This is a genomic window from Gottfriedia solisilvae (genome assembly GCF_002128405.1).
GTDB lineage: Bacteria > Bacillota > Bacilli > Bacillales > Bacillaceae_G > Gottfriedia > Gottfriedia solisilvae.
On record NZ_NETJ01000002.1, the window covers coordinates 288,358 to 346,028 of the forward strand.

The 57,671-nt window shown below is 32.1% G+C and carries 64 protein-coding genes and 3 tRNA genes (2 of these 67 only partly in view); 51 read left to right on the forward strand and 16 right to left on the reverse strand.

Annotated elements, in window-relative coordinates; genetic code table 11:
• Positions 1-45 carry the 5' end (the start) of a VrrA/YqfQ family protein gene (vrrA, locus tag CAB05_RS05815; RefSeq protein WP_087998889.1) on the reverse strand. It extends 723 nt beyond the left edge of the window, so 45 of the gene's 768 nt are visible here — the first part of the coding sequence; its start codon is at positions 43-45; its stop codon lies off the left edge, out of view.
• Positions 46-274: 229 nt separating this feature from the next.
• Here vrrA and CAB05_RS05820 point away from each other — a divergent pair, with 229 nt between their 5' ends.
• The 4 genes from CAB05_RS05820 (at position 275) to CAB05_RS05835 (ending at position 4,045) form a co-directional block, all read left to right on the forward strand.
• A complete protein-coding gene (locus CAB05_RS05820; protein ID WP_087998890.1) occupies positions 275-1,582 on the forward strand; it encodes a DEAD/DEAH box helicase in 1,308 nt (435 codons plus the stop codon).
• Between the two features lie 583 nt (positions 1,583-2,165).
• Positions 2,166-3,059, forward strand: a complete 894-nt coding sequence (locus CAB05_RS05825; protein WP_087998891.1) for a deoxyribonuclease IV — start codon at positions 2,166-2,168, stop codon at positions 3,057-3,059.
• A 171-nt stretch (positions 3,060-3,230) separates the two neighbouring features.
• The gene (locus CAB05_RS05830) at positions 3,231-3,569 is read left to right on the forward strand and encodes a hypothetical protein (protein WP_087998892.1); all 339 of its coding nucleotides are present in this window, start codon (positions 3,231-3,233) and stop codon (positions 3,567-3,569) included.
• A gap of 215 nt (positions 3,570-3,784) precedes the next feature.
• A complete protein-coding gene (locus CAB05_RS05835; RefSeq protein WP_142283054.1) occupies positions 3,785-4,045 on the forward strand; it encodes a hypothetical protein in 261 nt (86 codons plus the stop codon).
• A 119-nt stretch (positions 4,046-4,164) separates the two neighbouring features.
• On the opposite strand, the gene CAB05_RS05840 is transcribed toward CAB05_RS05835, so the two are convergent.
• The 3 genes from CAB05_RS05840 to CAB05_RS05850 all read right to left on the reverse strand — a co-directional run bounded on the left by CAB05_RS05840 (position 4,165) and on the right by CAB05_RS05850 (position 5,757).
• Positions 4,165-4,464, reverse strand: coding sequence for a hypothetical protein (locus CAB05_RS05840; protein WP_087998894.1), 300 nt, complete (start codon positions 4,462-4,464; stop codon positions 4,165-4,167).
• A 111-nt stretch (positions 4,465-4,575) separates the two neighbouring features.
• A complete protein-coding gene (locus tag CAB05_RS05845; protein WP_087998895.1) occupies positions 4,576-4,827 on the reverse strand; it encodes a DUF2624 domain-containing protein in 252 nt (83 codons plus the stop codon).
• 141 nt (positions 4,828-4,968) lie between these two features.
• A complete protein-coding gene (locus CAB05_RS05850) occupies positions 4,969-5,757 on the reverse strand; it encodes a YitT family protein (protein WP_087998896.1) in 789 nt (262 codons plus the stop codon).
• A gap of 404 nt (positions 5,758-6,161) precedes the next feature.
• Here CAB05_RS05850 and CAB05_RS05855 point away from each other — a divergent pair, with 404 nt between their 5' ends.
• The 3 genes from CAB05_RS05855 to CAB05_RS05865 are packed head-to-tail and all read left to right on the forward strand — an operon-like array spanning position 6,162 to position 8,205.
• On the forward strand, positions 6,162-6,938 hold the full coding sequence (locus CAB05_RS05855; RefSeq protein WP_087998897.1) for a metal ABC transporter ATP-binding protein: 777 nt from the start codon (positions 6,162-6,164) through the stop codon (positions 6,936-6,938).
• Between the two features lie 3 nt (positions 6,939-6,941).
• A complete protein-coding gene (locus tag CAB05_RS05860; RefSeq protein WP_087998898.1) occupies positions 6,942-7,772 on the forward strand; it encodes a metal ABC transporter permease in 831 nt (276 codons plus the stop codon).
• 13 nt (positions 7,773-7,785) lie between these two features.
• Positions 7,786-8,205 (forward strand): Fur family transcriptional regulator, encoded by a 420-nt coding sequence (locus CAB05_RS05865; protein WP_087998899.1) that lies wholly within the window; start codon positions 7,786-7,788, stop codon positions 8,203-8,205.
• 215 nt (positions 8,206-8,420) lie between these two features.
• Here CAB05_RS05865 and CAB05_RS05870 read toward each other — a convergent pair whose 3' ends face one another.
• Positions 8,421-8,837 (reverse strand): VOC family protein, encoded by a 417-nt coding sequence (locus tag CAB05_RS05870; protein ID WP_087998900.1) that lies wholly within the window; start codon positions 8,835-8,837, stop codon positions 8,421-8,423.
• 278 nt (positions 8,838-9,115) lie between these two features.
• Between CAB05_RS05870 and CAB05_RS05875 the strand changes: the two genes are divergently transcribed.
• The 3 genes from CAB05_RS05875 (at position 9,116) to CAB05_RS05885 (ending at position 10,819) form a co-directional block, all read left to right on the forward strand.
• Entirely contained in the window at positions 9,116-9,571 is a 456-nt protein-coding gene (locus tag CAB05_RS05875) for a hypothetical protein (protein WP_087998901.1), read from the forward strand.
• Positions 9,572-9,790: 219 nt separating this feature from the next.
• On the forward strand, positions 9,791-10,261 hold the full coding sequence (locus CAB05_RS05880; RefSeq protein WP_087998902.1) for a CarD family transcriptional regulator: 471 nt from the start codon (positions 9,791-9,793) through the stop codon (positions 10,259-10,261).
• Between the two features lie 174 nt (positions 10,262-10,435).
• On the forward strand, positions 10,436-10,819 hold the full coding sequence (locus CAB05_RS05885) for a hypothetical protein (protein WP_087998903.1): 384 nt from the start codon (positions 10,436-10,438) through the stop codon (positions 10,817-10,819).
• Between the two features lie 271 nt (positions 10,820-11,090).
• On the opposite strand, the gene CAB05_RS05890 is transcribed toward CAB05_RS05885, so the two are convergent.
• On the reverse strand, positions 11,091-11,303 hold the full coding sequence (locus tag CAB05_RS05890; protein ID WP_087998904.1) for a hypothetical protein: 213 nt from the start codon (positions 11,301-11,303) through the stop codon (positions 11,091-11,093).
• Between the two features lie 155 nt (positions 11,304-11,458).
• Between CAB05_RS05890 and CAB05_RS05895 the strand changes: the two genes are divergently transcribed.
• The 3 genes from CAB05_RS05895 to CAB05_RS05905 all read left to right on the forward strand — a co-directional run bounded on the left by CAB05_RS05895 (position 11,459) and on the right by CAB05_RS05905 (position 15,444).
• On the forward strand, positions 11,459-12,868 hold the full coding sequence (locus CAB05_RS05895; RefSeq protein ID WP_087998905.1) for a SpoVR family protein: 1,410 nt from the start codon (positions 11,459-11,461) through the stop codon (positions 12,866-12,868).
• Positions 12,869-13,297: 429 nt separating this feature from the next.
• Positions 13,298-14,923: a M20/M25/M40 family metallo-hydrolase gene (locus CAB05_RS05900; RefSeq protein ID WP_087998906.1), complete on the forward strand. Its 1,626-nt coding sequence runs from the start codon at positions 13,298-13,300 to the stop codon at positions 14,921-14,923.
• A gap of 149 nt (positions 14,924-15,072) precedes the next feature.
• The gene (locus CAB05_RS05905; protein ID WP_142283055.1) at positions 15,073-15,444 is read left to right on the forward strand and encodes a hypothetical protein; all 372 of its coding nucleotides are present in this window, start codon (positions 15,073-15,075) and stop codon (positions 15,442-15,444) included.
• 55 nt (positions 15,445-15,499) lie between these two features.
• On the opposite strand, the gene CAB05_RS22595 is transcribed toward CAB05_RS05905, so the two are convergent.
• Together CAB05_RS22595 and CAB05_RS05910 are read right to left on the reverse strand one after the other, a co-directional pair.
• Complete coding sequence (locus CAB05_RS22595) at positions 15,500-15,631, reverse strand: hypothetical protein (protein WP_268876384.1); 132 nt, start codon at positions 15,629-15,631, stop codon at positions 15,500-15,502.
• Positions 15,632-15,789: 158 nt separating this feature from the next.
• Positions 15,790-16,560, reverse strand: coding sequence for an arylamine N-acetyltransferase family protein (locus CAB05_RS05910; protein WP_158093188.1), 771 nt, complete (start codon positions 16,558-16,560; stop codon positions 15,790-15,792).
• A 311-nt stretch (positions 16,561-16,871) separates the two neighbouring features.
• On the opposite strand from CAB05_RS05910, the gene CAB05_RS05915 reads away from it, so the two are divergent.
• From CAB05_RS05915 to CAB05_RS05930, 4 genes are all read left to right on the forward strand, one after another.
• Complete coding sequence (locus tag CAB05_RS05915) at positions 16,872-17,918, forward strand: sulfate ABC transporter substrate-binding protein (protein ID WP_087998909.1); 1,047 nt, start codon at positions 16,872-16,874, stop codon at positions 17,916-17,918.
• A gap of 144 nt (positions 17,919-18,062) precedes the next feature.
• The gene (gene cysT / locus CAB05_RS05920; RefSeq protein WP_235821379.1) at positions 18,063-18,899 is read left to right on the forward strand and encodes a sulfate ABC transporter permease subunit CysT; all 837 of its coding nucleotides are present in this window, start codon (positions 18,063-18,065) and stop codon (positions 18,897-18,899) included.
• Positions 18,900-18,903: 4 nt separating this feature from the next.
• The gene (gene cysW, locus CAB05_RS05925; protein WP_087998911.1) at positions 18,904-19,779 is read left to right on the forward strand and encodes a sulfate ABC transporter permease subunit CysW; all 876 of its coding nucleotides are present in this window, start codon (positions 18,904-18,906) and stop codon (positions 19,777-19,779) included.
• A gap of 11 nt (positions 19,780-19,790) precedes the next feature.
• Positions 19,791-20,864, forward strand: coding sequence for a sulfate/molybdate ABC transporter ATP-binding protein (locus tag CAB05_RS05930; protein ID WP_087998912.1), 1,074 nt, complete (start codon positions 19,791-19,793; stop codon positions 20,862-20,864).
• A gap of 58 nt (positions 20,865-20,922) precedes the next feature.
• On the opposite strand, the gene ispG is transcribed toward CAB05_RS05930, so the two are convergent.
• From ispG to CAB05_RS05945, 3 genes are all read right to left on the reverse strand, one after another.
• The gene (ispG, locus tag CAB05_RS05935; protein ID WP_087998913.1) at positions 20,923-22,023 is read right to left on the reverse strand and encodes a flavodoxin-dependent (E)-4-hydroxy-3-methylbut-2-enyl-diphosphate synthase; all 1,101 of its coding nucleotides are present in this window, start codon (positions 22,021-22,023) and stop codon (positions 20,923-20,925) included.
• 123 nt (positions 22,024-22,146) lie between these two features.
• The gene (gene yqfZ, locus CAB05_RS05940; protein ID WP_087998914.1) at positions 22,147-22,488 is read right to left on the reverse strand and encodes a protein YqfZ; all 342 of its coding nucleotides are present in this window, start codon (positions 22,486-22,488) and stop codon (positions 22,147-22,149) included.
• A 159-nt stretch (positions 22,489-22,647) separates the two neighbouring features.
• Positions 22,648-23,406 (reverse strand): DUF1189 domain-containing protein, encoded by a 759-nt coding sequence (locus CAB05_RS05945; protein ID WP_087998915.1) that lies wholly within the window; start codon positions 23,404-23,406, stop codon positions 22,648-22,650.
• Positions 23,407-23,806: 400 nt separating this feature from the next.
• On the opposite strand from CAB05_RS05945, the gene CAB05_RS05950 reads away from it, so the two are divergent.
• From CAB05_RS05950 to CAB05_RS06035, 18 genes are all read left to right on the forward strand, one after another.
• A tRNA-Asn gene (locus CAB05_RS05950) sits at positions 23,807-23,881 on the forward strand.
• Between the two features lie 18 nt (positions 23,882-23,899).
• Positions 23,900-23,976: transfer RNA gene (locus CAB05_RS05955), tRNA-Met, on the forward strand.
• Between the two features lie 11 nt (positions 23,977-23,987).
• Positions 23,988-24,077: transfer RNA gene (locus CAB05_RS05960), tRNA-Ser, on the forward strand.
• A 261-nt stretch (positions 24,078-24,338) separates the two neighbouring features.
• Complete coding sequence (locus CAB05_RS05965; protein ID WP_087998916.1) at positions 24,339-24,698, forward strand: hypothetical protein; 360 nt, start codon at positions 24,339-24,341, stop codon at positions 24,696-24,698.
• A gap of 253 nt (positions 24,699-24,951) precedes the next feature.
• The gene (locus CAB05_RS05970) at positions 24,952-25,560 is read left to right on the forward strand and encodes a superoxide dismutase (RefSeq protein ID WP_087998917.1); all 609 of its coding nucleotides are present in this window, start codon (positions 24,952-24,954) and stop codon (positions 25,558-25,560) included.
• Between the two features lie 113 nt (positions 25,561-25,673).
• The gene (locus CAB05_RS05975) at positions 25,674-26,891 is read left to right on the forward strand and encodes an MFS transporter (RefSeq protein ID WP_087998918.1); all 1,218 of its coding nucleotides are present in this window, start codon (positions 25,674-25,676) and stop codon (positions 26,889-26,891) included.
• A gap of 79 nt (positions 26,892-26,970) precedes the next feature.
• Positions 26,971-29,109 carry a peptidoglycan D,D-transpeptidase FtsI family protein gene (locus CAB05_RS05980; RefSeq protein ID WP_087998919.1) on the forward strand — a complete coding sequence of 713 codons (2,139 nt, stop codon included), beginning with the start codon at positions 26,971-26,973 and terminating at the stop codon, positions 29,107-29,109.
• Between the two features lie 533 nt (positions 29,110-29,642).
• Positions 29,643-30,413: a phosphate ABC transporter ATP-binding protein PstB gene (gene pstB / locus CAB05_RS05985; protein WP_235821409.1), complete on the forward strand. Its 771-nt coding sequence runs from the start codon at positions 29,643-29,645 to the stop codon at positions 30,411-30,413.
• A 22-nt stretch (positions 30,414-30,435) separates the two neighbouring features.
• Entirely contained in the window at positions 30,436-31,089 is a 654-nt protein-coding gene (phoU, locus tag CAB05_RS05990) for a phosphate signaling complex protein PhoU (protein WP_087999545.1), read from the forward strand.
• 106 nt (positions 31,090-31,195) lie between these two features.
• Complete coding sequence (locus tag CAB05_RS05995) at positions 31,196-32,182, forward strand: nucleotidyltransferase family protein (RefSeq protein WP_087998921.1); 987 nt, start codon at positions 31,196-31,198, stop codon at positions 32,180-32,182.
• A gap of 84 nt (positions 32,183-32,266) precedes the next feature.
• Positions 32,267-32,416: a 50S ribosomal protein L33 gene (gene rpmG, locus CAB05_RS06000; protein ID WP_056475024.1), complete on the forward strand. Its 150-nt coding sequence runs from the start codon at positions 32,267-32,269 to the stop codon at positions 32,414-32,416.
• Positions 32,417-32,519: 103 nt separating this feature from the next.
• Positions 32,520-33,083: a 5-formyltetrahydrofolate cyclo-ligase gene (locus CAB05_RS06005; protein WP_087998922.1), complete on the forward strand. Its 564-nt coding sequence runs from the start codon at positions 32,520-32,522 to the stop codon at positions 33,081-33,083.
• A 95-nt stretch (positions 33,084-33,178) separates the two neighbouring features.
• Positions 33,179-34,129 carry an L-lactate dehydrogenase gene (locus tag CAB05_RS06010; protein WP_087998923.1) on the forward strand — a complete coding sequence of 317 codons (951 nt, stop codon included), beginning with the start codon at positions 33,179-33,181 and terminating at the stop codon, positions 34,127-34,129.
• 121 nt (positions 34,130-34,250) lie between these two features.
• A complete protein-coding gene (locus CAB05_RS06015; protein WP_371870389.1) occupies positions 34,251-35,030 on the forward strand; it encodes a M15 family metallopeptidase in 780 nt (259 codons plus the stop codon).
• A 117-nt stretch (positions 35,031-35,147) separates the two neighbouring features.
• Positions 35,148-35,351, forward strand: coding sequence for a YqgQ family protein (locus CAB05_RS06020; protein WP_087998924.1), 204 nt, complete (start codon positions 35,148-35,150; stop codon positions 35,349-35,351).
• Positions 35,352-35,412: 61 nt separating this feature from the next.
• Positions 35,413-36,387 carry an ROK family glucokinase gene (locus CAB05_RS06025; protein ID WP_087998925.1) on the forward strand — a complete coding sequence of 325 codons (975 nt, stop codon included), beginning with the start codon at positions 35,413-35,415 and terminating at the stop codon, positions 36,385-36,387.
• 298 nt (positions 36,388-36,685) lie between these two features.
• A complete protein-coding gene (locus CAB05_RS06030) occupies positions 36,686-38,578 on the forward strand; it encodes an LTA synthase family protein (protein WP_087998926.1) in 1,893 nt (630 codons plus the stop codon).
• Positions 38,579-38,662: 84 nt separating this feature from the next.
• Positions 38,663-39,592 carry a M14 family metallopeptidase gene (locus CAB05_RS06035; protein WP_158093189.1) on the forward strand — a complete coding sequence of 310 codons (930 nt, stop codon included), beginning with the start codon at positions 38,663-38,665 and terminating at the stop codon, positions 39,590-39,592.
• Between the two features lie 66 nt (positions 39,593-39,658).
• Here the strand turns inward: CAB05_RS06035 and CAB05_RS06040 are convergent, their stop codons facing one another.
• Positions 39,659-39,835, reverse strand: a complete 177-nt coding sequence (locus tag CAB05_RS06040; RefSeq protein ID WP_087998928.1) for a DUF2759 domain-containing protein — start codon at positions 39,833-39,835, stop codon at positions 39,659-39,661.
• A 159-nt stretch (positions 39,836-39,994) separates the two neighbouring features.
• Between CAB05_RS06040 and CAB05_RS06045 the strand changes: the two genes are divergently transcribed.
• Together CAB05_RS06045 and CAB05_RS06050 are read left to right on the forward strand one after the other, a co-directional pair.
• Positions 39,995-40,621, forward strand: a complete 627-nt coding sequence (locus tag CAB05_RS06045) for an MBL fold metallo-hydrolase (RefSeq protein WP_087998929.1) — start codon at positions 39,995-39,997, stop codon at positions 40,619-40,621.
• Positions 40,622-40,630: 9 nt separating this feature from the next.
• Entirely contained in the window at positions 40,631-41,761 is a 1,131-nt protein-coding gene (locus CAB05_RS06050) for an SAM-dependent methyltransferase (protein WP_087998930.1), read from the forward strand.
• A 30-nt stretch (positions 41,762-41,791) separates the two neighbouring features.
• On the opposite strand, the gene CAB05_RS06055 is transcribed toward CAB05_RS06050, so the two are convergent.
• Positions 41,792-42,034 carry a DUF2626 domain-containing protein gene (locus CAB05_RS06055; RefSeq protein ID WP_087998931.1) on the reverse strand — a complete coding sequence of 81 codons (243 nt, stop codon included), beginning with the start codon at positions 42,032-42,034 and terminating at the stop codon, positions 41,792-41,794.
• A 336-nt stretch (positions 42,035-42,370) separates the two neighbouring features.
• Between CAB05_RS06055 and CAB05_RS06060 the strand changes: the two genes are divergently transcribed.
• The 12 genes from CAB05_RS06060 to CAB05_RS22290 all read left to right on the forward strand — a co-directional run bounded on the left by CAB05_RS06060 (position 42,371) and on the right by CAB05_RS22290 (position 48,833).
• Positions 42,371-43,033, forward strand: a complete 663-nt coding sequence (locus CAB05_RS06060; protein ID WP_087998932.1) for a GntR family transcriptional regulator — start codon at positions 42,371-42,373, stop codon at positions 43,031-43,033.
• A gap of 309 nt (positions 43,034-43,342) precedes the next feature.
• Positions 43,343-44,404, forward strand: coding sequence for a competence type IV pilus ATPase ComGA (gene comGA, locus CAB05_RS06065; protein ID WP_087998933.1), 1,062 nt, complete (start codon positions 43,343-43,345; stop codon positions 44,402-44,404).
• Positions 44,397-45,440 (forward strand): competence type IV pilus assembly protein ComGB, encoded by a 1,044-nt coding sequence (gene comGB / locus CAB05_RS06070; RefSeq protein ID WP_087998934.1) that lies wholly within the window; start codon positions 44,397-44,399, stop codon positions 45,438-45,440. The genes comGA and comGB overlap by 8 nt, the downstream gene beginning before the upstream one ends.
• A gap of 10 nt (positions 45,441-45,450) precedes the next feature.
• Positions 45,451-45,747 (forward strand): competence type IV pilus major pilin ComGC, encoded by a 297-nt coding sequence (gene comGC / locus CAB05_RS06075; RefSeq protein WP_087998935.1) that lies wholly within the window; start codon positions 45,451-45,453, stop codon positions 45,745-45,747.
• The gene (comGD, locus tag CAB05_RS06080; RefSeq protein WP_087998936.1) at positions 45,713-46,186 is read left to right on the forward strand and encodes a competence type IV pilus minor pilin ComGD; all 474 of its coding nucleotides are present in this window, start codon (positions 45,713-45,715) and stop codon (positions 46,184-46,186) included. The genes comGC and comGD overlap by 35 nt, the downstream gene beginning before the upstream one ends.
• Entirely contained in the window at positions 46,173-46,505 is a 333-nt protein-coding gene (locus tag CAB05_RS06085; protein WP_087998937.1) for a type II secretion system protein, read from the forward strand. Before comGD ends, CAB05_RS06085 begins: the two co-directional genes overlap by 14 nt.
• Positions 46,486-46,920, forward strand: coding sequence for a competence type IV pilus minor pilin ComGF (gene comGF / locus CAB05_RS06090; RefSeq protein ID WP_158093190.1), 435 nt, complete (start codon positions 46,486-46,488; stop codon positions 46,918-46,920). The genes CAB05_RS06085 and comGF overlap by 20 nt, the downstream gene beginning before the upstream one ends.
• Positions 46,889-47,290, forward strand: a complete 402-nt coding sequence (locus CAB05_RS06095) for a hypothetical protein (protein ID WP_142283056.1) — start codon at positions 46,889-46,891, stop codon at positions 47,288-47,290. The genes comGF and CAB05_RS06095 overlap by 32 nt, the downstream gene beginning before the upstream one ends.
• Positions 47,291-47,303: 13 nt before the next feature.
• Complete coding sequence (locus tag CAB05_RS06100; protein WP_158093191.1) at positions 47,304-47,807, forward strand: shikimate kinase; 504 nt, start codon at positions 47,304-47,306, stop codon at positions 47,805-47,807.
• Between the two features lie 42 nt (positions 47,808-47,849).
• On the forward strand, positions 47,850-48,053 hold the full coding sequence (locus CAB05_RS06105; protein ID WP_087998941.1) for a YqzE family protein: 204 nt from the start codon (positions 47,850-47,852) through the stop codon (positions 48,051-48,053).
• A 261-nt stretch (positions 48,054-48,314) separates the two neighbouring features.
• Positions 48,315-48,503, forward strand: coding sequence for a hypothetical protein (locus CAB05_RS06110; RefSeq protein ID WP_087998942.1), 189 nt, complete (start codon positions 48,315-48,317; stop codon positions 48,501-48,503).
• Between the two features lie 180 nt (positions 48,504-48,683).
• Complete coding sequence (locus tag CAB05_RS22290) at positions 48,684-48,833, forward strand: hypothetical protein (protein ID WP_087998943.1); 150 nt, start codon at positions 48,684-48,686, stop codon at positions 48,831-48,833.
• Positions 48,834-49,037: 204 nt separating this feature from the next.
• Here CAB05_RS22290 and CAB05_RS06120 read toward each other — a convergent pair whose 3' ends face one another.
• Complete coding sequence (locus CAB05_RS06120; protein ID WP_087998944.1) at positions 49,038-49,937, reverse strand: LysR family transcriptional regulator; 900 nt, start codon at positions 49,935-49,937, stop codon at positions 49,038-49,040.
• 128 nt (positions 49,938-50,065) lie between these two features.
• Here CAB05_RS06120 and CAB05_RS06125 point away from each other — a divergent pair, with 128 nt between their 5' ends.
• Positions 50,066-53,659 carry a bifunctional 2',3'-cyclic-nucleotide 2'-phosphodiesterase/3'-nucleotidase gene (locus CAB05_RS06125; protein WP_087998945.1) on the forward strand — a complete coding sequence of 1,198 codons (3,594 nt, stop codon included), beginning with the start codon at positions 50,066-50,068 and terminating at the stop codon, positions 53,657-53,659.
• Between the two features lie 294 nt (positions 53,660-53,953).
• On the opposite strand, the gene CAB05_RS06130 is transcribed toward CAB05_RS06125, so the two are convergent.
• Together CAB05_RS06130 and CAB05_RS06135 are read right to left on the reverse strand one after the other, a co-directional pair.
• On the reverse strand, positions 53,954-54,760 hold the full coding sequence (locus CAB05_RS06130; RefSeq protein ID WP_087998946.1) for a YqhG family protein: 807 nt from the start codon (positions 54,758-54,760) through the stop codon (positions 53,954-53,956).
• The gene (locus CAB05_RS06135; protein ID WP_087998947.1) at positions 54,747-56,432 is read right to left on the reverse strand and encodes a DEAD/DEAH box helicase; all 1,686 of its coding nucleotides are present in this window, start codon (positions 56,430-56,432) and stop codon (positions 54,747-54,749) included. The genes CAB05_RS06130 and CAB05_RS06135 overlap by 14 nt, the downstream gene beginning before the upstream one ends.
• Positions 56,433-56,789: 357 nt before the next feature.
• On the opposite strand from CAB05_RS06135, the gene gcvT reads away from it, so the two are divergent.
• Positions 56,790-57,671: the 5' portion of a glycine cleavage system aminomethyltransferase GcvT gene (gene gcvT, locus CAB05_RS06140; RefSeq protein WP_087998948.1), read on the forward strand. 222 nt of this gene lie beyond the right edge of the window; the window shows 882 of its 1,104 coding nt (coding positions 1-882); its start codon is at positions 56,790-56,792; the stop codon falls past the right edge of the window.

A 57,671-nucleotide genomic window follows, 5' to 3' on the forward strand; every position in this document is an offset into this window, starting at 1 on the left:
TTGCCCCTGTTGATTTTTTTTCTTGAATTTATCAAGTAATCCCATTTCTAACAAACCTCCTTTCAAAAAAGCATTTTATTACTTAGGCTATGCACTACTTTAAAAATGGTTAGTATAGGACAGTCTAAAAAATAAAATGATAATAAATAAGAAGATTAAAGAAAAATTAGCTATTCCACTTGAAACTATTGTATAATAGATAATTGTAGCTATTTCGAACTAGGAAATTGTTTCCTATATAACAAAGAAAGTCCAAATTAAGAAGGTGAATTATATGGCAGTATCATTTAAAGATTATCAATTAAAACCATTTATAATGGAAGCAATAGAAAAGAAACATTTTACAGGCCCGACAGAAATTCAACAAAAGATTATTCCACAAGTAAAAACTGGACGTAGTATTATCGGACAATCACAAACAGGATCTGGTAAAACACACGCATATTTAATTCCAACAATTAATACACTTGACCCATCAATTGATCAGGTACAATTAGTTATCACAGCTCCAACGCGTGAATTGGCAACACAAATTTATAAAGATATTCAATCTATTATTGAATGTTGTCCAGAAGATGCTCAATTAACTGCAAAGAATTTTGTAGGTGGAACAGATTACAAGCGTACGGTTGAAAAATTAAAGAAACAACCACACATTGTCGTTGGTACAACAGGTCGTATTAAAGATCTAGTTAATGATAATGTACTATTAGTGCATACATCTAAGTACTTAGTAGTAGATGAAGCGGATTTAATGCTAGATATGGGATTTATCCATGACGTTGACCAAGTTGCATCAAAAATGCCTAAGAATTTACAAATGTTAGTATTTTCAGCAACAATCCCTGAAAAGCTAAAACCATTTATGAAAAAATACATGGATAATCCAGAGCATATTCATATTAACCCGAAACAACTATCTGCTCAACAAATTGAGCACATTATCGTTCCTAGTCGTCATAAAGACAAAGTGAGAATGGCAAAAGACATCTTAAATAGCTACCAACCTTATTTAGCTATTATTTTTACGAACACAAAGAAAAAAGCTGAAGAAGTTGCATCTCAATTATCATCATATGGGCTTAAGGTCGGCCAAATTCATGGAGATTTAAGTCCACGTGAACGTAAAAAAATGATGAAGCAAATTCAAGACTTAGAATTCCAATATATTGTCGCAACTGACTTAGCATCTCGTGGAATTGATATTGAAGGAGTAAGTCATGTTATTAACATCGAATTACCTTCAGACTTAGATTTCTATGTACACCGTGTAGGACGTACTGGCCGTGCAAACTACTCAGGAACAGCCATTACAATTTACGACCAAGAAGATGAACAGGCACTAGACAAACTTCAAGATCGCGGCATTTCTTTCGAACATCGCGAACTAAAAAATGGCGACTGGGTTGAACTAGGACCACGTGCAAAACGTAAACTACGCAAAAAAACAGACCGTACCTTAGACGCTGTTGCAACAAAAGCCATCAAAAAACCATCAAAAGTAAAACCAGGCTACAAACGCAAACTAAACGAACAACGCGAAACATTCAAACAACGAGTAAAAAAGAAAACTAGTAGGTAACAAGAAAAGTGGAACAAGCGCGTTTAGCTCTGAGAGGAATATCTCCATCAATCTGAAGAAGTGGTGGTCTTCCACTTCAAAGATTAATGGAATATTACCGAAGAGCTAGCTTGTGGAACTAGACATTAAGAAAAGCGGAGGCGACTGTCCAGCTCCGACAAGCATAAGACGAGGACCGGTAAAGGTTGGTCTTTAACCTTTATTGGGCATTGGCTTATGACTCGAGGAGTTAGGAGCCGGAGCTAGACAACAAGAAAAGCGGAGGCGACTGCTTAGCTCCGACAAGCATAAGACGAGGACCGGTAAAGGTTGGTCTTTAACCTTTATTGGGCATTGGCTTATGACTCGAGGAGTTAGGAGCCGGAGCTAGACAACAAGAAAAGCGGAGGCGACTGTTCAGCTCCGACAAGCATAAGACAAGTCCCAAGAAACTGAACTTTGACTCTTGCCGAGATAAACAAGTCACCGAAAACTGAAATAGACTATATGAATGAAGAGAGGCTCGATAAAAGCCTCTCTTTTTTCATTTTTGAATCATCGTGTTACAATGGAATGTATGAAGAAAAGCTAGGAGTGGACAAGTATGTTACGTATTGGATCTCATGTTTCAATGAGCGGAAAAAAGATGTTTTTAGCAGCAAGTGAAGAAGCAGCAAGTTATGGTGCGAATACTTTTATGGTATACACAGGAGCACCTCAAAATACAAGACGTAAAAAAATCGAGGATTTAAATATTGAAGCAGGATTAAAGCATATGGCTGAAAATGGAATTGCAGATATTGTTGTACATGCACCATATATTATTAATATTGGTAATACAACAAACCCGGCAACTTATGAACTTGGTGTTGAGTTCCTACAAAAAGAAATTGATCGAACTGCCGCATTAGGTGCCAAACAAATTGTTTTACACCCAGGTGCTCATGTAGGTGCTGGAGAAGATGCAGGTATCGAGCGAATTATACAAGGTTTAAATGAGGTGTTAACGGCTGATACACCGGTTCAGATCGCCCTTGAAACGATGGCAGGGAAAGGTTCAGAATGTGGTAAATCATTTGAAGAGATTGCAAGAATTATGGAAGGGGTACACTTTAGCGATAAATTATCTGTTTGTTTCGATACATGCCATATTAATGACGCAGGTTATGATATCGTAAATGATTTTGATGGTGTTCTTCAACAATTTGACCAGTTAGTGGGTATTGATAAATTAAAAGTACTTCACATTAATGACAGTAAAAACCCGGCAGGTAGCAGAAAAGACCGACATGAGAATATTGGCTTTGGTACAATTGGGTTTGATGCATTAAGTTATATAGTTCATCATCCTCAGCTGACAGAAATTCCAAAAATCCTTGAGACTCCATATGTAGGTGAAGATAAAAATAGTAAAGTAGCTCCTTATAAATTGGAAATTGAAATGTTAAGAAATAAGGAATTTAATGAAAATCTAATTCAACAACTTTTAAATTCATAATAACTAGCCCCAACTTTTTAAGCTGGGGCTTTTTTTGTGTTCTTTAAAATTTAAATTAATGAATGATTACATATAAAAGATATAATCAATCGGTAAATGTAGTATATAAATAATATGAAGATAAGTTCAAATATGAAAATGAGGCAAAACATAGAACAAGGAGTGAAGACTTTGGAATTGAAAAATCCATACGTATTCCTTGGAAAAATCAAGCATATGAGTTCATTCGATGAAATCGCCTTATTTATTACTGAGGAAAAAAACAAACATATTAGAAACATCAAGCGAATTCGTTTCCTGTTATATTCGACAAGTGTCATATTTTTAACATCTTCTATGATTGCTATCGGAAATCATAGAATTGGATGGTCAATTTTCTTATTTAGTTCAACTTTCCTTTCATTACCATTTTTATATATTGTGAATAAAAACAATCAGATCAATCGATTTGAATATGTATTGAAAGAAATAAAAAACGAAGAATTGAATCGAAATAGATATAAAAAATAACAAGAAACTTTTAGCTATTGACACATAGTCATCCAAAATAGGGTGACTATTTTTCTATAAAAGAATAAATTTCTTAAATGTTCCCATTAAAAGAGATATCAAACTTTAGGGAATCAAAACCGAATCTATTTGATTTAGAGAATAGATTTTGGTTATCTAAACCTTTTATTTTGCATATGAATAGGACAAGCATACTAATAAATAGGGGTGTAATGGTGAAAAGAAAATATTTATTTATATTAGTAGGGATTATTTGTATCAGTCTATGTTGTATTTCATTGAATCTATTTATTAATAAGAACGGACAAAAAATTGGAAACTTAGATAATGGAAAATTAGTTAAGCAAATTAAGCTGGACAGTAAGCATAAAATCGTAACTGTTCCAATGCCAAATAATGATAGCGGCAAATTTATTGTCAATAAAATGCCTACTAAATTTGGACAAGTAGTAATTCAAAATTTAACTACCAAGTAAGCAAATGTGAGTTCTTATAATTTATACTAGGTTCATTCATGATGAAATCTATTAATGTGTGGCTGACATTTTTGAAAAAGACAAAAAAACATAAGACCTGGGTCTTATGTTTTTACTATTTATAGCTCTGTTTCAATGATTTTCTTTAATTTACTATCTAAATGTGAGGCAATAATTTTTCCATCTTTTATCCTTTTAACCGTTACTACATTATTTATATGCTCTTCGTTTTGATTATCTAAAAATAATAATTTAATATAAACTACATGTGCTTTGTCACGTTCAATTAAACTACTTGCAATTGATAAGGCTAGGTCATGACTTAAATCATCCAAATGAAAAGCATGATTGTATTTGACCTCATCTTGTGTGTTCTTATCTAAATAAATAATCTCATAATGTAGTTCATGCAAATCCATCTTAATCCCTCTCATTTCGTTTTGAAATTAAATTGATGTAAGAGAATTATATGAGATACGAAATGAGTAGAGTTGTTAATTAGAGGTTTTTAATCAACATATAAACTTTGCTTAAGTTAACTTTTGAAAAATCGAATCAATCTGCTGAGCCGTTTGAGGTGAAGTGACATTCGCAATTTGTGCTAGTAATTGTTTTCTTTGGGTAAGGTCATATATATTTACATTTTTACCATTTAATAAAGAAGCGACTTTAATCGCTTGATCTGGCGTAATTGATACTTGGTATTGCTGACTTAATTTTAATAATTCTTTCGGTGTAATACTATTAACTTTTTTATTAATGAGTGTCTGAATAATATTCATCATGATCCTCCTCTAGGTTGGTGTTATATTCATCTATTCATATTATGAGGAGAATCTCTATTTAATGAACTCAGAATTTGATTTTAGTAGCTCTTAAAATAGAAAAAAGCTTGAATTCGTAATGAACTCAAGCTTTTTTGATTAGTGAATTGCTTTCTTTTTAAATTTCCCGCCTTTAACGTCAGCAATATTACCAATTGCCACAAAAGCATTTTCATCAAAATCTTCTACAATTGATTTTAATTTTGCTTCTTCTAATCGTGAAATGACTGTGAAAATAATTTTTTTATCTTCACCCATAAAACCACCTTCACCGTGGAAATATGTTACGCCACGACCTAGACGGGCATTTAAAGCATCGCCAATTTCTTTATCATAATCACTAATAATCCATACTGACTTAGTATCTTGGAAACCTTCAATCGTAAGATCAATCGTCTTAAATGCTACGTAATAGGCAATTAGTGAGTACATTGCATTGTCCCATCCAAAAACGAAACCTGCACTACCAAGGATGAATACGTTAAATGCCATGACTACTTCTCCGATAGAAAATGGAGTAGATTTTGATAAAAGAATACCGATGATTTCAGTACCATCTAGTGAACCGCCATAACGGATTACTAAACCAACACCGATACCTAACCCAAGACCACCAAATAAAGAAGCTAACAATGGATCTGCTGTTAAATGAGGAATGTCTTTAAATAAAGATGTAAATACTGATAACAAACTAATTCCAAATAATGTTGAAATTGCAAATGTTTTACCTATTTGTTTATATCCTACTAATACAAAAGGTAAATTTAAGATGAATAGAAAAATACCGAGATTAATCGAAGTAATATGAGAGAGGATCAAAGAGATACCTACAATTCCACCATCAATAATTTCAGTTGGAATAAAAAATGCTTTTAAGCAGACTGCCATTAAAGCAGCTCCTAATGTAATGAAAAACCCCCGTTTAAAAATCTTGAAATTTGAAAGCCTTCGATGTGTGACTGCGTTCAAAAAACCACCTCTTTATCTATAGTTTTATAGATTAATTGTAACATATGTATTTTTTGTCACAAAATGAAAAGCCTTATAAATAAAGGTTTTTTTGAAGAAATATTGAAATATACTTAACTTTTTAAGGCATATTTTTAATGAAAATCTAATGAAAAAAGTTCAATTTATACCTTTGGATAAGTTCAAAAAAACCGTCAAAAAAGAGTACAAAAGAAAGAAGGAAAAATGCGAATGTTTCTTTGTTTACAAATAGGGTGGAATCTCTTATACTAAGAAATTGAACTACAAAACGTAATTATTCCTAAATAGATGAAGGTGTATAAATGAGTCAAAATATCATAAAAATAGAAGATTTATCTTATAGTTATGATCGTCAAAATGTTTTAAAAGATATAAATCTTCTAGTGAAAAAAGGAGACTTCTTAGGGTTAGTTGGTCCAAATGGGAGTGGGAAGTCCACTTTACTTAAATGTATTCTTGGAATCCAGCAGCCTAATCAAGGGAGCATAGAATTGTTTGGAACTGATATTCGTAAAATGAAGAATTGGGAAAAGATTGGTTATGTCTCTCAAAAGGCGAATAGCTTTAATTCGGGATTTCCTGCATCTGTATTTGAAGTCGTTTCACTAGGGCTAGTAAAAAAGCTAGGACTGTTTAATGGATTTAAAAACTCAGATAAACAAAAAGTTACTGAAGCATTAAAATCTGTAGGGATGAATGAATTTGCAAATCGAAATATTGGTGAACTTTCTGGTGGGCAACAACAGCGTGTTTTTATCGCAAGAGCTTTAGTAAGTAATCCTGAATTACTTATTCTAGATGAACCTACTGTTGGGGTTGATGCGGAAAATGTAGAGAGCTTCTATGAATTACTAAGTGATTTAAATACCAAATTAGGTATTACATTATTATTAGTCTCTCACGATATTGGTATTATTACTGATAAAGTTTCACATGTTGCCTGCTTAAATAAAAAACTTCATTTCCACGGAAGCAGAGAAAAATTTAAGGATGCTACTGAGAAAGATCTATCGATTTTGTATGGTCATTCAGTACATCTACTATCTCATAACCACGAACATGAAGAGGGGGAGAGATAGCTTATGATGGATTTTTTTCAATATGATTTTCTACGTAATACATTACTAACAGGTATGATTATAGGAATTATGGCTCCATTACTTGGGGTGTTTGTTGTGTTTAGAAGATTATCATTAATTTCAGATGCGTTAAGCCATGTGACACTATCAGGCGTTGCAGCAAGCTTATTACTAGAAAAGTATTTCTTTTCAAGTGGATTTATGAGTCCATTATTTATGGGGATGACATTTTCAGTCGCAGGTGCATTTTTAATTGAAAAATTAAGAAGTGTTTATAGACATTATCAAGAACTTGCTATTCCGATCATTCTTTCCGGTGGTATGGGATTAGGTGTAATCTTAATTTCGTTAGCAAATGGGTTTAATACGGATTTATTTAGTTTCTTATTTGGAAGTGTAAGTGCAGTCTCTGGGCAAGATTTAATGACTGTCGTAATCATTGCAATATTTGTTGTCATTTCAATTATCGTACTGTATAAAGAATTGTTCTTATTATCATTTGATGAAGAATACGCTGTTGCATCGGGTATAAATGCAAAATGGATTCACTATTTATTTATTTTATTAGTAGCCTTAGTCGTTTCTGTTTCAATGAGAGTTGTAGGGGTCTTATTAGTTTCTTCACTTATGACATTACCCGTTGCAGCAAGCATTCGTATTTCAAAAGGATTTAAACAAACAATCATCTATTCCATTATTTTTGGAGAACTTTCGGTTGTTGCGGGAATATTCCTTTCTTATTTTTTAAATTTAGCGCCGGGTGGTACAATTGTGATCCTGCAAATCCTTATTCTTATTTTAACGTTAGGTTGGAAGAAATTAAGAACGAGATAAAGGTAGTGATTAAATGAAATTAGCAGATGCATCAAAATTATTAAAAGATCGAGGCTATAAAAATACTCCTAAACGATATGATATGCTTGAATATATTTTTAGACAAAATAAATATGTAACGGCAAGAGATATTCAACTCGCATTAAAAGATAAATACAAAGGACTCAGCTTTGATACAATTTATCGTAATTTAACCACTTTTGTAGATGTAGATGTAGTGGAAGTAACTGAATTGGACGGGGAGAAGCGATTTAGATCAAAATGCGCTTCAGCTGAGCATCACCATCATTTTATCTGTTTAGACTGTGGAAATACGAAAAGTATTCATGGTTGTCCGATGGAGAATATCCCTGTTGATTTACCAGGTTATAAAGTACAAAGCCATAAATTTGAAATTTATGGACTATGTCCGGATTGTAATGTAAATTTATAAATTGAATTTCCATTGATTTAACTTTATTGTAAGAAAAAAATAAAACAATATATATATATAAAGAAAATAGCCTCGTCTAATGATTTATAAGACAAAGCTATTTTCTTTTTTTGTATGTAAGGTATAATACTTGTTTAATAAAATGGGATACATAAAAAGATGGAAAAATTGATTCATGACGCTAATAAAACAAAGGAATCAATTCCTTGTGGGAATTATTGATTACCTTCTGTGAAAACTTGGAATAATACACCAAATTTGTCTACAACTTTTCCATATGCAGGACTAAATCCAGTATCTTGAAGTGGTAATTCTACTTGCCCACCTTTAGATAAACCTTCAAAAATATGTCTTGATTTTTCGATGTCATTTGTAGAAATACAGATTGTAACTTGGTTACCCGTTTGATGAGGATATCCTGGGTATGTATCAGATAACATTAGATTTGATTCTCCAATTTGAATACAAGCGTGCATAATCAGGTTCTTTGAATTAGCATTTTCGGGTGTATCAGCAAAATCTCCATAAGTTTGACTGAATAGAATTTGAGCGTCTAATGTTTCTTCGTAAAACTTTATTGCTTCTTGTGCATTACCATCCATAATTAAATAAGGGATTAATTTAACTGTCATTTTATTTTGCTCCTCGAATATCAATTTTTTTATTTAGCCTACCTGTTTACCTGAACCCGATTTCTCATCAAATTACTATCCACAAAATCATTATAAAACCAGAACGCACGTTTGTAAATAATGATTGTTCATTTACTTATCGACAAAACATAAGAACTTTTGTTCTTGTCGAAATCACACCTATCAATCCTAAAGGAGAAATTCATCAATTGTTGAATAGTATGGTTTAAGGCGAAAAGTTTTTAAGGAATATACTTTGCCTAGGAGGATGGGGGTTAATGGATAAACTTAAAAAATATAGAAGATATGTATTACTTTTATTTTGTATTATTTTTCTTTCTTATATTGGCCTATTCTCTGATCCACTTCCTAATGTATTTCAAAAAATAAGTGCAGGTACTTTTTTTATCAGCTTAATCCTTTGTCTAGTGATTGTCACAATGGGTGTTATAGAATTTAGCCAAAAAATAGGAAAACTTGCATATTTCCTTGTAATCATTAGCATACTAGGGGCGATCTTTGCCTTTTCAATTCATACCATTGATTTAATTGAACTCATTGCATTATACACGTACTATATAAGTTTGTTAGCGAGTCTAATTGCTGGTGTCGTTGCGATCGTAAAGGAAGAAAAAGGGTTAGCAAAATTATCAGGTTTTATTTTGTTATTATGTATCGGCATGATTATTGTATGTACTTATATTGCGTATAATATTAGTAACGGTGGATTCTAAATAATACTGAATTGTGAAGAAAACATTCAAAGGACATTATCTTTTAGTCAAGGTAATGTTTTTATTTTTGTTTAAAGTTGTTCAAAGGAAAACGTTTATTTTATAAAAAACAAAAAAGTTATTGACAAAAATAGTTTTGTTTTGATAAAATAATTAATTTGACAAATTTTAAATTCGTGTTATGCTTGAAAGAGTTGTTATTTATGGGGGTGTAGTATATTGTTTGAAATTGGCGATAATATTGTTTATCCAATGCAAGGAGCAGGTGTTATTGAATCCATTATTGAAAAAGAAATTCAAGGTGATGTACAACAATATTTTGTCATCAGATTGCTGATTAAGAAGATGGAAGTAATGATTCCAATTTCTAGAATGGATCAATCAAAAATCCGTTTAGTAGTAAATTCACAAACGCTTGAGGATGTATTACAAATTTTTCATAATGGACGATCTGATTTATCTCTTCCATATAAAGAAAGATTTAAAATGAATACTGAGAAAATGAGAACTGGTAGTATTAAAGATGGCGCAGAGGTTGTACGAGATTTAATGCGAATAGATAAAGAAAAATCACTCAACTCAAGTGAAAAGCAAATGTTAGGAAACGCTAAGAAAATCTTGATCAGTGAACTTGAGTTAATTAAAGGAATTACTGAAACTCAAGCAAAAGAATTGTTATTACAAAATTAATGAATTCAATTAAAATAATGATAATCTAAAATATACTTTTCCTCGAATTAACTATACATTTTGTACCTCTTTTACATCTCAAAAATGATTCAAAAATATATCCAATAACGAAACAAAACCTGCAAACGTAATAGAAATAATTAATTAAAATCAAAATTTAAGGTGGGATTGTTATTGAATATTCAAGTATACATTCACAATAATGGTAATCTATTAAAGAAAGATAAAGATCATAATATCAGGCTGTCGTCTGAAAGTCATAAAAAACTATTTAAAGCATTTGGGTTAAATCATAATCACTATAAAAAACATGCTGTATATCAACATTTAAAAGATAATTATACATGGATACTTCTTGCTGGAGGAGAAAACCCAACTGCCAAACAAGATCAAGATGGAACCAATAAAGATGATGACAATCCAGAAATGGATGGTGTACAACAATCATTTTTATACGAAGATCTAGTCGATAAAAGACTTCACGAAAAAACATTTTTAATTGAAGAACTAGCCTTTAATGAAGGGCATAATATTTATCGTATTACAGAAGTAGATTGAGTCAAATAAATATTTATTCAAAACTTTACTTTCTTAAAAAGTAAGGTTTTTTTTGTTTAGTGTATTTTGTAAATATTATTGCTTTTGAAAGCAAAGAGTAGTCAAGATTTTGATTGAAGGTGATTGACTCCTATGGGAGAAGAGGAACAGGTGAGACCCCACAGGAAGTGGATATGCATGCCTTTTTAGAGTAGGCTCAGCGCACGCCCAATGGAAATCAAATTATCATTTGTTAGATAGCAACAAATTAAAGAAACAAAAAAACATCCAATTAATTGGATGCATATTTCAATATACCGCTTAGAAAAATTGCTTGCTCTAACTGTTTACATTCTTTTAATTTAATAAATCCTTCTTGTTCTAATTCTTTGGCGTATTCTTGAATTTTCATTTTTTCATCCTGCAAGGAATAATCAATACTGATTGAAAAAAAATTACCTCTAGTAGCATTTCGAAGGTTTTTCAATAGAATCATTTTGCTCATTTATACATCTCCCTTCTGCAATACTTAATTCGACATAAAGAAGCTGTTTACCTCTATCAGAACAAATAAAACAAAAGGATTCAATTTATTTTTGCGTAGCATATATTGACAAAATTTTTCATACATTGGCTATACACAAGGTAGGAGGAAAAATAATGGAATCAAGCAATTTTCGTGCACTGGAATATGCAATAGATGAAATTACTGAAATAGCAAATGGTTTTGGATTAGATTATTTTCCAATGAGGTATGAAATTTGCCCTGCTGATATTATTTATACATTTGGTGCCTATGGTATGCCGACAAGGTTTACTCATTGGAGTTTTGGAAAACAGTATTACAAAATGAAGCTACAATATGATTTTGGACTAAGTAAAATTTATGAACTAGTTATTAATTCGAATCCATGTTTTGCTTTCTTACTAGATACAAACAGTCTGATCCAAAACAAATTAATTGTAGCTCATGTACTAGCACATAGCGACTTTTTTAAAAATAATGTTCGGTTTAGTAATACGAGACGAGATATGGTCGAGAGTATGGCGGCAACTGCTGAGCGAATAAACGAATATGAGCATAAGTTTGGGAAAAAAATAGTTGAGCATTTCATTGATGCGGTCCTTGCTATACAAGAACATATTGACCCCTCGATTATTAGGAATCAATTGCCGTGGACACTGCAGGATGAAGATGAAAAGTTGCCCCAACGAATTGGTCCTTACGATGATTTATGGAAATTAGATGAAAAGAAAAATAGTAATGTTCAAATTAAACCAAGTAAAAAGAAATTCCCGCCTAAACCTGAAAAAGATCTTTTGCTTTTTATTCAACATTTCAGTCGAGAATTAGAAGAATGGCAAAGAGATATATTGACGATGTTACGAGAAGAAATGCTCTATTTTTGGGCGCAATTAGAAACGAAAATTATGAATGAGGGATGGGCGAGTCTGTGGCATCAACGCATTTTAAGAGAACTAGATTTAACATCTGGTGAATCAATTGAATTTGCAAAATTGAATGCTAGCGTTGTGCAGCCCACAAAAACCAGAATAAATCCATATTACTTTGGATTAAAAATGTTTGAAGATATAGAAGAACGATATAATAATCCGACCGAAGAAATGAAAAAAAATGGAGTAAAAATTGGTTCTGGATCTGAAAAAATTTTCGAAGTACGTGAAATAGAATCGGACACTAGTTTCATTAGAAACTATATAACAAAAGAGTTTGTTATGAGAGAAGATATGTACTTGTTTAAAAGAGATGGGAAAGATTATAAAATTAGTGATAAAAGTTGGGATAAAGTACGTGATCAGCTAGTGAACATGCGTACGAATGGTGGGTATCCATACATTACAGTGGACGATGGTGACTATTTGAAGAATGGTGAATTATATTTAAAGCATGGATATGAGGATATTGAACTTGAAGTGAAATATTTAGAAAAGGTATTACCATATATTTTCCAATTATGGGGAAGGCCAATCCATTTTGAGACGAAAATGGATGGTAAAGAAGTTTTATTTAGTTATGACGGGAAGAGTGTGTACAAAAAAAATCTGTAAACCACCTATTGATAGGTGGTTTTTTAATTCGTAATAAAACATCATGAGAAGAGGGTTTTTACATACAAGTCTAGAAAATAAAACTATATTAACTGAACATTAAAATATAAAAGAAGTCAGTTGATATGACAGTTTCTTTTGTCGATTATATTTCTATTCAAATGATTTTATAGAATGGCTCTGTAATATTAATTGTTGATTTTAGCTAAATACATTAAGAGTATGAAAAGAGAAGAGAATAGCTGATTCGAGAGTAATTGGAATGGGAGATGCGGGAAACTCGAGACCCCGGAGGCTCGCCGAGGAGGCTCAGGGTCACGCATCATGGAAAGCGAAGTACCTGGAATGGAAATCAACATTTTTTTTAACAGAGCCAATTAAATAAAAGAATCGGACACTAATTGCATCATCATAATAGGGGGAAATGTAATGAATAACTTAAAATGGGGTACTCCTGAGGACTTGAAAAATTTACTAATTAAACTAGTAAGCTGGAAGAGTATGACTTTGACTGAAGGTGAGCGACAATTTTCATTTAAGCTTCAAGAAGAGTTATTTGAATTGGATTATTTTCAAAAATATCCAGAGTATCTGTCCCTTCATGACACTGATTTAGGGCGAAAATATGTAACGGCTCTGTATAAACATCCCGAAGCAAAGGAAACGATTTGTTTAATCAGTCATTTTGATACTGTAAACACTGAAGAGTATGGTGATTTTGAAGCGTTGGCAACCGAACCGGAAGAATTAACTAAGGTATTTGCCAAGCAGTTAAATGAATTTACCGAAGAGGTACAAAAGGATTTATTGTCTGGTGAATATTTATTTGGTCGAGGAACAATGGATATGAAAATGGGACTAGCAATGCATATGAGTCTCGTTGAGAAAGCGACAGTAGAAAATTGGCCGATTAACTTGCTTCTTCTGACTGTTCCAGATGAGGAAGTGAATTCTGCTGGAATGCGATCTGCTGTAACAACTCTTCATTCAATGAAAGAGGAATACGGCATAAAATATAAGTTATTTTTAAATGGAGAACCTGTATTTTCACAAGAACCAGGTGATCCAAAGTATTATATATATTCAGGAACAATTGGAAAAATCATGCCTGCTGCTCTTTTTTATGGAAAGGAAACTCATGCTGGTGAACCACTTAGTGGCTTAACTTCACCATATATTGCATCATTTTTAACAAAAAAAATGGAGTGGAATATGAAATTTCAAGAAACTTCCTTTGGTGAACACACACCATTGCCAGTTACGTTACAGCAAAAAGATTTGAAATTAGAATATTCTACGCAAACACCATATAGGACAGCTGCACTTTACAATGTATTTTTAATGAAGCGAAATGCTGCTGAAATTATGGATCTGTTTGAGCAAATTTCAATCGAAGCAGCTAATGAATGTAATGAAGAATATAGGAAAGTATGTAAAATACATAATGTAAATCCGATTGGTAAAGTAAGTGTAACAAGATATAGTGAGTTACTAACTTATGCCACAAATAAGTATGGTACTGAGTATGTTGAGAAAATAAAAAAAGAAGTTCAAAGTCGTGACGATTGGGATGACCGTGAGAGATCTTTCCGGATTGCCGACAAATTGATGATTCAATGTCAAGAACTCGCACCGACAATGATCATTTTATTTGCTCCACCATATTATCCAGCAGTAAATTCTACTGGAAATGAACTGGTTGAACAGTGTATTGATTTTGTAACTGAAAAAGCATTAGTAAAATGTGATCTAACAGTAAAAAGAATTCACTATTTTAATGGTATTTGTGATTTGAGCTATGTAAATTATTCAGATACAAATGAAGGCTGGACTTCATTTGAGGTGAATACACCTGTATGGGGTGATTCCTATACTTTACCTTTTGACATCATGAAGAATTTGGATGCACCAGTTTTAAATATTGGACCATTCGGTAAAGATGCACATAAACGTACAGAGCGGGTACATATGAAAAGCGCTTTTGTAGAAGTACCAATGATAGTTGAAGAAATGATTTGTAAAATTAGTAAAGAGTTATCACACCAAAATGATTAAAATTGTAGTAAGAATCATATAATGTTCTAAATGTGAAAGTTGGTGTTACGTTGAACAAGAGACTATTAGTGAGTATGATCATCATTGCGATACTTTTAATCTATGTCTGCTATTCTAATATCTCTTACGTGACTGGGAAGCCACCAAAAATGAAAATATTTGTTGGTGATCAAATGTATAATACGAAATTAGGAACATATTGTTGGAAAGGTTTAATGAGCCATAAATGTGTAGACAATGCTGGAGCAATTGAACTTTTAAAAGGTGAAGAACCGATTGTTGTTCAGCCCAATGAAAAAATTGAAATTAGAGTAAAGTCCAATTTGAAACCTGATGAATATAATTTGACTGTTTTGAATGAGGAAGCGGAAAAAAGCGTAAAAATCAAAAAATATATATTTTCAGCACCAAAAGAAAAAGGGATTTATTATTATGCTTTTAGTGCTTGGTGGATGGATGAAAATAGACAAAATATCTCAAATGGAGATGCATATTATGCATTTGTATTGAAAGTGGAATAGGATTAGAGTAGAAAGCAGAGAAAAAACCTTCAGATAAATTGAAGGTTTTTTTTGATTAATATTCAATTTCTTCATAATCTTTAGGATTGGGTGTTGGTGTGTTATTTTTAGAAGCTTCATTTATTTTACTAATTTCATCTTCTCTTCTTTCATTAATAAATGGTTGGTTTTTTCGCTTTTCTTCCATATTCATCCTCCTCACAATTTTAACTTTAATATGCTTCATTAAGTAAAGTTTTACTCAAGTTTTAGCATTTAGTTTAAATGTAAGTAGGTCATAAAGATTTTTATTTCAATTTAGCATTGGTTGAATGCATTATATGCTCTCTAAAAAAGTGAAAAATTTTACACATTTTTACATGACTTAGATGGTTGGAAAATGTCATTGTAAATTTTGAGCCACTCTTCCTCGGAATCAAATTCTGTAATCGTTACAATATGATTTTTCGTTATTTTTAATTGATGATCTGATAAAGTAATTCGTCCGTCATTTGTTAAACGATTAACTATTTTATTTTTTGTAAAAATGGTTTCATCACTAGTTTGATAATATAAAAATTGCTCTTCAAATTGATGTAATTGTTTACATTCAGTAGAAATGAATAGTAAATCCTTCCAAATCAATTCCTCTAGCTTTTGGAGTATATATGTAGTATCTGTGATGTTGATTACACGATAAGCGCCATTTGAGTCAGAATATTCATGGTTATGTTCCAATAATATTGGTTCTAAAAAACCTCCACCGACACCAACATCAGCTAAATACAAGTATCCTTCAATCCTCACAATTAATGCTAGATGTGAAAAATCTGGATTCCATTCTTGTTTTTCATCATTCCAAAATTTTGCAGACACAGTTTGTACGTTGAATCCTAGTTCATTTAAGATGTTGGCAAGTAAAGTATTCGTTTCAAAACAAATTCCACCGCGATTGTTATAAATAATCTTGTTCATTATAAAAGTAGGCTCCATACTAAGTGGTTCACCATTTATAATATCAAGATTTTCAAAAGGTACTGTTAGTAAATGAGACTTATGTATTTCTTTCAATGCTTCAAATGAAGTTGATGTTGGTTTTTTGATACCGATGTGCTCGAAGTATCTTTCAATATCCATTTCATACCTCCTCATGAACAAGTTGTTTAATGATAAATTATATAGAGTATACAATGACTTAGAAATGAAATGTTGTAAAATGAAAAAATTTTTTTAATTATCCAAAAACATAGTTGACACATAGGAATACTCTGTTTATTATTAAGCTATTAAATAAATATATGGCTGATTGGAAGACCAAAGGCCCTTAACTATTCAATATAGTTAAGGGTCTTTTTGCATTTGCGCCTTAAAAGGGGAGATTGATATGTGTTGAAGTTCAAAAAGGTGCAACGACATTAATTAGTACTGGAACTTGAGAGGAGAAAAATATGAGCGCAAAAAAATGGTTAATCAGTTCAACAGTAGCGGTAGTCGTTATAGCAGGTATTTTATATACAACATTAAAAGATGATAAAAAGGCAGTAAATACAATTACTGATTCTAAAAACATTGAAATTCTAAATGTATCCTATGATCCAACTCGTGAACTTTATGAAGAGTTTAATAAATCTTTTAGTAAAAAATGGAAAGATGAACACGATCAAACGGTAACGATTAAACAATCACATGGCGGTTCTGGGAAACAAGCTAGAGCGGTTATCGATGGATTAGATGCTGATGTTGTTTCATTGGCACTTGGGTATGATATTGATTCGATTAATGAACAAGCAGAATTAATTTCTCCGGATTGGCAAAGTGAATTTGCATATAATTCTACACCGTATACTTCAACAATTGTTTTTTTAGTAAGAAAAGACAATCCAAAGAGTATTAAAGATTGGGACGATTTAACAAAGAAAGGTATTGAAGTTATAACGCCAAATCCGAAAACATCTGGTGGTGCGAGATGGAATTACTTAGCTGCATGGGGATTTGCGGAAAAGAAATTTAACGGAGATGAGCAGAAGGTAAAAGAATTCATTGCAAAATTATATAAGAATGTACCCGTTTTAGATACTGGTGCGCGTGGGTCTACGACAACATTCGTTGAAAAAGGAATTGGTGATGTTTTAATAGCTTGGGAGAATGAAGCTTTACTTTCTGTTAAAGAGTTAGGAGAAGGAAAGTATGAAATTGTATATCCTTCAATTAGTATTTTAGCAGAACCACCAGTCGCGATTGTTGATAAGAATATTAAAGATGATGATACAAAGAAAGTTGCGGAGAGTTATTTAAATTACTTATATAGTGATGAAGGTCAACAAATCATTGCAGAAAATTATTATCGACCAAGAAACCAAGAAATACTTACAAAATACAGTGATCAATATCCAACGATACCATTATTAACGATTGATAAGGACTTTGGTGGTTGGAAAAAAGCACAAACCACGCATTTTAGTGACGGCGGAATTTTTGATCAAATCTATCAATAAACTAGTATACTTTTTAATTAAATTAAAAAGAGTTTAGTAGAATTCAAAAATAAAGAATGCTCCGAATTTGATGATGCAATGGCTGCTTGTCAAATTCGAGTTTTCTTTATTTCATTTTTTTATTTTCAGGAGGTATGGCCTACATTGAAATTATTTAGTAAAAAAAATAGAGTCCTGCCAGGTTTTGGATTAACCTTTGGATTTTCTATTTTCTATATAAGTTTTTTTATTTTACTACCAATCTCTATGTTGTTTTTAAATACACTTGATATTGGTTGGTCAAAATTTATTGATATTGTTACAGATCCACGTGTTATGGCAAGTTATAAAGTAAGTTTTGGTACTGCATTCGTTGCAGCAATTTTGAATGCAGTTTTTGGATTATTAGTGGCGTGGGTATTAGTTCGTTATCGTTTTCCAGGGAAAAGAATAGTAGATGCTTTTATTGATTTGCCTTTTGCCTTACCTACTGCAGTAGCAGGTATTACATTAACGACTTTATACTCTCAGGAAGGCTGGGTCGGTAAATTTGTATCGTTTAAAATTGCCTATACTCCACTAGGAATTATCATTGCGTTAACATTTATAGGTCTGCCGTTTGTTGTGAGAATGGTTCAGCCTGTATTAGAAAATTTCCAAAGCGAAGTAGAAGAGGCAGCAGCTAGTCTAGGTGCGAACCGATTTCAAATATTTTGGAAGGTTATATTTCCCGGGATTTTACCAGCTTTACTAACTGGTTTTTCTTTAGCATTTGCTAGATCTTTAGGCGAATATGGTTCGGTCGTATTTATATCTGGAAATATGCCGATGAAAACCGAGATTACCCCTTTATTAATTATGACTAAATTAGAACAGTATGATTATGCAGGTGCAACTGCTCTTGCTATTGTTTTATTAGTCATTTCATTTATCCTTTTATTCATTATTAGTGTATTCCAGAGATACGCGGGTAGAGCGGTAGACATTGAAGGGAGGAAATGATTGGATGCAAGGAAATATAAAGATTGAACAAGCAACAATCTTAAAACCTTCGGACAAAAAGAAAGGGAATGGGAATCTCATTCAGTTTATTTTAATTGCAATCGTCATCTTATTTTTATCATTATTTCTATTTCTACCTCTGATTTCCATTTTTATAAAAGCGCTAAGTGAAGGGTTTGAAGTTTATAAAGCAGCAGTGGTGAACGAAGATACAATTGCTGCGATTAAATTAACTTTCATAGTGACGATCATTACAGTACCGCTTAACGCAGTGTTTGGAATTGCGATTGCGTGGGCAACAACGAAGTTTCATTTTAAAGGTAAAAACTTATTACTAACATTAATTGAATTACCATTTGCAGTTTCTCCGGTAGTTGCTGGCTTACTTTTTGTTTTACTATTTAGTCCAAATCATGGTGTTTTCGGTGAATGGTTAAAAGAACATAATCTTAAAATCATTTTTTCAACTCCTGGTATTGTTCTTGCTACAATTTTTGTAACCCTTCCATTTGTTGCAAAAGAGCTTATTGCTTTAATGCAAGCAACAGGCAGTTCAGAAGAGGAGGCTGCATTGACATTAGGAGCAAATGGCTGGCAAACCTTCTGGAAGGTTACACTTCCGAAAATTAAGTGGGGGTTATTATACGGTGTGATCCTGTGTAATGCCAGAGCGGTTGGTGAATTTGGTGCAGTTTCAGTTGTATCTGGCCATATTAGAGGTGAAACCATTACGATGCCTCTACATATTGAAAACTTATATAATGAATATCATTTCGCTGAAGCATACACAGTGGCATCTTTAATGTCTATCTTTGCAATACTTACATTGCTTATTAAAAATATCATTGAATGGAAAACGCATAAAGAAGCAAAACAGTAGGAGTGGATTGAATGTCAATAAAAGTATCTAACGTAATAAAAAACTATGAAAACGAATCTGCTTTAAAACAGATCGATTTAGACGTGAAAAAAGGGGAGCTAGTTGCGTTATTAGGTCCTTCTGGTTCAGGCAAAACAACTTTGCTAAGAATTATTGCTGGTCTAGAAATTCCAGATGAAGGTAGTATTTTATTTGAGGATCAAGACGTTGGTCAGCTTCAGGTGAAAGAAAGAAACGTAGGCTTTGTTTTTCAACATTATGCGCTTTTCCAGCATATGACTGTATTTGATAATATTGCATTTGGGCTAAATGTTAGACCTAAATCGACGAGACCAAAGAAACGTGAAATAGAAGAAAAGGTAGTGGAATTGTTAAAGCTAGTGAAACTTGAAAACTTTTCAAAACGGTATCCTTCACAACTATCAGGTGGACAGAGACAAAGAGTTGCGTTAGCACGAGCTCTTGCGGTAGAGCCTACTGTGCTTCTATTGGATGAACCATTCGGTGCTTTGGATGCAAAGGTTCGAAAAGATTTAAGAAGATGGTTGAGAAAGCTTCACGATGACATCCAAATTACAAGTATATTCGTTACACATGATCAGGAAGAAGCGCTTGAAGTGGCGGATCGAGTTGTTATTATGAATAATGGTAAGATTGAGCAAATTGGAACACCTGAAGAAGTATACCATTCCCCAGCAACACCATTTGTTTATGACTTCTTAGGGAAGGTAAATCTATTCCACGGTCGGGTTCAGAAAGGGAGTTTAATCAGTGGCGGTTTAGAAATACCATTGCCAGAATTAGAAGAAGATGATTATAAAGAAGTGACTGGATACGTCCGACCACATCAAATATCGATCGAAAAATTTGAGACAAACCAAACCTCAATCAGTGCTATTGTGACACATATACATGCGGTTGGTCCGATTGTTTATGTAGAAGTGTTAAGGGAAGATACAAAAGAATATGTAGAAGTGGAATTAATGAATGAATTATTTATCAAATTAAACATTGAGTTAGGCGAGCGAGTATTTGTCCGTCCAAATGAATTAAAAGTTTTTATACCGCAAGACTATTCAATTTAAAAGAAAAAACATACAAAACATGAGAGTTTTGTATGTTTTTTTGTTGATATCAATTTACTTAATTTTTTGCAGCTTCTAGCTCAGCAAGTTTTTCAGCAGCAATTTTATCGATTTCTATTTTTAATTCTTCAACCATCGTTGCTTCTGGAACTTTACGAACAATTTCACCGTGACGGAATAGTAAACCTTCTTTACGAGCACCTGCGATTCCGATGTCAGCTTCACGTGCTTCTCCGGGTCCATTTACCGCACAGCCAAGAACTGCAACTTTAATTGGTACTTTTAATGTAGAAATATATTCTTCAACTTCATTTGCAATACTAATTAAGTCAATTTCAATACGTCCACATGTTGGACAAGAAATTAATGTTGCTGCATTTGATGATAAACCAAATGATTTTAACAGTTCACGAGCAACTTTTATTTCCTCTACTGGATCTGCGCTTAAAGAAATACGCATTGTATTACCGATCCCTTTACTGATGATCGCACCAAGACCTGCTGCACTTTTCACTGTTCCAGAGAATAGCGTACCAGATTCAGTAATACCTAAATGAAGAGGATAGCTAAATGCTTTAGCTGCTTTTTCATAAGCTTCGATTGCTAGGTTTACATCAGACGCTTTCATTGAAACAATAATGTCGTGGAAATCAAGATCTTCTAAAATTTTAATATGATGTAATGCACTTTCAACCATTCCATCAGCTGTAGGATAACCGTATTTATCTAAAATACGTTTCTCTAAAGAACCAGCATTTACACCGATTCGAATTGGAATACCTTTTGCTTTCGCAGCATTAACTACTGCTTCAACTTTTTCTCTACGACCAATATTACCTGGGTTAATTCTTATTTTATCTATTCCACCTTCAATTGCTTTTAAAGCTAATTTGTAATCGAAGTGGATATCAGCTACAAGTGGTATATTAATTTGTTTTTTGATATCAGCAATTGCATTTGCAGCTCGTTCATCTGGTACCGCAACTCGAACAATTTGACAACCTGCTTCTTCTAAACGTTTAATTTCAGCAACTGTTGCTTCAACATCATGTGTTTTTGTAGTACACATACTTTGTATCGAAATTTCATTTGCACCACCAACAACTACATTACCAACTTTTACTGCACGTGTTTTACTTCTATGTGTAAGTTCATTCACGAGTAACTCGCTCCTTCAAAAATAACTAATTTCATTTTGTGTTTGTGTACAACTATACATTATCATATTTTCTTCATGATTTCTCTTTTTATAAACTAGCTAAAAAGAAATATACCACAAATTCTATTTATTAGAAGAGTAAAGTGGAAATTTATATGATTTTCCACTTTGAATTTTTGTTGGCGATAGTCCTTTGTTTAATTCAGTGAAATCTTTCGTAATTTGACTAATAGGTTGTGTAAAGTCTGGATTAAGCTCCTCTACAATACCTAAAACTGTATCTCCATTTTTAACTTGGATTTCTTCAAAGTCTGGAAGTGATTTAGTAGATTTAGACGTCTCATTTGATTTAGAAACAGTTGCAACTGTGCTTATATGTTTTGTAGGGATTGTACCTACTTGAAGGTCAAAGAACACGATATAAATAACTAATAGTATGCCAAAGAAATAAAAAATTTTCTTCATTTACATCACTCCTTTAGTAGACTATATGCTTGTCCACTCTTTATATTCCATATAAGTATAGAAGTGACCTACTTAATTTTAGTAAAAAATAAGCTTTGCTTGAAAAAATCTTTTGATTCAATCGAAAAAAAGATAAAAGAGTGTGAGTACACACATCTTTTATCTTTTTGAAGGTAATTGTTTAACAGTTAATGAATACATTACGGCAGAAATTATAATAAATAAGATTGTTTGAAATGGGATGTTAATATTAAATAGTCCAACAATAAAATAAATGACTGTTGGCAGTGTTAAGCTATAGGCAATCATTGCAAATCTATGTCTAAAAGTTAAGTTCTTATCTGAGTGAAATAGTGCAGTGATAAACGCAAGTATTGTTGCGACAATGAAAATAAAGAAACATGAACCCAAATAAAATAAGAAAAACAATGCAATCATAAAAACTGGTAAAGCTTGTTTGACATTTTTAATAAATTTAGAAATATCCTCTTTATTAATTTCAGTCTTATCTAATGAAAGGTAGGGATAATCTTGTTCTCCAGAATCAGTTTTTATGACAACCCGATCTTTTAGGACTGTAATCGAATATTTATCCTTTGAAGTTGAAGAGGGTAGGCTTGTTTCATTTGGATAAAATGCATATCTAAAGTCACCAATTTTACGTTCAAATGGTTTATTATCATTTATCGTTAAGATCCCTTTATTTAAGGAGATTGTTTGGATGTTTTCCTTTAACAAATCTGAGGCATTATTCACCTGGAGTTTTACAGCTTTCTCAAATGAAAAAAAACCTGGAAGAGTATAAAGAATCGCTAATAGAAATAAATAGAATATTGTTTTACCGATTTTTTGGAGTCTGAACTTTGCAATTGTTTTGGGAGAGTATAGGCTGTACCAAAATTGTTTAAATAGATTCATAAACTCATCCTTTCTTAATAATGTTATATCTCTTTACAACGTTATTATGTATGTTTTTGGTAATTTTGTACAATGTAAGCATTTATATTAGAAAAACTTCATTATTGATCTTTTATAACCTCGTTTGGTAAAGATTATAACTAGTCTGATTAACCCAAATTAGCGAATTAACTTAAAAAAATAAAAAAAGTTAAAAAAAGCATTGACGTTAATTTGGAAACATGTTAAATTAAATATTGTCTTAAGGAAATGTTAAATTATTCCGCAGTAGCTAAGTGGTAGAGCAAAGCGTAAACATCTTGAATAACTTCGATGTAGCTTTGCGAGGAGCAGAATATGCTTCATGAAAAACTTCTGCGACGAGCACTTAAAAGACAATACTTTTTTCTTAGCTTATTATTCCGCAGTAGCTCAGTGGTAGAGCACTCGGCTGTTAACCGAGTGGTCGTAGGTTCGAACCCTACCTGCGGAGCCATTTATACTTATTCATTTTGGCGGTGTAGCTCAGCTGGCTAGAGCGTACGGTTCATACCCGTGAGGTCGTGGGTTCGACTCCCTCCGCCGCTACCAAATCATATTATGGAGTAATACCCAAGTCCGGCTGAAGGGATCGGTCTTGAAAACCGACAGGGGTGTAACAGCCCGCGGGGGTTCGAATCCCTCTTACTCCTTACCGATTTAAGAAAAAACTCTAACGGATATTCCGTTGGAGTTTTTTCTTGTTTAAATTGAGGTTCTAGTAAGAACGTGGAATCACAAGTCGAATTCATTGAATATATAAACAGAGTGGTTGATGGAAAGTAGTAGATAAAAATCATTAGATCTTTTGGTATTATTTGAATTATGATTTATACTGTTTTTGCTTTTTTGTAGATAATCAATAAATATTAATGTATTATTTTTGTGATAAAAAAATGAGGTAGGAGATTAGTATGTATCCAACGGAAAGTCAAGACCTATACTTAGAACGTTTAGAAGATAAGTTGCATAGCTCAATAACAGCAGTATTATACGATACGACCGGTCAACGGAATGAACACGCAATTAAACGTCGATTTCCAAAACCGATGTCTAACGAGGACGTACAATCGATTATAAGCGCTATTAACAAATTTACTGCTATGAATAAACCATTATTATGGAGAAGGTATCATAAAGAAGAGTTCAATCAGAAGAATTTTGAATCGTATATTACGCAATATCAAATTTTAACAAATTACTATGATTTACCCCTTGAAAGTGAATTGGTAAGTAGTTTTACTGAATGGGATCAGAAAAAGCCTCGCGGATAATCTTCCGGAGGCTTGTTTTGTTACTTTCGAATAAATGTAATATATGTAAGCGGAGATGTCACTGATTCGAGTGACATTTAAGAAATCATCTCAGCATTTAAAAGAGACGGATTAGCACATTTTATAAAAAAGTTTATTCAAACAGATACTATTTTTAACATTCTTTCCCATTTATGAGCATAACTATTGAAATCTTTCGGTTTATTTGATAACTTTAAATTGAATTTTACTATATTTTTGGGAGGAATTACGAATGTCAAAATTTGAATTACCACAATTACCTTATGCTTATGATGCTTTAGAACCACATATTGATAAAGAAACAATGAACATTCACCACACTCGTCACCACAATACATACATTACAAACTTAAACGCAGCTTTAGAGGGTAAAGAAGTTTCTGCAACTACAATTGAAGAATTAATTTCAAACTTAGATGCACTTCCTGAAGGTATCCAAACTGCTGTACGTAACAATGGTGGTGGACATGCAAACCACAGCTTATTCTGGACTTTATTAACTCCAGAAGGTACTGGCGCTCCAGTTGGAGAAGTTGCTGAAGCAATCAACGCTAAATTCGGTAGCTTCGATGAGTTCAAAGCTGCATTCACTCAAGCTGCTTTAACTCGTTTTGGTTCTGGTTGGGCTTGGTTAGTAGTAAACAATGGTGAGTTAGAAGTAACAAGCACACCAAACCAAGATTCTCCATTAATGGAAGGTAAAACACCAATCCTTGGATTAGATGTTTGGGAGCACGCTTACTACTTAAACTTCCAAAACAAACGTCCTGATTATGTAGGTGCTTTCTGGAACGTTGTTAACTGGACAAAAGTAGAAGAATTATACAAAGCTGCTAAGTAATTAGCTTAAAAACACTACTAAGAAACTCTTGGTAGTGTTTTTTTTATTGCCAAAAAAATGGATAATTTCTCACTTTCTCGAAAAAACTAGACCTAGGACAAAGGAGAGTATTTATGAGTAAGTTGAAATTTTTAATCGGCGATGTGAAGGTAAACAAAGACTTAATATTATTATTAAGTGTTGGCGGTTTATTTTCATTAGCAACAGCATTATCGAATACGTTTGTAAATGTTTATTTATGGAAGCAATCCAAAGATTATTTACCAATTGCTTCTTATCAATTTTCAATTGCCTTTTTTCAAGCACTCACTTTTATCATTGCAGGAAGGTTAGCCAAACATATTGACCGGGTCGTTATTTTAAGAATCGGTATATCATTTTTAGCAATTTTCTATATCGCTGTTTTACTATTTGAAACAGATACTTTGATTGCGACAATACTGATCGGGGCAATTTTAGGAATTGGAAATGGATGTTACTATCTATCCTTTAATTTACTGACATTTGAAGTGACAGAACCTGAAACAAGACAGTTTTTTAATGGTTTTATGGGTTTACTTGGTTCATTCTCTGGAATACTTGGACCTTTTATCGCTGGGGCAATTATTTCATCAATGATCGGCAACAAGGGATATACCTATGTTTTTGTGGCAGCAGTTATTTTATTTATCTGTGCAGTGATTTTAAGTTGCTTCTTGATCAGAAGAGAACTAGATACTGAGTTCAATTTGAAAAGAGTGATTTTAGAACGTAAATTAAATGATAATTGGAGAAGGGTTACACACGCTAATTTTTTTCAAGGGATCAGAGAAGGAATCTTTTTATTTGTTATCTCAATTTATATTTACTTAGCTACAGGTAGTGAATTTGCTGTTGGAAAGTATGGGCTCATTACTTCATTAATAAGTTTTATTACATATTATGTTGTTACTCGAATCATTAAAGAGGAATATCGACTAAAGGCAATATTTATTGGAGGGTTTCTCTTATTTGCTGCCGTTTTTACAATTGTATTTAAAGTGACATTTTCTTTACTGATTATTTATGGCGTTATTATTTCTTTGGCATATCCAATCATTTTAGTACCTTACTTGTCTTTAACATATGATATAATAGGAAAATCGTATAAAGCGAGGGAATATAGAGTTGAATATATTGTGATTCGTGAAGTGTATTTAAACAGTGGAAGAATGTTCTCAATAGCTGCATTTATTATTTTCACAGCGTTTTTTCCTGCAAAACAAGTTATCCCTTTCCTAATTTGTATTTTTGGAGTTGGGCATTTCTTGGTTTATTTTGTTATGAGGAAATTAGAACTTGATCCTACTTAACGAAACTACATAAGATCGAATATAGAAATAGTTCCCTTAAATGTTAAACCAATAAGTAGAGTATAAAAGAGGAGAAGAGATGAATAAACCAAAGAAAAATAAAATTAAATTACCAACTCGGCTGAATACACTATTTTTTCTTGTGTTTTTATTATTCTCTTTATTAATTCTAAGACTAGGCGTTGTTCAAATTGTAAAAGGTGAAGACTACCAACTAGAATTAGAACGTACAGAGAATATGACAGTTGATAAATCGGTACCAAGGGGAAAAATATTAGACCGTAATGGCAAGGTTGTGGTAGATAACACACCACTTCGTTCAATAACGTATACAAGAAAAAAAGGGACAACTTCTGCTGAGCTATTAGAAATGGCAACAAAATTAACAAGCTATTTAAAAATGCCAACAGATAAAATAATGGAACGAGATCGAAAAGATTATTGGCTACTAACACATCCTGAAGAAGCAAAAGAACTTGTTTCAAAAAAAGAAGATAAAAAATTAAAAGCGAAATACGAAGAAGACCCTGCGTCTTATAACAAAGAGTATTATGCAATGCAACTAGATGCAATTACAGAAGACGATATCAAATCCTTAAGTAAGCAAGATTTGCAAATTCTAGCTATTTATAAACAAATGAGTGTTGGATATGCCCTAACACCTCAAACGATTAAAAGTGAGGGTGTAACGGAACCTGAATATGCAATGGTTAGTGAACATTTAGATGAGCTTCCTGGTGTCGATGTTACAACTGATTGGGAAAGAGATTATGTGTATGAAGATACTTTCCGAACAATTTTAGGAAATATTACATCGGAAAAAGAAGGTCTGCCAGCTGAAAATGTAGATTATTACTTGGCACGTGGATATGACCGTAATGACCGTGTAGGAAAAAGTTATATCGAGCAACAATATGAAGATGTGCTTAGAGGAACAAAAGGTAAAGCACAAAATGTTGTTGATACGCAAGGGAATGTAATTGATACAAAAGTAATCACTGAAGGCGAACCAGGTAGTGATCTTGTTTTATCACTAGATATTGAATTGCAAAAAAAGGTAGATGAAATTGTTAAAACAGAACTGTTAAGAGCTAAACAAACATCGAATGGTAAATATTTGGATCGAGCGTTTGTTACAATGATGAATCCAAAAACTGGTGAAATCCTAGCAATGTCAGGAAAACAACTCGTAAAAGATAAAAAAACAGGTAAAATGGAAGTACAAGATTTTGCAACTGGAAACATGACGACTTCTTACGAGATGGGGTCTACTGTTAAAGGTGCAACTGTTTTAACTGGCTTCCAGCAAAAAGCAATTAGTCCAGGTACACGATTGTTTGATACTCCAATTAAAATAAAAGATACACCTCAAAAAGCTTCATATAAAAATATGGGATGGGTTTCTGATTTAGATGCTTTAAAACGATCTTCCAATGTTTATATGTTCCGAACAGCGATTGCGATTGGTAAGGGACATTACGTTGAAAATCAACCACTGGATATAGATCCAAAAGCCTTTGAAACTTTCCGAAATAGTTTTAGTCAATTTGGTCTAGGGGTGAAAACAGGAGTTGATTTACCAAATGAGGCAATCGGGTTTAAGGGAACAGATACTCGAAATCCTGGATTCTTACTTGACTTAGCAATTGGACAGTATGACACTTACACGCCACTACAACTAGCGCAATATGTCTCAACAATTGCCAATGGAGGCTATCGTGTACAACCACATATAGCAAAAGAATTAAGACAGCCTTCAATTGGAAATGACAAAGGTGTTGTTAGACAAGAAATCGAACCTAAAATTTTAAATAGAATTGACATGAAAGACTCATATGTTGATCGTGTTAAAGAAGGATTTTATAAGGTATACAATGAAGTAGGCGGTACAGCCAATATTTACTTCCAAGGAACAGATTACAAACCAGCTGGTAAAACAGGTACTGCTCAGTCAGTTTATGATGGACCAGATCGTAAAAAATATAATGGGCCACAAAAAACATATAACCTAACACTGATTGGTTATGCACCATATGATAATCCTGAAATCGCATTTGCCGTTGTTGTTCCATGGCTGCAAAGTGACCAAGCTCCAGTTAACAAATACATCGGACGTGGCATATTAGATGAATATTTCAAAATGAAAGAAAAGAAATCAAATACTAATAATGCAGAAGATCAAGATTCAAATAATAAAGAAGAAGATAAAAACGAGTAAAGAGAAGGGGATTTCCCTTCTCTTTTTTTTGTTGTCGGGGCTGAACGATGCGCCTCCACATTTCATGGTGTCTAGTTCCAGCGCCTAACCCCTCGAGTCATAAGCCAAAGCCCAGCAAAAGTTAAAAAGCAACTTTTACCGGTCCTTGTCTTATGCTTGTCGGGGCTGAGCGAGGCGCTTCCACTTTTCGTGATGTCTAGTTCCGTCTCCTAGCTCCTCGAGTCATAAGCCAATGCCCAGAAAAAGTTAAAAAGCAACTTTTACCGGTCCTTGTCTTATGCTTGTCGGAGCTAACCAGTCGCCTCCACTTTTCATATTTACACAATCTTTACATTTGGTTAAAACGTTTTTAATAGTTGGGATTTATGATTAGTGATGTAGTCTTATTTGATTGAATGAGGTTTGTTACTAAATTTATTATTAAATTTTTATATATTTATGATGACTTAGAGCCTTTAGGATGAGAGGGGAATTTATAAATGACAACTACTTTAATTAGAGAGAATAAAACGAATACTGAAGATGTTGAAGAGATGACGACTGTTAAGAAATCGATTGTTTATGATACTCAAAATTTAAATTTATGGTATGGACAGGATAAGGCTTTAAAGGATATTAATTTAAGTATTTATGAAAATGAAGTTACTGCAATTATCGGTCCGAGTGGTTGTGGTAAGTCAACTTATTTAAAGACTTTAAATAGAATGGTTGAGTTAGTTCCTACTGTTAGAACAGAAGGTAAAATTCTTTATCGTGAGCAAAATATTTTTGATAAAAATTATCCAGTTGAAGAATTAAGAACACATGTAGGGATGGTGTTCCAAAAACCGAATGTATTCCCTAAATCAATTTGGGAAAATGTTGCTTACGGTCCTAAAATTCATGGAATTAAAGATAAAAATACGTTAAATCAAATTGTTGAAAAGAGTTTAAAGGGTGCAGCGATTTGGGATGAAGTGAAAGATCGTTTACATGAGAATGCATACGGACTTTCAGGTGGTCAGCAACAACGTTTATGTATCGCACGTTGTTTAGCGATTGAACCAGATGTTATTTTAATGGATGAACCAACGTCTGCGCTTGATCCGATTTCTACATTAAAAGTAGAAGAGTTAATTCATGAACTGAAAAAAGAATTTAGTATTATTATTGTTACTCATAATATGCAACAAGCTGCACGTGTTTCTGATAAAACAGCATTTTTCTTAAGTGGTGAAGTTGTTGAGTATACTGATACAAATAAATTATTCTCAACGCCAAAAGATAAGCGTACTGAAGATTATATCACTGGCCGTTTCGGTTAATGGAAGGATATTGGTGACAAAAATGAGACCACAATTTGATGCAGATTTAAAATCACTTCAAGAAATGATTATTGAATTAGCTATGAAAACAAAAAAAGCTGTTATGAAAAGTATGGATGCTTTTCGTACTGAAAATATAGAACTAGCACTAGAAGTAATTGATGAAGATGAGCGTATTAATAAACTAGAAAAAGAAATTAATGAATTAATATTAGTCATTATCACAAGACAACAGCCAGTTGCTGTTGATTTAAGAAGAAACTTAACAGCTATTAAAATTGCACACGATTTAGAACGTGTAGCAGATTATGCTGTTAATATCGCAAAATCAACAATTAGAATTCGTAGTCGTCAAGAAAATTTACCAATTGAAAATATCGAAAAAATGCATGCGCTTGGATTAGATATGTTATCGAAGGCTGTGGATGCATACCGTACGGAAGATTTGCAAGCTGCTAAAGAAATTGGCGAAATAGATGATCAAGTGGATGAATTATATGGCGTAACAGTACAAACACTGATGTCGAGCATAGCAGATTCTCCAGAACATGTTTCGAATGTAATGCAAATGGCGTTCGTTTGTAGATATTTAGAAAGAATTGCAGATTATGCAACGAATATCGCAGAAAATATCTATTATTTAGTCAAAGGTAAGTATTATTTATTAAATCAATAATGAAAAGGGTGTTCTGGACTAAATTGTTCATGAACACCCTTTTGTCATATTTCTGCCAATAAAAGCATACTTCTAAAACGAAACTATATATTTGGGGTGGTTAATCATGAAGGTAGTTATTTTAGCGGGAGGATTTGGTCAAAGACTATTACCTATAACAAATAACATACCGAAACCACTTTTACCAATTGCAAACCGTGCTGCAATTGAACATTTACTATTACATTTAATTAGCATGGGGTTTAATGAATTCATCATTCAATTACATTATATGTCACAAGCGATTATGAAAACGATAGATGGAATGAATTTGATGAATATATCAATTGAATATATTATAGAAGAAGAAAGTTTAGGGTCCGCAGGATGTTTGCGATTATCCAAACCATATTTAAATGATACTTTTTTATTAGTCAATGGAGATATTTTATTTGATGGAGATATTAGAGAGGCGATCTACCAACATTTAGAATACAATCAACAATTTTCAATGCTAGTAAAACATGTTGATAAATGTGAGTCATATGGAAATGTAAAAGTAAAAAATGGACAAATAATGGAATTTATAGAAAAACCACAAATAGGAAAAGAAATCAGTAATTTAGTGAATACAGGCATTTATATTTTGAATGCAGAGTTACTAAAGTACATACCAGACTATTGTTATTTTGATATTAGCACCGACTTGATTCCGCTTTTATTAAGAGAGAATATTATTTTAAATGCCGCTGAATTAAAAGGATATTGGATCGACTATGGAACACCGCGAAGATTTGCTAAGTTAAATGTGGACTGGATTGAAGAAAAGTTAAACCTACCAATCCCAGCCGTACAAATCTTACCTAGAATATTTTTAGGTGAACATGTGAAAATAGAAAATAATGTGAAAATTGTTTCACCAGTCATCATTGGAAACGATGTAACAATAGAAGAGAATTGTATAATTGGTCCATATGTATCAATTAGTTCGAATATTGTAATTGATAAAGGAAGTATTTTACATCATCAAGCTGTATTCCAAAAGTACACATTAAATCATGAAAATAAATTTACAAAAAATACAATAAAAAAATTATCAAAAGAAATGCAATGAATGTTGAAAAACTATGGAATTTATTCTAAAAGAGTGTTATTATATACAAGTCTGATTATGTCACTATGTCAGGAGGGAAAATAAATGCGCGTAAATATTACATTAGCATGTACAGAATGCGGAGATCGTAACTACATCACTACTAAAAATAAACGTAATAACCCAGACCGTCTTGAGCTTAAAAAATATTGCCCAAGACTTAAAAAAGTTACAGTTCATCGCGAAACAAAGTAAGCAGTAGGAATATTCCTACTGTTTTTTTTGTATTTCTACTATATAAGCCTCAAAAAAATTTTCTGCATTTTTCTACATACTTTATTAATGGGAGATATCTATTATGGATAAAAAGGAAATTAGATCAGCTATTATTAAAAAGTTAAACGAAATCACAGTGAAAGACCGTAACACGAAGTCAAAACAAATCATTGATCAATTAATCACTACACCAGAATGGAATAACGCCAATACGATTGCAACAACAATGCCTATGGAACACGAAATTGATACTACATTATTCATTCAAGCTTGTTGGAGATTACATAAAGATGTAGTAGTACCAAAATGTATTCATAAATCCAAAGAAATGCAGTTTTTTAAAATTACAAGTTTTGAACAATTAGAAAAAGGTTATTTTGGTATACAGGAACCTAATGAGTTCATTTGTGAAAAAATCAATAAAGATGAAATTGATCTTATTGTTGTACCAGGTGTTGCATATACCTCTATAGGGGACCGCTTAGGCTATGGAGGCGGGTATTATGATAGATACTTATCAGACTATGCTGGAAACCTTGTTGCACTTGCTTATGATTTGCAAATTGTCGAAGAGCTACCTATTGAAGCACATGATCAAAAAATGCCATTGATTATTACTGAAACGAATATCATTAAAACACTTTGAACATTGTATAAGAAATCCTATTTTGATGAGAATAAAGTAAGAATGTGACTGTTTTTGTTATTTTAAATAGCTTAAAAAAGAAGGTGGACGACATCATGCGACATAAAGATATAAATCGTGTTGCTCTAATAGGAACAGGTGCTGTTGGAGCAAGCTATGCATTTGGTATGTTAAATGCTGGTTTGGCTGAAGAATTAGTCATGATTGATCTAAATAAGGATAAAGCAGAAGGTGATGCAATGGATTTAAGCCACTGCTTACCTTTTGTAAGCTCTAGAACGAAAATATGGGCTGGAGATTACAATGATTGCAAAGATACAAACCTAGTGGTAATTACAGCTGGAGCAGCCCAAAAGCCTGGAGAAACTCGTTTGGATTTAGTTTCTAAGAACTGTATGATTTTTAAAGGTATAATTAGTGCAATAATGGAAGCTGGATTCGACGGTATATTTTTAATCGCAACAAATCCTGTTGACATACTTACTTATGTAACATGGAAATTCTCAGGTTTACCGAAAGAAAGAGTTATTGGATCAGGAACAAGCCTTGATACAGCACGATTCCGTTATTTACTAGGGGATTACTTTAATGTTGATGCTAGAAATATACATGGATATATAATAGGAGAACATGGTGATAGTGAACTACCTGTTTGGTCTCAGACAACAGTCGGCACTCAACCAATCCAAAGGGTTTTAAAGAAAAATCAACAATATAGCATGCGTGAATTAGATGAGATCTTTCTAAATACAAGAGATGCTGCTTACCATATCATTAAACGGAAAGGTGCAACATACTATGGGATCGGTATGGGACTTGTTCGATTAACAAAAGCAATACTCAAAAATGAAAATAGTATTATTACTGTATCAGCTTATTTAGATGGTCAATATGGAGAAAATGATCTTTACATAGGTGTACCTGCTGTCATAAATCGTGGTGGAATTCGAGAAATTGTCGAATTAGACTTAAATGATCTTGAAACTCGACAATTTAAAAATTCTGTAGAAATTTTGAGAAAAAGTATGGAATCGATTCAATTATAAAAATGGATTGCCTCTTTCAATTACGAAAGAGGTTTTATTTTACCCTTCACATTTGAAAAAATATCTTTCATTCGCTATTGTTAATATTAGTGAATCAAATAAGTTAGTAAGGAAGATTGCATTGAATAGAGCAAAAAGTAATAAGAAACGATATTTAGTTTTGGGAATCATTGTTTTAATTGGACTAGCTTTAGCTTTTTCTATGAAAGAAAAGATGTTTAATACGAATAGTGAACAAAAAAATTCAAATCAAGAAGTTAAAGAAACATCACCATTATTTCCAAATTATGAAGAAACTGCAGTAGAGGCAGAAGATGGGTTACTCGAAGTAACAAATGAGCAATCAAATTTAGTATTAGTTAATAAAGATCGTAAATTACCTGATGGATATGAGCCACCAGATTTAACGTATCCTATTGTTCCACTACATGGTGTATCAAAAGATAAGACATTAATGAGGAAAGAAGCAGCTAAGGCACTGGAAAAGCTATTTGAAGCCGCAGAAGCGGATAGCATTGTACTGACACCAGTATCAGCCTATCGCTCTTTTGATAGACAGCAAAGCCTATATAACTTCTATATCCAATCACATGGAGAAGAATGGACAAAAGCATACAGCGCCTACCCAGGGACAAGTGAACATCAAACGGGACTTTCCATTGATGTTTCTTCACCTAATTTTGGAAATATGCTTGAAAAGGAATTTGGTGAAACAAAGGAAGGTACTTGGCTAGCAGATCACGCACATGAATACGGATATATTATTCGTTACCCGGAAGATAAGGTTGAAAAGACTGAGTATAATTATGAACCTTGGCATATACGTTATATCGGTGTAAAACATGCTACATACCTTTATGAAAATGACTTAGTGCTAGAAGAGGTTATGTCTCCAAAATAACATGAGAAGTACTAGAAGGAATCTATTAGCATTCGATTGACGAAGATTCTTTTCAACTTTATACTTAATACATATTATTCAAAATTTTTTTTGTAGATTAAATAGTAGGAGTCACGCATGAAATCAATATATGATATCCAACAATTTTTAAAAAATTATGGAACGTTTATTTACACTGGTGATCGTAGGTCTGACTTAATGTTAATGCAAGATGAGTTAAAGGAACTATTTTTAGCGAACTTACTAGATAGAAAAGATTTTCAAGTTGCAACATTAATCATAAAAAAAGAGATAAGTGAAATCCAAAAGAAAACGATTTGATAAAAGTCGTTTTTTATTAGCAGGAGATGCAAGCGGTTTCACTATAAAGGGAGAGAGTAAGATGGAAAAAATGATCGTAGGTGTTGATTTAGGAGGTACGAGTATTAAATTAGCGTTATTAACAAACGATGGACAATTTATCGAAAAGTGGGAAGTACCAACAGATAAATCAGACCAAGGGATCCATATCCCAAAAACAATTACCATTGCAATTGAAGATAAGTTAAAAGAAATGAATAAAACTAAAGATGATGTTGCTGGTATTGGTATTGGGGCACCAGGGTCGGTACGCCTTGAAGATGGTTTAATATTCGCGGCTGTTAACTTAGGGTGGGTAAACTTCCCGTTAAAATCAGTTTTAGAGAAGGAATCTGGAATTCCAGTAATTGTTGACAATGATGCGAACATTGCAGCGGTTGGCGAAATGTGGAAGGGCGCAGGAAATGGTGCAAAAGATGTAGTAATGATCACGTTAGGAACTGGAGTAGGTGGAGGAGTCATTGTTAATGGTCAAGTTGCTCACGGAATAAGCGGTGCTGCTGGCGAAATTGGCCATATTACAGTTCAAACTGAAAATGGCGTACTTTGTAATTGTGGTAAAACTGGTTGTTTAGAAACAATTTCTTCAGCTACTGGAATTGTACGAATTGCTAACGAAACTTTACAATCTACTACTAAAGACACAATTTTAATGAAGAAGTTTAATGAAAATGCCATTTCGACTAAAGATGTATTTGATGCTTTCAAGGATGGCGATGAAGTAGCTACTGACATAGTTAATCATGTAATGAAGTATCTTGCATTAGTATTGGCTGGTGTAGGTAATACTTTAAACCCAGAAAATATTATTATTGGCGGAGGAGTTTCAAATGCAGGAGAATTACTTCTGAAGCCGTTAAGAAAATATTTTGATGAATATGCTTTTACAACTGTTCGTGAATCTACAAAGCTTTCAATTGCTCAATTAGGTAATGATGCAGGTGCAATTGGTGCAGCATATTTAGTTAAAAAATTTATTACAAAAGAAATAAATTAAGCAACGATATAACTTTTATAATCAATTGTTAATTGTATTTTAAAGATACTTCAATAGAGGTATCTTTTTTTATGTTAATTGAATTGAACAAAAAATTAGTTATTTGACGTGTTGAGTATTTTTATGATAAATTGAATGACGTCAGAAAAATACACGAGATTACTAGAAAGTTTTGACGGTAGAAAATACAACGTGGACGGACAAAACCAAGGTATTTAAGTGATTTTAAAAATAAACATGTGAATTCATAAACATGGTAAATAATAGATTTTAAGTTTTAAAAAAGGAGGAACAGACTATGTGGAAAAAGTTTATTAAAAACTTCGGATTTCCTTTACTTGCAGTATTCCTTTTATGGACAAAAGCGACTTTACTGAGCTTGTATTACTTTGACTTAGAAATTGAAAATTCAATGCAAAAATTTATTTTAATAATAAGTCCAATTTCTTCATTACTAATTTTTATTGGTATTGGTCTTTTTGCGAAAGGACATAAACGAAATAGGGCTGTCATCTGGATCAGTTTAGTTATGTCATTTATATTAATTGGTGACACAGCTTACTATTCATTCTTTGATGATTTCGTAACGATTCCAGTTTTATTTATGACACAGAACTTTGCTGACTTAGGTTCAAGTGTTAAATCGATGATTAGTTATAAAACAATTTTAGCTTTTGCTGATATCATTATTTTAATTCTAGTTAATATTTTCTGGGGTAAAAAATTCTTTACAACTGAAAATATTAAAGGTAAAACAAGAACTGCATATTATTTAGTTGCAGCAGCAGTATTTTTAGTTAACCTTGGGATGGCTGAAACTGAGCGTCCACAATTATTAACTCGTTCTTTTGATAGAGAGTATATTGTAAAGTATTTAGGATTATACAATTACCATATTTATGATATGGTTCAACAATCGAAAACAACTGCTCAAAAAGCAATGGCCGATGATAGTGAGTTAGCTGGTATTGAAAACTTTATCCGTGCTAATGATACTGGCGTAAATGCTGAGCTTCATGGAAAATATAAAGGTAAAAATGTTGTTGTTATTTCTTTAGAATCATTACAAGACTTTGTAATTGGCAGAGAAATTAATGGACAAGAAATAACACCTTTCTTAAATGACTTCATTAAAGAAAGTTATTATTTTGATAATTTTTATCACCAAACTGGACAAGGTAAAACATCAGATGCTGAGTTCTTAATTGATAATAGTTTATATCCATTAGATCGTGGAGCAGTTTATTTTACAAACGGTGGTAACACATTTACAGCAACACCAGCAATTCTGAAAAAAGAACAAAATTATTATACTTCAGTCATGCATTCAAACAATAAATCGTTTTGGAATCGTGACATGATGTATCCAAGCTTAGGTTACGATCGTTATTACAATGAAAATGATTACAAAGTAACTGAGGATACTTCAATTGGATGGGGTCTTAAGGATCAATACTTCTTTGAACAATCTGTTGAAAAGATGAAAGAAATGCCTAAACCATTCTATACACGTATGCTGTCATTAACAAATCACTATCCTTTTGAATTAGGTGAAAAGGATTTAATGATTGAAAAATTAAAAACTGGTGATCAGACAGTAGATAACTATGTAACAACAGTTCGTTATTTAGATGAATCAATCAAGCACTTCGTAGAAGAAATGAAAGCTTCTGGCTTATATGATAATACAATCCTAGTGATGTATGGTGATCACTATGGTATTTCTGAAAATCATAACCGTGCAATGAGTGAAGTATTAGGGAAAGAAATTACGCCTGTTGAACATGTAAAATTACAACAAGTACCTTTCTTTATCCATTTACCTGGTCAAACAAAAGGTGAAACAATTCATAAAGTTGCAGGTCAAATTGACGTGAAACCAACAATCCTAAACTTATTAGGTGTAAATGCTAACAAAACATCAATTAACTTTGGTAATGATATTCTTTCACCAAAGCATAAAGACTTTGTTGTATTCCGTGATGGTACAATCGTTACTGATAAATATATTTACAAAAATGAAAAAATGTATGATGCAAATACTGGTGAAGAATTAGAGGGTCAAAAGCCACCTAAAGAAGATTTAGCTAAAGCTAAAAAATCACTAGAGTATTCAAACTCAATTATTTATAAAGATTTACTTCGTTTCTTTGAAGTAAAATATGAGCGAGCAAAAACTAAGTTCGAATAAGAAAAGCACTTCCTTAGGGAAGTGCTTTTCTTTTGTGTATTTACATACAATTGTATTAAAAATAAGTTTGGTGAGGTGGAATGGTTGTTTTATAAGTCGCCTACAAATCTCTTCATACCGAGGAATTACAATTTTACTGAACTTGAAAAAGATATTAGCATACTTACTCAGCAGTATCCATTTCTTAAGTTAAATGTGATCGGGAGAAGTGTCCTGGATCAACCAATATACGAAATCATCTTTGGTAATGGAGAGAGAAGGATTCATTGGAATGGTTCATTTCACGCAAATGAATGGATTACAACTTGTGTATTGATGAAATCATTAGAATGGTTATGCCAAACTGTTTCAAATGAAGAATTACTATTTCATAAAGAGGTTTTGACCTTTTTTCATTTGAATACCTTATCAATAGTTCCGATGGTGAATCCAGATGGGGTTAATTTAGTCGTTAACGGTCATATTGAGGACGAGAGGTATATGAACCATGTTAATAGTCTAAATGCAGCCAATGACGATTTTACGGGTTGGAAGGCAAATATAAGAGGCGTTGATTTGAATAATCAGTTTCCTGCTAATTGGGAAATTGAAAAAGAAAGAAAGAAACCAAAAACATATGCACCGAGAGATTATCCAGGAGATGCTCCATTAACTGAACCAGAGGCAATTGCAATGAGTAATTTGGCAATTGAAAGAAATTTCGATCTACTTTTAGCACTTCATACACAAGGAAAAGAGTTTTATTGGGGCTATGATCATTTAGAACCCGAAATTTCAGCTGTTTATGCTGAGTACTTTACTAATATTAGTCCATATAAATCTGTCAAAACAATTGATAGCCATGCAGGATATAAGGATTGGTTTATTCAAGAATTTAGAAAACCTGGTTTTACATTAGAACTAGGTAAGGGAATTAATCCTTTACCACTTTCAATGTTTGATTTAATATATGCGGAAACCTTTCCGATTTTATTTGCATCTCTTATTAACTTAAATGAAATTAAAAAAGGCTGACGAATTTGTCAGCCTTTCATTGTTTATTTGTTTTCTTTATATGTAATATGAGAAAACGAATACATATTATAAATGTGTTGGTGGATAACCGCTATGTACGATTGTCATAATCGCAAACCATGCGAAAAGTACTAAAGTAAGACCTGAAAATACGATTCCTAATAAATTTTTCTTCTTTAAAGATCCAAATAATGCAGGAACACATAAAATAGCTGTTAGAATAAATATAATAACTGTACCCATTGTAAACCCCCTATAAAAAATTCTTCAAGCAACCCCTGTTTGCTATTACATCATTATTATTGTAAAACTTTTATTAACAATTGTCTATTTGAAATTCTAAAGCATAAACAAAATTATGATATAGTATTAATTAGATTAAATAGAAAGCAGGGTAAAAGCATGAATGTTTATCAATTACCATTAGGTCCTCTACAAACAAATTGCTATATTGTTAGTAATGATGTAAAAGAAGCTGTTATTTTTGATCCAGGTGAAGAAGCGGATATCATTTTTAATGTTATTGAAGAAAACAAATTAAAGCCATTAGCAATTCTTCTAACACATGCTCATTTTGATCATATTGGGGCTGTAGATGAAGTGCGTGATGAATATAATATACCCGTTTATATCCATAAATATGAAGCTGATTGGTTAACAGATGGCCAAAAAAATGGTTCAGCATCTTTTTTAAGAAATCAAACGATATTTGCTCGTGAAGCAGATCATGTAATTGAAAAAGAAGGCAAAATGGAATTTGGTCAATTTACATTTTCAGTTTTTGAAACGCCAGGACATTCTCCAGGAAGTATATCTTTTTATAATAAGGAACTGAGAACAGTATTTTCTGGTGATGCACTTTTCCAAAGAAGTATTGGTCGAACGGATTTAACTGGTGGTGACCACGAGCTATTAATTAAAAGTATTAAAAGTAAACTATTGTCTCTACCAGACGATGTTGTTGTTTGTAGTGGCCATGGACCTACAACGACAATTGGAGAAGAGAAAAAACATAATCCATTTTTCTAAGGGAATAATATGAAAAATATAATTTTAAATGCCATTCAAAAGAGTGAAAAAAATTACATTACATATGAAGAGTTCATTTCACTTTGTTTGTATCATTCAGATAAGGGCTATTATCAAAGATCAGATACAAAAATTGGTAGAAAAGGCGATTTTTATACAACGAGCTCAGTAGGGACAGTTTATGGCGAAGTAATTGCCTCAGTTTTTTGTCGCTTGATAAAAAATGAGGTAATTGATCCAATTTTTGTTGAAGTTGGTGCCGGAAATGGTCGTTTTGCTAACTCTTTTTTAACTTATTGCCAAAAAAATGAACCAACAATTTATGCTAATTTAGAATATAGAATCGTAGATGAAAGTAAATATCATCGTTCATTACAAATGAAAACATTAGCGGAACATACAAATGTAAATTACTATGCAAGCATTTCAGACCTGAGTAAAATACAAAACGGTATGATCTTTTCAAATGAGCTTTTTGATGCTCTACCCGTGAGAGTCGTTGAATTTTGCCAAAACAAATGGCTAGAGGTTGTCATTTCCTATAATGAATCTTATGAATTAATTGAGAAATTTATAGAGATTGAAAATGATACGTTTTTCGAATTTCTTAAGCATCATCATTTTTCTGGAAAACATGGACAAAGGGTTGAAGTTCCTGTTGCAATGGAATCAGTGTTTAAAGGATTAAATGAAGTACTTGACCATGGAATCATCATGACTGTTGATTATGGTTTTACAAGAGAGGAATGGAATGTTCCTCATCGAGTGAAAGGAAGCTTGAGGGGCTATTACCAGCATGAAATGAAAACAAATGTGTTTGAATTTTTAGGTGAAATGGATTTAACCACACATATTCATTGGGATGAACTAAGAAGGCTTGCAGAGATGAATCATCTAGAAAATTTATACTTTAATTCTCAAAGACAAGCACTTTTAGATTTTGGTATATTAAATTGGCTTGTACAACATGCAGCAACGAATCCATTTTCAGATGAATATAAACATAATCGAGCAATTCAATCATTAATTATGCCAGGTGGTATAAGTGATTCGTTTCAATTATTGTTACAGATCAAAGGATTTTCTGAAACAAAAAAATTAAAAACGAGAGAATGTCTTACAATAAATGAGTACAAATAAAAAAACCAGTCAAATGACTGGTTTTATTTATTACTCACCAAAGCTTGGTACTAATAAGAAAGTACTATAATATGTAAATCCTACAAAGAACACAGTTAAGTATGCGCCAAAGATATAGATGTACATACGCTCAGAAAGCTTTAGATAGCCTAATACTACGAAAAATGCTGTTTGTACTGCAAAAATTAATGCAGCAGCAGTCATATGACCAACTAAGAACATTACCGCAAATATAGCTGTCCAGAATCCTAGAACGCGAAACATACGATCCATTCTAAATCCCCCCATAAATAATTTCTACCCATTCATTATTATAAAATAAGAAAGTTACAATTGTAAACAACGTATTACTACAATTGTTGAATGTATTTAGAAGTAAATAATATTCTTATCTGTATTATTTTCGTTCATTTGTAAAATTCTATACATATTGGTATAAGAAAAAGTCATTTGATTAAAAAAATTTTTTAGTGGCATTTGATATAATGTCTAGCCTACTAGCGTAAATATTTTGGTGAAAGCTCCATTTTCTTCATATCTCTATGATATAATATGATATAAAGATAAAAGAATATTTAATTAAGTTGTTATTTTGAATGGGGTATAATAATGAATATCGAAAAAGAGTATTCTCAAGCAGAAAAAGCTTATGAAATTTTAGAAAACATGATCGTATCGTTAGAATTAGAACCGGGCCAAATCATCACAGAAAATGAAATAAGTAAAAAACTAAATATTGGACGAATGCCGATAAGAGAAGCATTAAAAAAATTAGAGTCTGTAAATATGGTTGTCATTTTACCTAGAAAAGGCATCATGGTTAAAGAAATTACGGTTGAGGAAATGTTACAGCAGTTAGAAGTACGAAGAGTACTTGAAAAACTCATCGTTGAACGTGCGACAAAGTTTATGAATGAAGAAGAGAAAAAAAGACTCTTAGAAATAGCCGATGCATTTGAAAAAGCGACAATTGAAAAAAATGCTTTAGATTCAGTACAATACGACGGAATGTTTAATAGCTTAATTAGTAAAGCATCAAGAAATCCGTATGCTGCAAATGCAATTACTCCTTTACATGTTTCAGCTAGAAGATTTTATTATTTTAACTACCATATTGATGAAGAGTTAACAAAGTTAATCAATATGGCTCATATCGAATTGATTAGAATTATGGTTACTGGCGATGTGGAAAAAGCTTTAAAACAGCTAAAAGTTTTATTTGAATGTACAAAAAGATCAACAGATTTAAGATTAAACTTGTTTCTTAACTAATAATATTAATTAACAATGAATTTGTTCTGTCTGTGCTAATTCATTGTTTTTTATTTTGCCTAATTACAATTAGGATATTTCTATAAAGGTGAACACTAGAGTGCTACTTTTTCTGAGGTATTCCTACTTGGCTTTAACTATTTAAATTGTGATTTTCAAGTTTTATCGTAAATTATTTTAAAAAGTAACTTTAACTGATTAAAATATTTGTACTAAAAATAAGTTTTCTAATTAAATATCCAATTTTAACGATTTGTGTCATTTTGCCATTTCAATTTATAATTTGTTTAATTGAAAGGAGAATGGTAAATGAACTCAGTTGAACAAATTGTCGAAGAACTTTTAAAAAAAGCTTGTCTCTTTGGTGCATCCGATATCCATTTGTTGCCTAAGTATTCAAATGTTGAAGTGTTATTTCGTATAGATGGGGATATCAAATTAATTCAACGAATTGATCGCGAAAAAGCAAAAAGAATGATTATGCATTTAAAATTTCTTGGTAGTATGGATATTGGCGAAAGAAGAATTCCACAAACCGGCATCCATGTTGTGAATATTAATAACATCCTATTATCTCTTCGTTTAGCAACCTTGCCTTCTATTTCTGATGAATCAATGGTTATTAGAATTCATCCCCAACAAAAAATTACACCATTAGAAAAACTCTCATTATTTCCTTCAACTACTAGAAAACTCCTATCACTTCTTCATCACTCTCACGGACTTATGCTCTTTACTGGACCAACTGGTTGTGGAAAAACAACGACTCTTTATTCCCTTTTACATGCAGCGAGAAAGGATTTTACTAGAAATATTATTACAATTGAAGATCCAGTTGAACGTAAATCTGAGGAATACTTTCAAGTGCAGATCAATGAAAAAGCCGGACTAACATACTCATCGGGATTAAAAGCGATTTTAAGATCTGATCCTGATATTGTGATGGTAGGAGAAATTAGAGATGAAGAGACAGCTAAAATTGCAGTTAGGGCTGCTTTAACTGGTCATCTAGTTTTAACAACGATTCATTCCAAAAATACAAAAGGTGCTTTATATCGAATGATAGAACTTGGTATCCCGAAAGAAGAATTGTTTCAGTCAATAGTGGCAATTGTTTCTCAACGGTTAGTACAAATAAAGTGTCGTTTCTGTGAGAATGAATGCCAACCAAATTGCTTGGCAAATCGCAAAAATAGGAGATTAGGAGTTTACGAGCTACTGTACGGGCAAGCTTTAAATGCTGTAACGAATGAAATAAAAGGTCTACCTGAGGAGTATAAAATATCTACAATTAACGATGAATTAATTAAAGGTTATGCACTTGGTTATATAGACTATAAATCATTAGATAGAAGCTTACTTTATGGTTAACAGAATTTCAAAAAAGAATCTCTCATTGGTAGAACAGGCTCGGCTCCTCAAGATATTAGGTGAATTAATACTAAAAGGCTATCCATTAATACAAGCTATTGAATTTTTATCTATACAATTTCCAACTTCATATAGAAATACAATTCTTAATTCTAGGCATTTATTGATAAATGGTCATTCATTTATTGAATTTGCAAAATCTATGAGGTTACATCCAGATGTAATTGTATATTTATACTTTGCTGAAAAACATGGAGATTTATCATTTGCTCTAAGAGAAGGCAGTTTTATGTTATTGAAGAAAATTCAACATAGAGCTTACTTACGAAAAGTAATGGGATATCCGATCTGTCTTTTACTTTTTTTACTTTTCATACTCATCATTTTTCAAATATTTATTATCCCTCAATATGAAATACTATTTTCTACATTCCAAACTGATCATCATTCATTCTCCTATATATACCTTCAAGTCATTAAACGTTTACCAATCATTGTTTGTCTGATTTTTGTAATCGGTTTGATTCTTTTCATTTCATATTTTCTATCGTTAAAAAAATTAAATCCAATACGCCAAATGGAGAAATTAATTAGAGTCCCCTTATTTAAACAATTTCTACTCGCAATAAACACCTATGAATTTTCAATGCAATTAAGTGTTTTATTACATGCTGGCTTTTCAATTGCAGAAGCATTAAAGATTATGCAAAACAATGATAGTAGAACTTTTATCAAAACAAAATCCAAATTTTTATATAATCAAATTCGAAATGGTGAAGTATTACAAAGAATTCTAATGAATGATCAAACATTCCATCGGGATTTAAATTTAGTAATAGATCACGGAATGAATAACAGTACACTAGCTGTAGAGCTTGGAGACTATGCCGATTTTTTAAAGACGTCATTGGAAGAACACTTCCATCGCTCACTTAGATTTATACAACCTATTATTTTTATAATTATAGCCTCGAGCATTTTATCAATTTATGTGGCAATTTTATTTCCGATGTTTCAATTAATGAATAGTTTTTAGGAGGAAAGAAATGGATGAAAAGGGATTTACTCTAATAGAAATGCTTGTTGTTTTATTAATCATTTCTATCTTGTTATTACTAGTCATACCGAATATCGGTAAACAACAAGCTTCGATTCAGACCAAAGGTTGTTCTGCATTACAAAAAATGGTGCAATCAAGCGTAGAAGCATATCGATTAGATCATGAAAAATTACCAGAAAGCTTACAAGAATTAAAGGACGAGGGTTATATAACAACTTATAAATGTAAAAATAATTCAGACTTAACTTATGAAAAAAATTCTGGCATTGTATCTATACCTTAAAAACTTTCAAAAAAACTCAGATGGTTTTACCCTTGTAGAGTTGTTAGTAGTCCTTTCAATTATAATGTTATTAATGGTATTTCCAATCATACAAGTTAAAAAAATAGAAGAGGAACAAAAAATCATCTTATTTTTACAAATGCTACAAAATGATATTTTCCTCGCGCAAAGAAATGCAGCAGTGCATCAGCTCCCCACAAGAATTATCTTTTCTAATGGAAGTTATATCATCGAAGACAATTTACTGAATCCTCCTATTTTGAAGCGAACATTTGATTCAGAGCTAATCATTACCTATTTATCACTTAAAGCCCCATTAAGATTTAACCTAGATGGAAATATTTCGACTTCAGGAACAATTTCTATCACGTATAAAAATAGTAAATATATCGTTACGTTTTATTTAGGAAGTGGTCGATTTACATATGTTAAAAAATGAAAGAGGATTTTCATTTTATGAGGCAATCATTTCATTAAATATATTAATTATTTTTTGTGTGATCATCGTACCTTCAATCACACTTTTATTACAGAAAAAGGAACAAGCAATCAAGATGAAAAATGCAGAAGATATATTAACTGATTCAGTACATTCTTATTATCTAAATAGAGAAGAATTTAATACAAATGCGATCGTAAGAAACGGTGTTTTCTTTTCAATAAACGTAAATCAAAAAATACATGCAGAAAGGGAGATTTGTGTTAGTTGGTATGAACGCTCAAAGGAAAGAGAAATCTGTGAGGACATTTCAGAATGAAAATGGTTTTACCTTAATCGAATCGTTATTATCGTTAGTAATATTCATGGTGATCATTTCAATCACTACTTCAAGTTTAAGTGCATTTGTAAAGCGAAATCATAAACAGGGTTCATTAAATCATTTAGAATGGGATAACTTTATTAATGAAATTCAAGAAGAAGCTAATACAAGTAGTAATCAAACGGTTTATTCAGAATTGCTCATTTTTGAAAATTCATATGAAGTACCGAGTAGTTATCAAAAATATGGTGACATCGTTAGAAGACAAGTACTAGGAGTAGGCCATGAAATTGTTTTACAAAATATAAGTAAGATTATATTTAAAAAAAATGGAAAAAATCAAATAACTGTTAAGGTAGTTGATTTAAATGGTAATATTTTTGAAAAAAATATACGACTATTTATCAATTGAAAAAAAGTTAAATGAAAGTGGAGTTTATTTACCTTATACCGTGTTAATTGTAAACTTACTAATCGTATTTTTTCTCATACAAATTGATATTATTCATTCTTATAACTCATTCATTCAACTGAGTCGTACCCATAATAAACTAGAACGTACATATGCCCATGCTATTTACGATTTGAAAATTGGAAATATTCCACTTCAATCTAATGTTGTAAAGTATTATAATGATACAAAAATTATATGGGATATTAAAGCGACAACTAGTGATGAATTTTTCATTAAACTAACTAGTAGTAATTCGAGAATTAAAAAGCATGTAGTACAATTTAAATATAAAAAAAATGAAAATCAAATATCAGGCTGGATTGATTAAGTCGGAGGAGAATATGAAATCAATTTATTTAGTAGGATTTATGGGTTGTGGTAAAACAACAGTTGGTAAAAAATTAGCAACAGCTTTGAATTGTCAGTTCATTGATTTAGATGAAGAAATCGTTTCACATACAGGTAAAAGTATACCAACGATATTCGAAGAGAAGGGTGAAAATGGTTTTCGTAAAATAGAGTCCGAAGTTTTAAAAAAGGTATCGAATGAAGATTCAATTATTTCAACAGGTGGTGGAATCGTTACCCGTCCAGAAAATATAGTATTCATGAAACAAAATGGAATTTTATTCTATTTAGAAACAACAATTGAAACGTTATATAAAAGAATTCATCAGGATTCAAATCGCCCTAACGCTGTAAACCGATCAATAGAAGAGTTAAATACCTTATTCATAAGTCGAAAATCCTTTTATGAAAAAGCTGATTTCACCGTTTCAGTTACTGAAAAGTCATCAAAGGATGTTTCCGTAGAAATCATTAACTGTTTAAATTCACTTCGATGAGGAGATAGTAGAAGTAAGTGAATAGAAAGCTAGGTGATTAGTTTGAAGACTAATGATTATGTTAAATATATGACTGAGCAGTTTATGAATTATATCGATCAACCAAAAGAGAAGCGTGAAATGATGAAACATGAAAAGGAAGAAAATAAAGAATCTTTTTCAACAAATATGTTCGGTATGCTTCCATTGAGCTTTGCACTATACATGAAGAAAATTCAAAGTCGAAAAAATAAGAAGAGTATGTAAAAAAAGCTGATTTCTAAGCTAATAAAATTCTAAGTACAAAGTAAGTATAAAAATTAAGAAATTTAGAAGACTGAATCTTATATGATTTGGTCTTTTTTATTATGAAGTAAACCTATTCTCTTTTTTGAAATTAGCTTATATTTTTATATTTATGAAGTATAATGTTGATTTTCTTATTGAATTAAATGGCATGTTAATTGAATCAAGTAATATTTGGATAAGAAAGATATAAGTAGAAAAGTTAATACAAGGAGTGATTTTTTGGAGAAAAATATTTGGGATGTAGATTTTTTAAAACAAGTAGTAAAAAGACTTTGCAAAATAAACATTATAAACATTATTTCCCCTCAGAAACCTAAATATGATATCATCGAGAAAGTAATGGTTATTAAGAACGATTTAAAAGATGGCGTAGACTTAGATTGTTTTAATATGTTAAACCTTATTTAACGAACAATTGGACCTTTAGAAGAGAGCTGAAGAAACAAGAAATAAAATTATTGAGGCTAATGCAGAGTGTCAAGGCATTTTATTTTGATTTTAGCAATGAAATGAATACCATTTGGCGATGAATTATATTATATTTGTTGAATAGATTCTCTTTAAAGTCAAGAAAAGTAGGTGAACAAAGTGGGAAAATATCAATTAGATTACAAAGGTCAGTTAGCTGTGACAAAGTTTCATGAAAAACAAACGCCTGCCAAAGTTGATAAAAAGAAGCAACTTGAAAAAATGCGTGCAGAGTATTTGAAAAACAAGCAAAATAAAACAGATAAATAATATTAATGAAAACATAGGAAGACTAAAATCTCCCTATGTTTTTTCTTATTCGAAGTTCTTTTTTTCTTTTGCTAACTTACAAGATGACGAGTTAGATAAAAACTAGGCAAAAGGTTTGGATTAAACGACCTTAAAATTTAAGGAGAACTGGTATTAAATAAATGTGTAAACATATTTATAACCTCTTGTAAATAAAGATTTTTTTCATTCATTATTAAGTTTAATTTCATTTTTTAATTGATTTATATATTTTTTGTCAGCTGATGTAAATTGGGTAAATACATTACGGACACAACCAACAAAAAAAGGTCTGTGGTAAGGATTATATAATTCAATAGAAATAACTTCACCAGACTGAATAAGTGGTTCATTTTGAACGACAAAGTCCACACCAATCGTAATAGCAATATTTTCGCTAACAGCTCTTCGAATGCTATCTAAATTATTTGTAGTGAATAATACATTTGTATTGTCTTTTAAAAATTCATCATAATACCATTTAAGATAGTGTTCATCGTGGACTACAAATGTTTCTTTTGCTAAATCTTCAATCGTTAACTGTTTACATTCGGCAAGTGTGTGATTTTTGCTTACACAAACAGTAATTTTTACTTCATGAAAAATTTCAAACACCAATTCCTTATTTTTCATTAACAACTCATCATATATCCAAATCAATCCGAAACGAAATTTTTTTTCTTTTATATCATCCAATATTTCTAGTGAATTTTTCCCGTAAACTTTTATTTTAGTATCTGGATTTATGTCTTTAATCACTTTAATTACATTAATTGTGTAATGAATTAATCCAGGTACAGAAGCTATTGTTATTTCACTAGACTTAGTATTGTTGCTTACAGCAAGCTCCTTTAATTCCTCTGCATGTGTCAATAAACTAAACGATTTTTCAATTAGTTTCTCTCCTTCTAGTGTTGGAATTGTACCGTGGCGTGACCGGATAAAAATTCTAAATCCGAATATTTCTTCTAAATTATTTATCGCCTGAGAGATTGCGGAAACAGAAATATGCAAGTTTTTAGCAGATAACGAAATCGATCTAGTTTTCGCAACCTCAACAAGATAAGTTAAATGGTCCAAATTCATTTAATTGCTCCTTTAAAAAAAGTGAAAGCACGTTAAGAATAATTAAACATAGTTTAACCTATTTTCCTTATATAATAATTCAGGGGATAACATTAAATTATCCTAATAAAATTTTAAGGGGAATTTAAATGAGGAGACAGAATTCAACAACTATGAAAGCACTATCTGCATCACTAGCAGTTTCTCTATTAAGCATGTCAGTATTCAGTACACAAGCTTATGCTTCACCTAATGAGTCTGTACCTGTCAATGTATTATCTACAAAAAATAATGATGAGAAGGATTTAGTAAAATTTCGTATTATGGAAACGACAGATATCCATACGAATCTATTAAATTACGATTATTATAAGAATGCTAATTATGAAAAAGTTGGTTTAGCAAAAACAGCTACACTCGTAAAAGAAGCTCGTGGAGAGGTACAAAATAGTGTTTTAGTCGATAATGGTGATTTAATTCAAGGAACTCCATTAGGAACTTACGAGGCTAAAATTGATCCTTTGAAAGAAGGGGAAGTTCATCCTGTTTTTAAAGCAATGAACCTAATGGGGTATGATATTGCTACGCTAGGCAATCATGAATTTAATTATGGTTTAGATTTCTTAGATGAAGCATATGAGGATGCTAATTTTCCGTATATAAATGCAAACGTTTTCGTTGATGACCATGACAACAATCCTACTAATGATCGAAATAAATTTAATCCTTATAAAATACTGAATAAAAAAATTGTTGATGAACAAGGTAAAAAGCATGTAATAAAAGTAGGTTTTATTGGTTTTGCCCCACCACAAATTAATGAGTGGGATAAAGCTAATCTTGAAGGTAAAGTAATTACGAAAAATATTGTGGAAACAGCTAAAAAATTCATTCCTGAAATGAGAGAACAAGGAGCAGATGTTATTGTAGCTATGACTCATTCAGGCTTTAGTGCGAATAAAGAAAACACTGAAGATGTTATTTATTCGTTAAGTGAAGTTCCAGGTATAGATGCGATTACTTTTTCTCATACACATAAAGTATTCCCAGCAAAAACAGAAGCTACTCTTGACGCTTTATTTTTAGGAGCAGATAAAAAACCATTACCAGGTGTAGATAATGCAAAAGGTACAATTAACGGTGTACCTGCAGTACAAGCTGGATATGGTGGTGGTTCATTAGGCTTGATTGACCTTACACTAAAAAAAGAAAAAGGAAAATGGTCTGTTGTAAACTCTCAATCTTCAACAAGAGAAGTATGGGTTGATGTTAAAGATCCAGTTTCGGGTAAAACAAAAACAGAAAGTACAGTAGCTCCAGATCAAGAAATCGTAAATGCAATTAAACCAAATCATGATGCAACAGTTAAGTATGTAAATACACCTATCGGATCAACAACTGATGATATTCATAGCTATTTCTCATTAGTACAAGATGATCCGTCAATCCAAGTCGTAACAAATGCACAAAAGTGGTTTGTAGAAAAATATGTTGCTGAAAAGAAACCAGAATATAAAAACTTACCAATTTTATCAGTAGGTGCTCCATTTAAAGCTGGACGTAATGGAGTAGCTGAATATACGGAGATAAAAAAAGGTGATCTAACGATTAGAAGTGCTGGTGATTTATATCTTTACGACAATACTCTAAAAGCGGTTAAAGTAAAAGGTTCAGTAGTCAAAGAATGGATTGAAATGACAGCAGGTAAATTTAATCAAATTAATCCAAATAAAACAGAAGAACAAGCTTTATTAAACCCATCTTTCCCAGTTTATAATTTTGATGTAATTGACGGTGTTAACTATCAAATTGATGTTACAAAACCAGCTAGATATGATGTAAATGGGAATTTAGTTAATAATACAAGTCGTGTATTGAATTTAACTTATAATGGTCAACCTTTAGATTTAAATCAAGAATTCATAGTAGTTACAAATAACTATCGTGCAGGTGGCGGGGGGAACTTCCCTGGTGTTAAAGGAAGTGAACTTGTTGTTGATTCGGCAGATGAAAATCGTCAAATCTTAATGGATTACATTTCTGAAATGAAAACAATTACGCCAACAGCTGATAGTAACTGGTCGATTGCACCAATTAACGGAAATGTGAATGTAACGTTTACGACTTCACCAAGAGCGGAAGAATTTATTAAACCTAATAGTAATATTTCATATACAAATAAAACAGATAATGCAGGCTTTGGAATTTTTAAATTAGATTTAGGAACTGCTCCTAAAGAGAATATTAAAGTTCAATTGCTAGGATTAAATGATTTTCATGGTCAGCTTGACACTGATACAAAAGTTACGCTTAATGGACAAGAAGTATTAGCAGGAAGTATGGAATATACAGCTGCTGCGATGAAACAACGTGAAGCTACTAATCCAAATACACTATTAGTTCACGCAGGTGACATGATTGGTGGAAGTCCACTAATTTCTGCTTTATTCCAAGACGAACCAACCGTTGAAGTTATGGAGGCTATGGGCTTTGATGTAGGTACAGTTGGAAACCACGAATTTGATGAAGGTATAAATGAATTAAAGCGTATGATTAATGGTGGAGAGCATCCAAAGGGAACTAAAGGATATGATGGAATGAACTTCCCAGTCATTGCTGCCAATGCATATGATACTTCAACAGGTCAATTAATCACTCAACCTTATGCAATAAAAGAGGTTGGTGGTAAAAAGATTGGTTTCATCGGTGTAGTAACACAGGAAACACCATCTATGATCATTCGAAAAGGAAACGAAACACTTGAAATTCGTGATGAAGTTGAAGCTATTAACCATTATACAGAAATTTTAAAACAACAAGGCATTGAAGCAATTGTAGTACTAGCACATAATCCTACACTTCAAACGGGTAAAACGGATTTATTTGATGCAACTGACATTGCCGAAAAAGTTGATGATGAGGTTGATGTAATTTTTGCAGCTCATAATCATGTATTTGTTGATAAAGAAGTAGATAATAAATTAATCGTCCAAGCTTATTCTTATGGATCTGCATTTTCAGATGTTGACTTAGAGTTAGATGCAGTGACAGGTGAAATCGTTAAGAAAGAAGCAGAAGTAGTAACAGTTTACCAAAAAGACTATACACCAGATTCTACGGTTTCTGCGATTATGAAAAAATATGAAGATTTAATTGCACCAATAAAAGCGGAAATCGTTGGTGATTCTATGCAGACCTTACCAAAGGGGTATCCATCTACAGAAATGAATGGTGATATTGCGCTTGGTAATTTAATTGCAGATGGAATGAAATATGCGATGAACGCTGACTTTGCAATGATGAACGGTGGCGGAGTACGAGCACAGCTTGACGCTGGTGAAGTTACGTTCGGTGACTTGTTTGCAATTCAACCGTTTGGAAATATATTAAATAAAGTAAATCTTAGTGGTGCAGATTTAGAAACTGTATTAAATAATCAAATTACTGATAAAGGTTTAGATTTCCATATCGCTGGATTTAAATATACGTGGGATTCTTCTACTAAAAAAGTAGTAAATATCTTATTACCAGATGGAAGTAAAATTGATCCGAACAAAGAGTACTCGGTAGTAGTAAACAACTACATGTATGGAAATGTTAAATATGGTATTGGACAACTTTCAACAAATTTAGAAATTGGATCAGATGATCTTCAAGCAACTATTAATTATGTAAAAACACTTCCTAAACCTTTCAATTATGAAATTGAGGGAAGAATTCAAAAAGTTACTTCAACACAATAAAAGACAAACGAAAGTAACATCTATGCAATTAAATAAGTTAATTAATAAATAAGTAGTAAGACGACTCAGATTTTGGGTCGTTTTTTTCTGTTAAAAAGTAGTGATGTAAGATTTCTTACGCATGCGTTATTTGCATAAAGAAAAGCAAGACCACTTTTTTGTGGTCTTCTCATTTGCTCAAAAATCACCATTTAAATTAAACAGAGCCAAACTATAAAAAAGAAGGGGCTGTCTCTTTGTCAAATAGACTCATGAGACAATCCCTTCTTTACTTGTAATGAATTTGTTACTTATTTATGCCAATCGATTCATCGTATTTGGTGAGAGATAAAATAAGCCGCCATTGGTACAATTGACGTGAATGACAGGTTCGTATAATTCCTTTAATGCGTTATATTCAACATGATAGTTTTCAGGTTTTTCCTCGTCATCTTTATAAAATTGATTGAGCAATTCCAAATCATGTTTCCATCTATTTTTTGCTTCTTCCGCCCAAGTTTCATCTTCTTCTTGAATTTTACTTCTGAGTAATTGTTCCATTCTGTTTAAACCACTTATTGGTTTTATTATTGGTGACATCGAGTAACAAAAGTCTGGAATTTTTGAACTGAATGGTATTTTTTCAAGTTTTGAGTGAAAGTTTTCAATAATTGTTCCTGAGATTAAATGAATTCCGTATGAGTATAAATAATCTTTCTTATGGTCACATGTAAAAGATACTTGGTAATTTACAGCTAACCATGGATGAAGTGCAATTTGTTGTCCCATAGGTGCTTTCGTGTTTTCGTATAATCTGATTGATTGTCCAAGCTCATTTACAATTGAGAATATTTGATGAAGTCGGGGAGAACCAAAGTGGATTTGTTCTCCCTTTATATCTTCAGGTACATTTTCACTGTCCGTAATAAATGTTAATTTCATTGGATTTGGAATACCGCCTGTTTTCTCTAAGTAATGCCAATAGAAAGGGCGATTCATGAGCTTTTTATCCATTTCAACCGTTAATTGAATTTCTAAATATGTCGGTGTTTTTTTGACAAGTTCACATTCATTATTTATAAAAAAGTATTCTATAAAGTCATGTATTTCACTTTGCTGCATACTGATCACCTACTTGTTTATGTTGCTGTAATTGGATAATGGAAGTTAAATTCTCCATTTTTATTTTTATTTCTCCTTCAGTACTTGAATTCAAGAATATTTCGTTCATATGTGCTTCAAAATCTTTGTAAGGAATTCTAGTTAGAATATCATCTAGCTCACCAATTACTCGCTCAAATAAATGGATTTTTTCATATAGTAATCGTAAAATATGTTCTTCTATTGATCCGACAGTTGCAAAATTATAAATACATACGTCTTCTGTTTGACCAAGTCGATGAATACGTCCAATTCTTTGTTCTAGTCTCATCGGATTCCAAGGTAAGTCGTAATTTATCATATTGGAACAAAATTGTAAGTTAATCCCTTCGCCACCAGCTTCTGTGGCAATTAGAACTTGTACTCTATTTTTAAATAGTTCCTTCATCCAATCTTTTTTACCTCTTTTAAATCCTCCGCGAAATGGTACAGAAGTAATGCCATTTTGTTTTAGTAACCATTGTAAATACAATTGAGTGGCACGATATTCAGTAAAGATAATCACTTTATCATCGATTTTCTTGATTAGTTCAATTACTTTATTTGCTTTTGAATTTGAAGTGATTTGATTGATTTGATGAAATATTTTTTCGATATATGGATCATTTACTTCAATATTTTCTTTTTCAAATCTTTGAAGCATTTTTTTTAGGGATACATAAACTGCTTCTCGGCTACTACATGCTTCTCGTTTAAATGTTAAAAATGAAAAAGCAGAGTTAACTCCTGTATATTGGGATTTTTGCCATTCATCAATTAAATCATATAATTTTTGTTCTTCTTCATTGAAATTGATAAGGACTGTTTCAACTTTTCGTTTTGTCCACTCAATTCCTGTGTCTTGTCTTCTGTTTCGAACCATAACTTTTCCGATTAATTCACGGAGTAAGTCTTCATGCTCTAAAGAGCGGTTTTTAGCAGAAAAATATTCTTCAAAACTTGTTTTATTTCCGAGATGTCCAGGTTTTAATAAGGAAACGAGATGGAAAATCTCTTCAATTCTATTTTGAACAGGTGTTGCCGTTAGTAATAGACAATATTTTTTCTTCAAATGCTGAACAAACTCATAGTTTTTTGTTTTATTGTTTTTTAGTTTATGAGCTTCATCGATAATAATTAGATCATAGTTTATGTCTAATATTTTTTCGCGATGTGGTGCACGTTTAGCAGTATCAATGGAAGAAACGACTACATCACAGTTATCCCAAACATAGTTTTTCTTCTGTTGAGCAATGGCAGGTATATGAAACTTAGTGTTTAATTCAAATGTCCACTGTGATACTAGTGAAGCGGGTACTAGTATTAATACTTTATTCACTAAACCTCTAATCATATATTCTTTTAAGATCAAGCCTGCTTCAACTGTTTTTCCTAACCCAACTTCATCTGCAAGTATTGCTTTACCATTCATTTTTTCAATGACTGTTGTAGCAACCTCTAATTGATGTGGTAATGGTGTTAAATTAGGCAAATGAGATGGTGCGATCATACCCGTAAATGATGGGACTGCTAGCTTTGTACTCGTATGATAGGCGAGCTTATAGTTTTCCCAATTTGACCAAGGTCCATCATTCTCAAGCTTTTCTAAGAACTCATTTTGCCATTCTGTATGGAATTTAATCTCTATTGACATTTTTTTCTCACCTATTTCATTTTATTATTGGTAAATAATGAACATTATAGTAAAATAGATTGTGTAACGTTCGTAATTTTCTTTTGATAAAATTTCACTTCGTTATTGATGAAAACTGTCGTTTAGTGTTAGGATAAGAGTGTAGAAAAAAAGAAAATTCTTATAAGTTTTTATAAATCAAAGAATTAGATTCTTTTGATTTAACAGTAAACTAATATTGTTTAATAATAATTTTTTGTTTTCTACTAGTTTTTCCGAAAAAAGACAAATTATGTAAATTATTTAATTGTTTAGCTGGACGAACTATTAATTTAGTTTTCCATCATGCTAGCATGTAGATAAGGGGGAGAAGACTACATGACGACTTTATTACGTACACCTTTGTATGAAGAGTACAAAGTTTTAGGTGGTAAAACAATTGATTTTGGTGGCTGGGAGCTACCAGTGCAATTCTCGAGCATTAAAGAAGAACATGAAGCTGTTCGAACAGCGGCTGGTTTATTCGATGTTTCTCACATGGGAGAAATTGAAGTAACTGGTAAAGATAGTCTTAAATATTTACAAAAAATGATGACAAATGATGTTTCAAAGCTAAAAGAAGAAGGTGCATTATATAGTGCAATGTGCTATGAAGATGCTGGAACTGTAGATGATTTACTAATCTATAAATTTAGCGATGAACATTATTTATTAGTTGTCAATGCGTCTAATATCGAAAAAGATTTTGAATGGTTACACTCACACGTTGAAGGTGATGTAAAAGTTGTAAACAAAAGTGATGAAATTGCACAATTGGCTCTACAAGGTCCAAAGGCAGTTGAAATTTTACAACGACTTACATCAATTAATGTTTCCGAAATTAAGTATTTTACTTTTAAAAATAATGTCCAAATTAGTGATGTAGAAGCATTAGTTTCACGTACTGGATACACAGGTGAAGATGGTTTTGAACTTTACTGTCCAGCCGTTGATGCTGCTAAGCTTTGGAATATTCTACTTGAAGCTGGTAAAGAAGACGGATTAAAACCTTGTGGATTAGGTTCACGTGATACACTGCGCTTTGAAGCAACGTTAGCACTATATGGACAAGAACTTTCAAAAGATATCACTCCACTAGAAGCTGGAATCGGCTTTGCAGTGAAGTTAAATAAAGAAGAAGATTTCTTCGGTAAAGAAGTTCTGAAAACTCAAAAAGAACAAGGCGTTCCTCGTAAATTAGTAGGAATCGAAATGATTGAT

Bases quoted from the DNA above. Each gene is read 5' to 3' on its own strand.
- CAB05_RS05820 (WP_087998890.1), top strand. From the start codon at position 275: ATGGCAGTATCATTTAAAGATTATCAATTAAAACCATTTATAATGGAA.
- CAB05_RS05825 (WP_087998891.1), top strand. From the start codon at position 2,166: ATGTTACGTATTGGATCTCATGTTTCAATGAGCGGAAAAAAGATGTTT.
- CAB05_RS05840 (WP_087998894.1), bottom strand. From the start codon at position 4,464: ATGGATTTGCATGAACTACATTATGAGATTATTTATTTAGATAAGAAC.
- CAB05_RS05845 (WP_087998895.1), bottom strand. From the start codon at position 4,827: ATGAATATTATTCAGACACTCATTAATAAAAAAGTTAATAGTATTACA.
- CAB05_RS05850 (WP_087998896.1), bottom strand. From the start codon at position 5,757: ATGGCAGTCTGCTTAAAAGCATTTTTTATTCCAACTGAAATTATTGAT.
- CAB05_RS05855 (WP_087998897.1), top strand. From the start codon at position 6,162: ATGAGTCAAAATATCATAAAAATAGAAGATTTATCTTATAGTTATGAT.
- CAB05_RS05860 (WP_087998898.1), top strand. From the start codon at position 6,942: ATGATGGATTTTTTTCAATATGATTTTCTACGTAATACATTACTAACA.
- CAB05_RS05865 (WP_087998899.1), top strand. From the start codon at position 7,786: ATGAAATTAGCAGATGCATCAAAATTATTAAAAGATCGAGGCTATAAA.
- CAB05_RS05870 (WP_087998900.1), bottom strand. From the start codon at position 8,837: ATGACAGTTAAATTAATCCCTTATTTAATTATGGATGGTAATGCACAA.
- CAB05_RS05875 (WP_087998901.1), top strand. From the start codon at position 9,116: ATGGATAAACTTAAAAAATATAGAAGATATGTATTACTTTTATTTTGT.
- CAB05_RS05890 (WP_087998904.1), bottom strand. From the start codon at position 11,303: ATGAGCAAAATGATTCTATTGAAAAACCTTCGAAATGCTACTAGAGGT.
- CAB05_RS05895 (WP_087998905.1), top strand. From the start codon at position 11,459: ATGGAATCAAGCAATTTTCGTGCACTGGAATATGCAATAGATGAAATT.
- CAB05_RS05900 (WP_087998906.1), top strand. From the start codon at position 13,298: ATGAATAACTTAAAATGGGGTACTCCTGAGGACTTGAAAAATTTACTA.
- CAB05_RS05905 (WP_142283055.1), top strand. From the start codon at position 15,073: ATGAAAATATTTGTTGGTGATCAAATGTATAATACGAAATTAGGAACA.
- CAB05_RS22595 (WP_268876384.1), bottom strand. From the start codon at position 15,631: ATGGAAGAAAAGCGAAAAAACCAACCATTTATTAATGAAAGAAGAGAA.
- CAB05_RS05910 (WP_158093188.1), bottom strand. From the start codon at position 16,560: ATGGATATTGAAAGATACTTCGAGCACATCGGTATCAAAAAACCAACA.
- CAB05_RS05915 (WP_087998909.1), top strand. From the start codon at position 16,872: ATGAGCGCAAAAAAATGGTTAATCAGTTCAACAGTAGCGGTAGTCGTT.
- cysW (WP_087998911.1), top strand. From the start codon at position 18,904: ATGCAAGGAAATATAAAGATTGAACAAGCAACAATCTTAAAACCTTCG.
- CAB05_RS05930 (WP_087998912.1), top strand. From the start codon at position 19,791: ATGTCAATAAAAGTATCTAACGTAATAAAAAACTATGAAAACGAATCT.
- yqfZ (WP_087998914.1), bottom strand. From the start codon at position 22,488: ATGAAGAAAATTTTTTATTTCTTTGGCATACTATTAGTTATTTATATC.
- CAB05_RS05945 (WP_087998915.1), bottom strand. From the start codon at position 23,406: ATGAATCTATTTAAACAATTTTGGTACAGCCTATACTCTCCCAAAACA.
- CAB05_RS05965 (WP_087998916.1), top strand. From the start codon at position 24,339: ATGTATCCAACGGAAAGTCAAGACCTATACTTAGAACGTTTAGAAGAT.
- CAB05_RS05970 (WP_087998917.1), top strand. From the start codon at position 24,952: ATGTCAAAATTTGAATTACCACAATTACCTTATGCTTATGATGCTTTA.
- CAB05_RS05975 (WP_087998918.1), top strand. From the start codon at position 25,674: ATGAGTAAGTTGAAATTTTTAATCGGCGATGTGAAGGTAAACAAAGAC.
- CAB05_RS05980 (WP_087998919.1), top strand. From the start codon at position 26,971: ATGAATAAACCAAAGAAAAATAAAATTAAATTACCAACTCGGCTGAAT.
- pstB (WP_235821409.1), top strand. From the start codon at position 29,643: ATGACGACTGTTAAGAAATCGATTGTTTATGATACTCAAAATTTAAAT.
- phoU (WP_087999545.1), top strand. From the start codon at position 30,436: ATGAGACCACAATTTGATGCAGATTTAAAATCACTTCAAGAAATGATT.
- CAB05_RS05995 (WP_087998921.1), top strand. From the start codon at position 31,196: ATGAAGGTAGTTATTTTAGCGGGAGGATTTGGTCAAAGACTATTACCT.
- rpmG (WP_056475024.1), top strand. From the start codon at position 32,267: ATGCGCGTAAATATTACATTAGCATGTACAGAATGCGGAGATCGTAAC.
- CAB05_RS06005 (WP_087998922.1), top strand. From the start codon at position 32,520: ATGGATAAAAAGGAAATTAGATCAGCTATTATTAAAAAGTTAAACGAA.
- CAB05_RS06010 (WP_087998923.1), top strand. From the start codon at position 33,179: ATGCGACATAAAGATATAAATCGTGTTGCTCTAATAGGAACAGGTGCT.
- CAB05_RS06020 (WP_087998924.1), top strand. From the start codon at position 35,148: ATGAAATCAATATATGATATCCAACAATTTTTAAAAAATTATGGAACG.
- CAB05_RS06025 (WP_087998925.1), top strand. From the start codon at position 35,413: ATGGAAAAAATGATCGTAGGTGTTGATTTAGGAGGTACGAGTATTAAA.
- CAB05_RS06030 (WP_087998926.1), top strand. From the start codon at position 36,686: ATGTGGAAAAAGTTTATTAAAAACTTCGGATTTCCTTTACTTGCAGTA.
- CAB05_RS06040 (WP_087998928.1), bottom strand. From the start codon at position 39,835: ATGGGTACAGTTATTATATTTATTCTAACAGCTATTTTATGTGTTCCT.
- CAB05_RS06045 (WP_087998929.1), top strand. From the start codon at position 39,995: ATGAATGTTTATCAATTACCATTAGGTCCTCTACAAACAAATTGCTAT.
- CAB05_RS06050 (WP_087998930.1), top strand. From the start codon at position 40,631: ATGAAAAATATAATTTTAAATGCCATTCAAAAGAGTGAAAAAAATTAC.
- CAB05_RS06055 (WP_087998931.1), bottom strand. From the start codon at position 42,034: ATGGATCGTATGTTTCGCGTTCTAGGATTCTGGACAGCTATATTTGCG.
- CAB05_RS06060 (WP_087998932.1), top strand. From the start codon at position 42,371: ATGAATATCGAAAAAGAGTATTCTCAAGCAGAAAAAGCTTATGAAATT.
- comGA (WP_087998933.1), top strand. From the start codon at position 43,343: ATGAACTCAGTTGAACAAATTGTCGAAGAACTTTTAAAAAAAGCTTGT.
- comGB (WP_087998934.1), top strand. From the start codon at position 44,397: ATGGTTAACAGAATTTCAAAAAAGAATCTCTCATTGGTAGAACAGGCT.
- comGC (WP_087998935.1), top strand. From the start codon at position 45,451: ATGGATGAAAAGGGATTTACTCTAATAGAAATGCTTGTTGTTTTATTA.
- comGD (WP_087998936.1), top strand. From the start codon at position 45,713: ATGAAAAAAATTCTGGCATTGTATCTATACCTTAAAAACTTTCAAAAA.
- CAB05_RS06085 (WP_087998937.1), top strand. From the start codon at position 46,173: ATGTTAAAAAATGAAAGAGGATTTTCATTTTATGAGGCAATCATTTCA.
- CAB05_RS06100 (WP_158093191.1), top strand. From the start codon at position 47,304: ATGAAATCAATTTATTTAGTAGGATTTATGGGTTGTGGTAAAACAACA.
- CAB05_RS06120 (WP_087998944.1), bottom strand. From the start codon at position 49,937: ATGAATTTGGACCATTTAACTTATCTTGTTGAGGTTGCGAAAACTAGA.
- CAB05_RS06125 (WP_087998945.1), top strand. From the start codon at position 50,066: ATGAGGAGACAGAATTCAACAACTATGAAAGCACTATCTGCATCACTA.
- CAB05_RS06130 (WP_087998946.1), bottom strand. From the start codon at position 54,760: ATGCAGCAAAGTGAAATACATGACTTTATAGAATACTTTTTTATAAAT.
- CAB05_RS06135 (WP_087998947.1), bottom strand. From the start codon at position 56,432: ATGTCAATAGAGATTAAATTCCATACAGAATGGCAAAATGAGTTCTTA.